Source organism: Klebsiella sp. R390 (genome assembly GCF_051131745.1).
Lineage (GTDB): Bacteria > Pseudomonadota > Gammaproteobacteria > Enterobacterales > Enterobacteriaceae > Klebsiella.
Genome location: NZ_CP180445.1, coordinates 1,202,606 through 1,259,802, shown reverse-complemented (window position 1 = coordinate 1,259,802; position 57,197 = coordinate 1,202,606). Strand labels below are relative to the sequence as shown.

57 protein-coding genes (2 of these 57 running past the window's edge) are annotated in these 57,197 nt (G+C 55.4%); 18 read left to right on the top strand and 39 right to left on the bottom strand.

Annotation, left to right across the window (positions count from 1 at the left end; translation table 11 throughout):
* The 5 genes from ACMYSP_RS05925 to ACMYSP_RS05905 form a co-directional block, all read left to right on the top strand.
* A protein-coding gene (locus tag ACMYSP_RS05925) for an isochorismatase family protein (protein WP_434585950.1) crosses the window boundary here: on the top strand, positions 1-197 show its end. It extends 655 nt beyond the left edge of the window; 197 of the gene's 852 nt are visible here — the last part of the coding sequence; its start codon lies beyond the left edge, outside the window; it ends in the stop codon at positions 195-197.
* Entirely contained in the window at positions 197-952 is a 756-nt protein-coding gene (entA, locus tag ACMYSP_RS05920) for a 2,3-dihydro-2,3-dihydroxybenzoate dehydrogenase EntA (protein WP_434585949.1), read from the top strand. Before ACMYSP_RS05925 ends, entA begins: the two co-directional genes overlap by 1 nt.
* Positions 953-1,366 carry a proofreading thioesterase EntH gene (entH, locus tag ACMYSP_RS05915; protein WP_434585948.1) on the top strand — a complete coding sequence of 138 codons (414 nt, stop codon included), beginning with the start codon at positions 953-955 and terminating at the stop codon, positions 1,364-1,366. It begins immediately after the preceding gene.
* A gap of 1,343 nt (positions 1,367-2,709) precedes the next feature.
* Positions 2,710-4,815, top strand: a complete 2,106-nt coding sequence (gene cstA, locus ACMYSP_RS05910; RefSeq protein WP_434585947.1) for a pyruvate/proton symporter CstA — start codon at positions 2,710-2,712, stop codon at positions 4,813-4,815.
* A 49-nt stretch (positions 4,816-4,864) separates the two neighbouring features.
* Positions 4,865-5,062: a YbdD/YjiX family protein gene (locus ACMYSP_RS05905; RefSeq protein WP_032688939.1), complete on the top strand. Its 198-nt coding sequence runs from the start codon at positions 4,865-4,867 to the stop codon at positions 5,060-5,062.
* 9 nt (positions 5,063-5,071) lie between these two features.
* Here the strand turns inward: ACMYSP_RS05905 and ACMYSP_RS05900 are convergent, their stop codons facing one another.
* The gene (locus ACMYSP_RS05900) at positions 5,072-5,815 is read right to left on the bottom strand and encodes a 3-oxoacyl-ACP reductase family protein (RefSeq protein ID WP_434585946.1); all 744 of its coding nucleotides are present in this window, start codon (positions 5,813-5,815) and stop codon (positions 5,072-5,074) included.
* A gap of 60 nt (positions 5,816-5,875) precedes the next feature.
* Positions 5,876-6,973, bottom strand: coding sequence for an oxidoreductase (locus ACMYSP_RS05895; RefSeq protein ID WP_434585945.1), 1,098 nt, complete (start codon positions 6,971-6,973; stop codon positions 5,876-5,878).
* Positions 6,974-7,155: 182 nt separating this feature from the next.
* On the opposite strand from ACMYSP_RS05895, the gene ACMYSP_RS05890 reads away from it, so the two are divergent.
* The 4 genes from ACMYSP_RS05890 to ACMYSP_RS05875 are packed head-to-tail and all read left to right on the top strand — an operon-like array spanning position 7,156 to position 11,971.
* Positions 7,156-8,637 (top strand): sugar ABC transporter ATP-binding protein, encoded by a 1,482-nt coding sequence (locus tag ACMYSP_RS05890; RefSeq protein WP_434587024.1) that lies wholly within the window; start codon positions 7,156-7,158, stop codon positions 8,635-8,637.
* Complete coding sequence (locus tag ACMYSP_RS05885) at positions 8,634-9,632, top strand: ABC transporter permease (RefSeq protein WP_434585944.1); 999 nt, start codon at positions 8,634-8,636, stop codon at positions 9,630-9,632. The genes ACMYSP_RS05890 and ACMYSP_RS05885 overlap by 4 nt, the downstream gene beginning before the upstream one ends.
* 20 nt (positions 9,633-9,652) lie before the next feature.
* A complete protein-coding gene (locus tag ACMYSP_RS05880; RefSeq protein ID WP_434585943.1) occupies positions 9,653-10,717 on the top strand; it encodes a sugar ABC transporter substrate-binding protein in 1,065 nt (354 codons plus the stop codon).
* Positions 10,718-10,726: 9 nt separating this feature from the next.
* Positions 10,727-11,971: an LVIVD repeat-containing protein gene (locus tag ACMYSP_RS05875; protein ID WP_434585942.1), complete on the top strand. Its 1,245-nt coding sequence runs from the start codon at positions 10,727-10,729 to the stop codon at positions 11,969-11,971.
* A 55-nt stretch (positions 11,972-12,026) separates the two neighbouring features.
* Here the strand turns inward: ACMYSP_RS05875 and mtnK are convergent, their stop codons facing one another.
* Entirely contained in the window at positions 12,027-13,226 is a 1,200-nt protein-coding gene (mtnK, locus tag ACMYSP_RS05870; RefSeq protein WP_434585941.1) for an S-methyl-5-thioribose kinase, read from the bottom strand.
* A gap of 103 nt (positions 13,227-13,329) precedes the next feature.
* Here mtnK and mtnA point away from each other — a divergent pair, with 103 nt between their 5' ends.
* Positions 13,330-14,358, top strand: coding sequence for an S-methyl-5-thioribose-1-phosphate isomerase (gene mtnA / locus ACMYSP_RS05865; protein ID WP_434585940.1), 1,029 nt, complete (start codon positions 13,330-13,332; stop codon positions 14,356-14,358).
* A 107-nt stretch (positions 14,359-14,465) separates the two neighbouring features.
* On the opposite strand, the gene ACMYSP_RS05860 is transcribed toward mtnA, so the two are convergent.
* Positions 14,466-15,008, bottom strand: coding sequence for a 1,2-dihydroxy-3-keto-5-methylthiopentene dioxygenase (locus ACMYSP_RS05860; RefSeq protein ID WP_434585939.1), 543 nt, complete (start codon positions 15,006-15,008; stop codon positions 14,466-14,468).
* Positions 15,005-15,694 (bottom strand): acireductone synthase, encoded by a 690-nt coding sequence (gene mtnC, locus ACMYSP_RS05855; RefSeq protein ID WP_434585938.1) that lies wholly within the window; start codon positions 15,692-15,694, stop codon positions 15,005-15,007. Before mtnC ends, ACMYSP_RS05860 begins: the two co-directional genes overlap by 4 nt.
* Before the next feature lie 170 nt (positions 15,695-15,864).
* On the opposite strand from mtnC, the gene ACMYSP_RS05850 reads away from it, so the two are divergent.
* Positions 15,865-17,010 carry a pyridoxal phosphate-dependent aminotransferase gene (locus ACMYSP_RS05850; protein WP_434587023.1) on the top strand — a complete coding sequence of 382 codons (1,146 nt, stop codon included), beginning with the start codon at positions 15,865-15,867 and terminating at the stop codon, positions 17,008-17,010.
* Here the strand turns inward: ACMYSP_RS05850 and ACMYSP_RS05845 are convergent, their stop codons facing one another.
* From ACMYSP_RS05845 to dsbG, 4 genes are all read right to left on the bottom strand, one after another.
* A complete protein-coding gene (locus ACMYSP_RS05845; RefSeq protein ID WP_434585937.1) occupies positions 17,011-17,637 on the bottom strand; it encodes an IbrB-like domain-containing protein in 627 nt (208 codons plus the stop codon).
* Positions 17,622-18,845, bottom strand: coding sequence for a phosphoadenosine phosphosulfate reductase (locus tag ACMYSP_RS05840; protein ID WP_434585936.1), 1,224 nt, complete (start codon positions 18,843-18,845; stop codon positions 17,622-17,624). Before ACMYSP_RS05840 ends, ACMYSP_RS05845 begins: the two co-directional genes overlap by 16 nt.
* Positions 18,846-18,916: 71 nt before the next feature.
* Complete coding sequence (citR, locus tag ACMYSP_RS05835) at positions 18,917-19,855, bottom strand: DNA-binding transcriptional repressor CitR (protein WP_434585935.1); 939 nt, start codon at positions 19,853-19,855, stop codon at positions 18,917-18,919.
* 187 nt (positions 19,856-20,042) lie between these two features.
* A complete protein-coding gene (dsbG, locus tag ACMYSP_RS05830) occupies positions 20,043-20,789 on the bottom strand; it encodes a thiol:disulfide interchange protein DsbG (RefSeq protein WP_434585934.1) in 747 nt (248 codons plus the stop codon).
* A gap of 408 nt (positions 20,790-21,197) precedes the next feature.
* On the opposite strand from dsbG, the gene ahpC reads away from it, so the two are divergent.
* Both ahpC and ahpF read left to right on the top strand, forming a co-directional pair.
* Positions 21,198-21,761 (top strand): alkyl hydroperoxide reductase subunit C, encoded by a 564-nt coding sequence (gene ahpC / locus ACMYSP_RS05825; RefSeq protein WP_004859485.1) that lies wholly within the window; start codon positions 21,198-21,200, stop codon positions 21,759-21,761.
* Positions 21,762-22,003: 242 nt separating this feature from the next.
* Positions 22,004-23,569, top strand: coding sequence for an alkyl hydroperoxide reductase subunit F (ahpF, locus tag ACMYSP_RS05820; protein WP_434585933.1), 1,566 nt, complete (start codon positions 22,004-22,006; stop codon positions 23,567-23,569).
* An 81-nt stretch (positions 23,570-23,650) separates the two neighbouring features.
* On the opposite strand, the gene uspG is transcribed toward ahpF, so the two are convergent.
* The 4 genes from uspG to dcuC form a co-directional block, all read right to left on the bottom strand.
* Positions 23,651-24,079 carry a universal stress protein UspG gene (gene uspG, locus ACMYSP_RS05815; protein WP_123755928.1) on the bottom strand — a complete coding sequence of 143 codons (429 nt, stop codon included), beginning with the start codon at positions 24,077-24,079 and terminating at the stop codon, positions 23,651-23,653.
* A 210-nt stretch (positions 24,080-24,289) separates the two neighbouring features.
* On the bottom strand, positions 24,290-24,700 hold the full coding sequence (gene rnk / locus ACMYSP_RS05810) for a nucleoside diphosphate kinase regulator (RefSeq protein WP_434585932.1): 411 nt from the start codon (positions 24,698-24,700) through the stop codon (positions 24,290-24,292).
* 183 nt (positions 24,701-24,883) lie between these two features.
* Positions 24,884-25,681, bottom strand: coding sequence for a ribonuclease I (rna, locus tag ACMYSP_RS05805; protein ID WP_434585931.1), 798 nt, complete (start codon positions 25,679-25,681; stop codon positions 24,884-24,886).
* Positions 25,682-25,766: 85 nt separating this feature from the next.
* Complete coding sequence (gene dcuC, locus ACMYSP_RS05800) at positions 25,767-27,137, bottom strand: anaerobic C4-dicarboxylate transporter DcuC (protein WP_434585930.1); 1,371 nt, start codon at positions 27,135-27,137, stop codon at positions 25,767-25,769.
* Between the two features lie 289 nt (positions 27,138-27,426).
* Here dcuC and pagP point away from each other — a divergent pair, with 289 nt between their 5' ends.
* Positions 27,427-28,002 (top strand): lipid IV(A) palmitoyltransferase PagP, encoded by a 576-nt coding sequence (gene pagP / locus ACMYSP_RS05795; protein WP_434585929.1) that lies wholly within the window; start codon positions 27,427-27,429, stop codon positions 28,000-28,002.
* A 194-nt stretch (positions 28,003-28,196) separates the two neighbouring features.
* Positions 28,197-28,406 carry a transcription antiterminator/RNA stability regulator CspE gene (cspE, locus tag ACMYSP_RS05790; RefSeq protein ID WP_004859511.1) on the top strand — a complete coding sequence of 70 codons (210 nt, stop codon included), beginning with the start codon at positions 28,197-28,199 and terminating at the stop codon, positions 28,404-28,406.
* 57 nt (positions 28,407-28,463) lie between these two features.
* On the opposite strand, the gene crcB is transcribed toward cspE, so the two are convergent.
* Positions 28,464-28,850 carry a fluoride efflux transporter CrcB gene (crcB, locus tag ACMYSP_RS05785; RefSeq protein ID WP_434585928.1) on the bottom strand — a complete coding sequence of 129 codons (387 nt, stop codon included), beginning with the start codon at positions 28,848-28,850 and terminating at the stop codon, positions 28,464-28,466.
* Positions 28,851-28,932: 82 nt separating this feature from the next.
* Here crcB and ACMYSP_RS05780 point away from each other — a divergent pair, with 82 nt between their 5' ends.
* Together ACMYSP_RS05780 and tatE are read left to right on the top strand one after the other, a co-directional pair.
* Positions 28,933-29,721 carry a deaminated glutathione amidase gene (locus tag ACMYSP_RS05780; protein ID WP_434585927.1) on the top strand — a complete coding sequence of 263 codons (789 nt, stop codon included), beginning with the start codon at positions 28,933-28,935 and terminating at the stop codon, positions 29,719-29,721.
* Between the two features lie 130 nt (positions 29,722-29,851).
* A complete protein-coding gene (gene tatE / locus ACMYSP_RS05775) occupies positions 29,852-30,058 on the top strand; it encodes a twin-arginine translocase subunit TatE (RefSeq protein WP_434585926.1) in 207 nt (68 codons plus the stop codon).
* A gap of 245 nt (positions 30,059-30,303) precedes the next feature.
* Here the strand turns inward: tatE and lipA are convergent, their stop codons facing one another.
* From lipA to leuS, 15 genes are all read right to left on the bottom strand, one after another.
* On the bottom strand, positions 30,304-31,269 hold the full coding sequence (gene lipA, locus ACMYSP_RS05770) for a lipoyl synthase (RefSeq protein WP_123755935.1): 966 nt from the start codon (positions 31,267-31,269) through the stop codon (positions 30,304-30,306).
* 170 nt (positions 31,270-31,439) lie between these two features.
* Positions 31,440-32,375, bottom strand: coding sequence for a YbeF family transcriptional regulator (locus ACMYSP_RS05765; protein WP_434587022.1), 936 nt, complete (start codon positions 32,373-32,375; stop codon positions 31,440-31,442).
* Between the two features lie 176 nt (positions 32,376-32,551).
* Positions 32,552-33,193 carry a lipoyl(octanoyl) transferase LipB gene (lipB, locus tag ACMYSP_RS05760; protein WP_434585925.1) on the bottom strand — a complete coding sequence of 214 codons (642 nt, stop codon included), beginning with the start codon at positions 33,191-33,193 and terminating at the stop codon, positions 32,552-32,554.
* Between the two features lie 101 nt (positions 33,194-33,294).
* The gene (gene ybeD, locus ACMYSP_RS05755; RefSeq protein ID WP_041144576.1) at positions 33,295-33,558 is read right to left on the bottom strand and encodes a DUF493 family protein YbeD; all 264 of its coding nucleotides are present in this window, start codon (positions 33,556-33,558) and stop codon (positions 33,295-33,297) included.
* Between the two features lie 113 nt (positions 33,559-33,671).
* Positions 33,672-34,871: a D-alanyl-D-alanine carboxypeptidase DacA gene (gene dacA, locus ACMYSP_RS05750; RefSeq protein ID WP_123755939.1), complete on the bottom strand. Its 1,200-nt coding sequence runs from the start codon at positions 34,869-34,871 to the stop codon at positions 33,672-33,674.
* Between the two features lie 143 nt (positions 34,872-35,014).
* On the bottom strand, positions 35,015-36,130 hold the full coding sequence (gene rlpA, locus ACMYSP_RS05745; protein WP_434585924.1) for an endolytic peptidoglycan transglycosylase RlpA: 1,116 nt from the start codon (positions 36,128-36,130) through the stop codon (positions 35,015-35,017).
* A 10-nt stretch (positions 36,131-36,140) separates the two neighbouring features.
* On the bottom strand, positions 36,141-37,253 hold the full coding sequence (mrdB, locus tag ACMYSP_RS05740) for a peptidoglycan glycosyltransferase MrdB (protein ID WP_123755941.1): 1,113 nt from the start codon (positions 37,251-37,253) through the stop codon (positions 36,141-36,143).
* On the bottom strand, positions 37,253-39,154 hold the full coding sequence (mrdA, locus tag ACMYSP_RS05735; protein ID WP_434585923.1) for a peptidoglycan DD-transpeptidase MrdA: 1,902 nt from the start codon (positions 39,152-39,154) through the stop codon (positions 37,253-37,255). The genes mrdB and mrdA overlap by 1 nt, the downstream gene beginning before the upstream one ends.
* Positions 39,155-39,181: 27 nt before the next feature.
* On the bottom strand, positions 39,182-39,649 hold the full coding sequence (gene rlmH, locus ACMYSP_RS05730; RefSeq protein WP_015584895.1) for a 23S rRNA (pseudouridine(1915)-N(3))-methyltransferase RlmH: 468 nt from the start codon (positions 39,647-39,649) through the stop codon (positions 39,182-39,184).
* 3 nt (positions 39,650-39,652) lie between these two features.
* Entirely contained in the window at positions 39,653-39,970 is a 318-nt protein-coding gene (gene rsfS / locus ACMYSP_RS05725) for a ribosome silencing factor (protein ID WP_123755943.1), read from the bottom strand.
* 221 nt (positions 39,971-40,191) lie between these two features.
* Positions 40,192-40,821 (bottom strand): adenosylcobalamin/alpha-ribazole phosphatase, encoded by a 630-nt coding sequence (locus tag ACMYSP_RS05720; protein WP_434585922.1) that lies wholly within the window; start codon positions 40,819-40,821, stop codon positions 40,192-40,194.
* Between the two features lie 86 nt (positions 40,822-40,907).
* On the bottom strand, positions 40,908-41,558 hold the full coding sequence (gene nadD / locus ACMYSP_RS05715) for a nicotinate-nucleotide adenylyltransferase (protein ID WP_434585921.1): 651 nt from the start codon (positions 41,556-41,558) through the stop codon (positions 40,908-40,910).
* Positions 41,551-42,582: a DNA polymerase III subunit delta gene (gene holA, locus ACMYSP_RS05710; protein WP_434585920.1), complete on the bottom strand. Its 1,032-nt coding sequence runs from the start codon at positions 42,580-42,582 to the stop codon at positions 41,551-41,553. The genes nadD and holA overlap by 8 nt, the downstream gene beginning before the upstream one ends.
* Entirely contained in the window at positions 42,582-43,172 is a 591-nt protein-coding gene (lptE, locus tag ACMYSP_RS05705; protein ID WP_434585919.1) for an LPS assembly lipoprotein LptE, read from the bottom strand. Before lptE ends, holA begins: the two co-directional genes overlap by 1 nt.
* A gap of 14 nt (positions 43,173-43,186) precedes the next feature.
* Complete coding sequence (gene leuS / locus ACMYSP_RS05700) at positions 43,187-45,769, bottom strand: leucine--tRNA ligase (protein ID WP_434585918.1); 2,583 nt, start codon at positions 45,767-45,769, stop codon at positions 43,187-43,189.
* A gap of 220 nt (positions 45,770-45,989) precedes the next feature.
* Between leuS and ACMYSP_RS05695 the strand changes: the two genes are divergently transcribed.
* On the top strand, positions 45,990-46,475 hold the full coding sequence (locus tag ACMYSP_RS05695; protein WP_174508387.1) for a zinc ribbon-containing protein: 486 nt from the start codon (positions 45,990-45,992) through the stop codon (positions 46,473-46,475).
* Positions 46,476-46,517: 42 nt separating this feature from the next.
* On the opposite strand, the gene ACMYSP_RS05690 is transcribed toward ACMYSP_RS05695, so the two are convergent.
* The 10 genes from ACMYSP_RS05690 to ACMYSP_RS05645 form a co-directional block, all read right to left on the bottom strand.
* The gene (locus ACMYSP_RS05690; RefSeq protein ID WP_434585917.1) at positions 46,518-48,284 is read right to left on the bottom strand and encodes a filamentous hemagglutinin N-terminal domain-containing protein; all 1,767 of its coding nucleotides are present in this window, start codon (positions 48,282-48,284) and stop codon (positions 46,518-46,520) included.
* 48 nt (positions 48,285-48,332) lie between these two features.
* Entirely contained in the window at positions 48,333-50,012 is a 1,680-nt protein-coding gene (locus ACMYSP_RS05685; RefSeq protein WP_434585916.1) for a ShlB/FhaC/HecB family hemolysin secretion/activation protein, read from the bottom strand.
* A gap of 469 nt (positions 50,013-50,481) precedes the next feature.
* Positions 50,482-51,207 (bottom strand): amino acid ABC transporter ATP-binding protein, encoded by a 726-nt coding sequence (locus ACMYSP_RS05680; RefSeq protein WP_123755948.1) that lies wholly within the window; start codon positions 51,205-51,207, stop codon positions 50,482-50,484.
* On the bottom strand, positions 51,207-51,881 hold the full coding sequence (gltK, locus tag ACMYSP_RS05675) for a glutamate/aspartate ABC transporter permease GltK (protein WP_123755949.1): 675 nt from the start codon (positions 51,879-51,881) through the stop codon (positions 51,207-51,209). The genes ACMYSP_RS05680 and gltK overlap by 1 nt, the downstream gene beginning before the upstream one ends.
* A 2-nt stretch (positions 51,882-51,883) precedes the next feature.
* Positions 51,884-52,624, bottom strand: coding sequence for an amino acid ABC transporter permease (locus ACMYSP_RS05670; RefSeq protein WP_434585915.1), 741 nt, complete (start codon positions 52,622-52,624; stop codon positions 51,884-51,886).
* Between the two features lie 163 nt (positions 52,625-52,787).
* Positions 52,788-53,726: an amino acid ABC transporter substrate-binding protein gene (locus ACMYSP_RS05665; protein WP_434585914.1), complete on the bottom strand. Its 939-nt coding sequence runs from the start codon at positions 53,724-53,726 to the stop codon at positions 52,788-52,790.
* Between the two features lie 386 nt (positions 53,727-54,112).
* The gene (lnt, locus tag ACMYSP_RS05660; protein WP_434585913.1) at positions 54,113-55,651 is read right to left on the bottom strand and encodes an apolipoprotein N-acyltransferase; all 1,539 of its coding nucleotides are present in this window, start codon (positions 55,649-55,651) and stop codon (positions 54,113-54,115) included.
* 22 nt (positions 55,652-55,673) lie between these two features.
* Entirely contained in the window at positions 55,674-56,552 is an 879-nt protein-coding gene (gene corC, locus ACMYSP_RS05655) for a CNNM family magnesium/cobalt transport protein CorC (RefSeq protein ID WP_123755952.1), read from the bottom strand.
* Between the two features lie 100 nt (positions 56,553-56,652).
* The gene (gene ybeY, locus ACMYSP_RS05650) at positions 56,653-57,120 is read right to left on the bottom strand and encodes an rRNA maturation RNase YbeY (RefSeq protein WP_434585912.1); all 468 of its coding nucleotides are present in this window, start codon (positions 57,118-57,120) and stop codon (positions 56,653-56,655) included.
* Positions 57,117-57,197: the end of a PhoH family protein gene (locus ACMYSP_RS05645; RefSeq protein WP_434585911.1), read on the bottom strand. The gene runs 966 nt beyond the window's last position; only the last 81 of its 1,047 coding nucleotides appear in the window; its start codon lies beyond the right edge, outside the window; its stop codon occupies positions 57,117-57,119. The genes ybeY and ACMYSP_RS05645 overlap by 4 nt, the downstream gene beginning before the upstream one ends.

Sequence of the window (57,197 nt, the reverse complement as noted above, 5' to 3'; positions counted from 1 at the left end):
TGATTCTGCCGTTGCTGGATGAGTCCGATGAACCGATGGACGATGAAAACCTGATCGATTACGGACTGGATTCGGTGCGCATGATGGCGCTGGCCGCGCGCTGGCGTAAAGTGCACGGCGATATCGACTTCGTGATGCTGGCGAAAAAACCGACCCTTGATGCCTGGTGGGCGCTGCTCAGCCGTGAGGTGAAATAATGGCCGCGCTGGATTTTCAGGGACAGACCGTGTGGGTCACCGGCGCCGGTAAGGGCATCGGCTACGCCACGGCGCTGGCATTTACCGAGGCCGGCGCCAACGTCACCGGCTTTGACCTTGCGTTTGAGGGGCAGGACTACCCGTTTGCCACCCAGACGCTGGATGTTGCGAATGCACAGCAGGTGGCTGAGGTGTGCGGACGGCTGCTGGCGGGCATCGCCCGGCTTGATGTGCTGGTCAATGCGGCGGGCATTTTGCGCATGGGGGCCACCGACGAGCTGAGCCAGGAAGCGTGGCAGCAGACCTTTGCGGTCAACGTCGGCGGGGCGTTTAACCTGTTCCAGCAGACGATGGCGCAGTTCCGTCGTCAGCAGGGCGGGGCGATTGTCACCGTGGCTTCCGATGCAGCGCATACGCCGCGTATCGGGATGAGCGCCTATGGCGCCTCAAAGGCGGCGTTGAAGAGCCTGGCGCTGACCGTTGGCCTGGAGCTGGCGGGATCCGGCGTCCGTTGTAATCTGGTTTCTCCGGGCTCTACCGATACCGATATGCAACGCACGCTGTGGGTCAGTGATGATGCCGAGCAGCGCCGTATTCGTGGGTTTGGTGAGCAGTTTAAGCTCGGGATCCCGCTGGGCAAAATCGCCCGCCCGCAGGAGATTGCCAGCACCATCCTGTTCCTCGCTTCCGCTCACGCCAGCCATATCACGTTGCAGGATATCGTGGTCGATGGCGGCTCGACGTTGGGGGCGTAAATGGCCTGGAAACGTCAGCTAACGCTGGAGGCGCTGAATGCGACCAGCGAAAATACGATGGTGGCGCATCTGGGGATTGTCTATACCCGCCTGGAAGACGGACTGATTGAGGCGGAGATGCCGGTGGATGCCCGCACCCATCAGCCGTTTGGTCTGCTGCACGGCGGCGCGTCCGCCGCGCTGGCGGAGACGCTCGGGTCAATGGCCGGCTGGCTGATGACCGAAGAGGGTCAGTGCGTGGTCGGCACCGAGCTGAATGCCACCCACCATCGGGCGGTGTCCAGCGGTCGCGTGCGCGGCGAATGCCGTCCGCTGCATCTCGGGCGGCAGAGCCAGAGCTGGGAAATAGCGGTGTTCGACGAGCGCGGTCGCCGCTGCTGTACCTGCCGGTTGGGCACCGCCGTACTGGGTTGATTCCCCCGGTGGCGCTACGCTGACCGGGCTACGGGTCACCGCTGTCTGAGGGACGGTGGCCCGGACATCCACCCAATGAACATACTACTGCGGCTGATTCCCCGGTGGCGCTACGCTGACCGGGCTACGGGGCCACCGCTGTCTGAGGGACGGTGGCCCGGACATGCACCCAATGAACATACTCTGCGGCTGATTCCCCGGTGGCGCTACGCTAACCGGGCTACGGGTCACCGCTGTCTGAGGGACGGTGGCCCGGACATGCACCCAATGAACATACTCTGCGGCTGATCTCCCGGTGGCGCTACGCTGACCGGGCTACGGGTCACAGGTGTCTGGGGGGGAGGGTAGCCCGGACATGTACCCAATGAACATACTCTGCGGCTGATCTCCCGGTGGCGCTACGCTGACCGGGCTACGGGTCACCGCTGTCTGAGGGACGGTAGCCCGGACATCCACCCAATGAACATACTACTGCGGCTGATTCCCCGGTGGCGCTACGCTGACCGGGCTACGGGTTACCGTTGTCTGAGGGACGGTGGCCCGGACATCCACCCAATGAACATACTCTGCGGCTGATCTCCCGGTGGCGCTACGCTGACCGGGCTACGGGTCACAGGTGTCTGGGGGGAGGGTAGCCCGGACATGTACCCAATGAACATACTCTGCGGCTGATCTCCCGGTGGCGCTACGCTGACCGGGCTACGGGGCCACCGCTGTCTGAGGGACGGTGGCCCGGACATCCACCCAATGAACATACTACTGCGGCTGATCTCCCGGTGGCGCTACGCTGACCGGGCTACGGGTCACCGCTGTCTGAGTGACGGTGGCCCGGACATCCACCCAATGAACATACTACTGCGGCTGATCTCCCGGTGGCGCTACGCTGACCGGGCTACGGGTCACAGGTGTCTGGGGGGAGGGTAGCCCGGACATGTACCCAATGAACATACTCTGCGGCTGATCTCCCGGTGGCGCTACGCTGACCGGGCTGCGGGTCACCGCTGTCTGAGGGACGGTGGCCCGGACATCCACCCAATGAACATACTACTGCGGCTGATCTCCCGGTGGCGCTACGCTGACCGGGCTACGGGTCACAGGTGTCTGGGGGGAGGGTAGCCCGGACAAGGCGCGTTGAGCGCCGCCTCCGGGAATCAACCATGATGCAGTTGCAGATTATCCCCCCCGTTTACATTCTTTTTCCTGCCAGAAGTGATCTCGCTAGCAATGTGAGATAAATCCTTGTCTCTGCACGACATCTGCATGGTTTCAACGTTGTTAAACTCCGGGTTGTGTTCTAGAAACAAAATGTAACATTCTGATTACTCTACCGGTGGAACGCTACGATGAATAATTCAGGGAAATACTTCTTCTGGGCATTGCTCTCCGTCATCGGAGCCTTTGCTCTTGGCTACATTGCCTTAAACCGAGGTGAACAGATTAATGCGCTATGGATTGTCGTCGCGGCAGTCTGCATTTATCTGATCGCCTATCGTTTCTATGGCCTCTACATCGCCAAAAACGTGCTGGCGGTTGACCCCACACGCATGACTCCCGCGGTGCGACATAACGACGGCCTCGACTATGTTCCGACCGATAAGAAAGTGCTGTTCGGTCACCATTTTGCGGCGATTGCCGGGGCCGGACCGCTGGTGGGGCCGGTGCTGGCGGCACAGATGGGCTACCTGCCGGGGATGATCTGGATCCTCGCCGGGGTGGTGCTGGCCGGTGCGGTACAGGACTTTATGGTGCTGTTTGTCTCGACCCGCCGTGACGGCCGCTCCCTTGGGGAACTGGTAAAAGAAGAGATGGGGCCGACCGCCGGGGTACTGGCGCTGGTGGCCTGCTTTATGATCATGGTGATCATCCTCGCGGTACTGGCGATGATCGTCGTGAAAGCGCTGACCCACAGCCCGTGGGGCACCTATACCGTCGCCTTTACCATTCCGCTGGCGATTTTTATGGGGGTCTATATTCGCTACCTGCGTCCGGGACGCATTGGCGAAGTGTCGGTGATTGGCCTGGTGATGCTGGTGTTCGCGATTGTCTCTGGCGGATGGGTCGCGGAAAGCCCGACCTGGGCGCCGTGGTTTGATTACACCGGCGTCCAGTTGACCTGGATTCTGGTGGGCTACGGCTTTATTGCCGCCGTGCTTCCGGTGTGGCTGCTGCTGGCTCCGCGCGATTACCTCTCTACCTTCCTGAAAATCGGCACCATTGTTGGGCTGGCGATCGGGATTCTGATCATGCGCCCGACCCTGACCATGCCTGCCCTCACCAAATTTATTGATGGCACCGGTCCGGTGTGGTCCGGCAGCATGTTCCCGTTCCTGTTTATCACCATCGCCTGCGGCGCGGTATCCGGCTTCCACGCCCTGATCTCCTCCGGCACCACGCCGAAAATGCTGGCCAACGAAGGCCAGGCTTGCTTTATCGGCTACGGCGGTATGCTGATGGAATCCTTCGTCGCCATCATGGCGCTGGTGGCGGCCTGTATTATCGACCCGGGCGTCTACTTCGCCATGAACAGCCCGATGGCGGTGCTGGCACCGGCGGGGACCACCGATGTGGTGGCGTCCGCTGCCCAGGTAGTCAGCAACTGGGGCTTTAGCATCACGCCGGATACGCTGCGCCAGATAGCCAGCGAGGTAGGTGAGCAGTCAATTATCTCGCGCGCAGGTGGTGCACCGACGCTGGCGGTGGGGATGGCCTATATCCTGCACGGCTCGCTGGGCGGGTTGATGGATGTTGCCTTCTGGTATCACTTCGCGATTCTGTTTGAAGCGCTGTTTATCCTGACCGCGGTCGACGCCGGGACACGTGCGGCGCGCTTTATGCTGCAGGACTTACTGGGGGTAATAAGCCCGGGGCTGAAGAAAACCAACTCGCTGCCGGCGAACCTGCTGGCGACCGGGCTGTGCGTGCTGGCCTGGGGCTACTTCCTGCACCAGGGGGTAGTTGACCCGCTAGGCGGCATTAACACCTTGTGGCCGCTGTTTGGTATCGCTAACCAGATGCTGGCGGGGATGGCGTTGATGCTGTGCGCAGTGGTACTGTTCAAGATGAAGCGCGAGCGCTATGCGTGGGTGGCGCTGCTGCCGACGAGCTGGCTGTTGATCTGTACCCTGACCGCCGGCTGGCAGAAGTCGTTTAGCACCGACACCAAAGTGGGCTTCCTGGCGATTGCCAATAAGTTCCAGGCGATGATCGACAGCGGCAATATTCCGCCGCAGTACACCGAATCGCAGCTGGCACAGCTGGTGTTTAACAACCGTCTGGACGCCGGCCTCACCATCTTCTTTATGGTGGTCGTGGTGGTACTGGCACTGTTCTCGATCAAAACCGCGCTGGCGGCGTTGAAAGAGAACAAACCGACGGCGAAAGAGACGCCGTACGAGCCATTGCCTGCCGATGCGCAAACGCTGGGCACTCAGGCCAAGAGCGCACATTAAGATGTTGCCCCTTTCCGTTCGCGGAAAGGGGCCGTTAAGAGAGACCACTATGTTTGATACGCTTTCAAAAGCCGGGAAGTACCTGGGCCAGGCGGCGAAAATGATGATTGGCGTGCCCGATTACGATAATTATGTCGAGCATATTCGCCAGACCCATCCTGAGCAGACGCCGATGACCTATGAAGAGTTTTTCCGCGAGCGCCAGGATGCCCGCTATGGTGGTAAAGGGGGGGCGAAGTGTTGCTAAGCCGCCCTCTCAGGCATTAAGCCCCCCATCGACATCCAGACCGGTGCCGGAAATTTGCCCGGCGGCCGGGCTGGCCAGAAAGGTTACCGCGGCAGCCACATCTTCCGCCTGGCCATACTTCCCTAACGCAATCAGCTGACGCTGTGACTCGGCCTGCTCACCGTCCGCCGGGTTCATATCGCTGTCGGTTGGGCCAGGGTGTACGAGGTTAACGGTAATGCCGCGCGGGCCGAGGTCACGTGCAAGGCCGCGGGTCAGCGAATTGAGAGCGGACTTGGTCATGGCGTAGACCGCAATCCCCGGCGAGGCCACGCGGTTAGCGAGGCAGCTGCCAATGTTGATAATCCGTCCGCCATCGGGCAGATGCGCCAGCGCCGCCTGAGTCGCGACGACGACGCCACGAATATTGACGTTGATCAGCGCATCAATATCTTCCAGCGATAGCGACTCCAGCGGGCCACCGCGGGCGATCCCGGCGTTATTCACCAGAATATCCAGCCCGCCAAGGGTGGCAACCGTCTGGGCAACGGCCTGCTGAATTGCCTGGGCGTTGGCGCTGTCGGCCTGAATCGCCGCGCCCTGGCGGCCAAGGGCGACGATCTCGTCGGCAACGTCCTGCGCTTTCCCGGCGGACTTCTCATAAGTAATCACTACATCGGCACCCGCCTGTGCCAGTGATAATGCAATCGCACGACCGATGCCGCGACTGGCTCCGGTGACCAACGCCTTTTTACCCGTTAAATCGATCTGCATGATGACCTCGTACAATGAGTGGGAGAACCATCATTAGGTATAGAGCGAGAACGCGCTTCGTCAATGTACCTGTCGGCGGAAGTTTTCCACTTTCTCAAAGGCCGCAGCCAGCCGCTGTGGCGTGAGCTCCACCGGCAGGAAGTGAATCGACTCCACCGGGCGCAGGGTATGCGCAATCACCTTGTCCAGCTCGCCCCGGTTATGGATATCCACGTCCAGCTCCGCCAGCGTCGTCGGCAGGTTGAAGCGACGGTAAGCATTCACCAACTGGGCCAGAACCTCGTCCTGATCCAGCAGGGCGCTCTGCACCAGTATGCCGTAAGCGACTTTGGTGCCGTGGAGGAACTTCTCGGTCTGCGGCAGTACGGTCAGACCGTTATGTACCGCGTGCGCGGCGGCGACACGGGTATAACGCTCGCCTAAACCACCAACCATCCCGCCGCCGGCGATGATGGCATCGATCACATCGCGAAACGCCTGCGACAGTTCAGCGTGCTGCTGATCTGCCAGTGCGGTTTCGCTGTTTTCCAGCAGCACATCACGGATCGCCAGCGCGGCGTTAATCCCAAGGCGCACGGTCAGCGGCAGGGTGTCTGGTTTCGGTGCGAGGACCACCGCTTCGTACCATTTCGCCAGGGTATCGCCGATACCTGCCAGCAGATACTCCGCCGGGGCGTTGAGAATAATCTCCGGCTCCACCAGCACCAGGAAGTTGGCATCATCGAAGATTTCAAACTGCAACGCCTGGCCGGCATCGTTGTACCACACCGACAGCGGGGTCCAGGCGGCGCAGGTGGCGGCGATGGTCGGGATGGCCACCACCGGCAGGCCTAAGCGCCGGGCCAGCGCTTTGACCGTATCCAGCAGCGCACCGCCGCCGATGCCAATCACCACGCTACGGTCATCGCCGGCGTCATCGACCAGTCGCGCGACGTCGCTTTCGCTACAGTGCCCTTTAAACAGCACCTTCCTGGCCCCTTCGGCGTGAAATGCCGCCGGCAGGAAGGGTTCCGCGCCGGCAATGGCGCGTTCGCCGTAGATCCAGATGGCCCGGGAGAGCTGCTCGTCGCTGAAAAAATCATGCAGCCGGGCGAGGCTACCGGGATGGGAAAAATAGTTGGCCGGGCCGGGTACCACACGGATATCGCTGTTGCTCATGAACGCTGTCCTTATCTCGTTTTGCTAACCTGATGTTATGTCTGGACATCCGGATGGCTAATATTATTTCGTTTTATCTTATGCCTTTTACGCAGTTGTCAGTCAAGGGCAGCTGTGAAAAATTCGTTAAATCAGAACATTAATAGCAAAGGTTGCGGGGGACGGCAGTGAATCGTCTGGAGATGAACAGCATTAACCTGGCCTTTTCCGGCTTCAGGGCGCTCAGTCAGGTCGCCTTCACCTTGCGGGGCGGGTCGGTGCATGCCTTGACCGGCGCCAACGGCGCGGGGAAATCGACGCTAATGGCGGTGCTGTGCGGCACGCACGCCCATTATGAGGGTGAGATTGTTATCAATAACCAGCCGGTGAGTATTCGTTCCCCACGGGATGCGAAGCTGCTGGGTATTCATCTGGTGCAACAAGAGGTGGATGTGGCGCTGGTGCCGGGCCTGACCATTGCGGAAAACATCATGCTGGATCGCCTGGCGGAGCCGGGGCTGCGTTTTCGCTGGCGTCGGGTACGCGAGCAGGCGCGTGAGGCGCTGGCCCAGCTGGATATCAGCCTTGACGTGCGGCGCACCATCGAGAGCTGCACCCTGGCGGAGAAACAGCAAATCCTGCTGGCCCGCGCGCTGTCGCATCATTGCCGCTTTTTGATTCTTGATGAACCTACCGCTCCGCTGGACCAGCATGAAAGTGAGCGCTTGTTCACGGTAGTGCGTCGCCTGCAACAGCAGGGGATTGGGGTGGTGTTTATCTCCCACCGTATTCACGAACTGAAAGCGATCTGCGACACCCTGACGGTCCTGCGCGACGGCAAGTTGATTGAAAGCGGCCCGATGGCGGAGCTCAGCGGGGAGCAGATCGTCGAGAAGATGCTCGGCCACGAACTGCAGGATATTTTCCCGCCGCCGCGCCCGCCCCACAGCGAAGAGATTCTGCTGCAGGTCGAGGGGCTGCACGACGAGGGGCTGCTGCAGGACATTTCGCTGCGTCTGCGCAAAGGCGAAATTCTCGGCATCGCGGGGTTAGCCGGGGCCGGGAAAACCGAACTGTGCAAAGCGCTGTTTGGCGCCAGTAAGAGTCGTTTGAACCACGGCGAGCTGAACAGCCAGCCGTGGCGACCGCGTGACCCGGCGGATTCGGTGATGCGCGGCCTGGCGCTGGTGCCGGAAGAGCGGCGCAAAGAGGGCATTTTTATCGATGAACCAATCGGCATGAACCTGTCGATCAGCGCCGATCGCAGCTTTTCACGCTGGAGCCTGTTCGGGCATCGCCAGGCGTGGCGCTGGGCGGAAGAGGTGATTGCCCGCGTGGGAATCCGCACCACCGGTCCGGCCCAGACTCTGCGCCGCCTCTCCGGCGGGAATCAGCAGAAGGTGGCGATCGGCAAATGGCTGCGCGGTAGCGCCAACGTTCTGATCTTCGACGAACCGACCAAAGGCGTCGATGTGAAAGCAAAAACCGACCTGTTCACCCTGATCGATGGGCTGGCACGAGAGGGAAAAGGGGTGATCTACGCCTCGGGTGAATTCTCAGAGCTGGTGGGGTTGTGCGACCGTATTTGCGTGTTGTGGGACGGGCGCATCGTGGCAGAAATACCGGGCGCTGACGCCCGGGAAGAGACACTTCTTTATTACTCCACCGGAGGAGCAGCAGCGTGAGTAAGGCCCTGGCAGTGAACGCGACGGTATCGGGCCGTCAGCGGTTTTTTGATTTTCTTTATAAGTGGGGCATGTTGCTGACCGTGGTGCTGCTGATTGCGGTGTTTGGTCTCGCGTCGGATAACTTCCTCGATCCGTTCAACATCATCAACATTTTGCGCTCCATCGCCATTGTGACGGTGATTGCCATCGGCGTGTCCATTTCGCTGACCATCGGTGGCTTTGACCTGTCGGTGGGGTCGACGGCTTCTCTGGCCAACGCGCTGGTGATTTCACTGTTTGTCTGGCACGGCTTTGGCACTACGGAAGCCATCCTGGTCACTCTCGCGCTCTGTACGTTGGTGGGGCTGTTTAACGCCTTTTTAATCGTCATTCTGCGTATTCCTGACATGCTCGCCACCCTTGCCAGCCTGTTTGTGATCCAGGGCGTGGCGATGACTTACAGCTACGGCGGCTCGATCACCGAGAACATGGTGTTGCCGAGCGGCGATATGGCGGAAGGGTCCATTCCGGCGGCCTTTGGCGCGCTGGGGCAGGTCCCGACGATTGTGATCGTCATGCTGGTGGTGACCGTGATTGCCCAACTGGCACTCTCTTTCACCACCCACGGGCGCAGAATGTACGCCATCGGCGGCAACCCTGAGGCCGCGCGTCTCTCCGGCCTGCGCATTACCCGCTATAAAGTGGCAGCCTACGTGATTGCCTCTTTACTGGCCGGGCTGGGTGGCATTTTGCTGGCGTCACGCATTGGCTCTTCACAGGTGAACGCCGGCAGCGGCTATCTGATGGATGCGGTGGCGGCGGCGTGGATCGGCTTTTCACTGGCGGGTTCCGGCAAACCGAACGCGCTGGGTACGTTGGTGGGGGCGGTGATTCTTGGCGTGCTCTCCAACGGCCTGGTGATGCTGTCGGTGCCGTATTACGCGATGGACATTATTAAAGGGCTGGTGCTGGCTGGCGCGCTCGCACTGACCTACTTTCAGCGCCGCACATAAAAAATGGCAGGGTAAACACCATGAAAAAGATAACGTATTCACTCATCGCATTGGGGTTGTTCAACTCTGCGGCGGCTTTTGCTGAAACCCCGACGCCGGTCCCGGCGGCGATTGCCGGGCATGAGGGGCCGATTCGTATCGCGGTCATTCGCAATCTTGGATCCGACGATAACACCACTCAGTTTGTCTCCGGGGCGATTCAGGAGGGCAAAAAGCTCGGCTTTAAAGTGAGCTCCTTCCTCAGTAACGGCGACGACGCCAAATTCCAGGACTTCGTTAATCAGGCGATTAGCCAGAAGTACGACGGCATTATTCTCTCCCAGGGGCGCGATCCGTACTCCACCGCGCTGGTGAAAAAGGCGGTGGACGCCGGCATCAAAGTGGCCGTGTTCGATACCGCCGTCAGCGGGGAGATCCCGGGCGTGACCGTGACCCAGCAGGATGATGCTTCACTGACCGATCTCTCCTTTGGTCAACTGGTGAAGGATTTCAACGGCAAAGCCAACATTATCAAACTGTGGGTGGCCGGCTTCCCGCCGATGGAGCGCCGCCAGGCCGCTTACCAGACTCTGCTCAAGCAAAACCCAGGGATTAAAGAGCTGGAGTCGATCGGCGCGGTCTCTTCCGACGTGCAGGGCGATACCGCCAATAAAGTCGGTGCCATTTTAGCCAAGTATCCAAAAGGCAAAATCGATGCTATCTGGGGCACCTGGGATGCGTTTAGCCAGGGAGCTTATAAGGCGCTGAAAGAGAACGGCCGCACCGAAATCAAACTCTACAGCATCGATATTTCGAATCAGGATCTGCAACTGATGCGTGAAGCCGGCAGCCCGTGGAAGGTGAGCGTCGCGGTGGATCCGAAACTTATCGGGGCGACGAACATTCGGCTTATTGCCAACAAAATTGCCGGCGAGCCGACCCCTGCGACCTATGACTTCAAAGCTGCGGCTATTCCGCAGGCGCTGCTGACGGCGCAGCCAGGTGCAGTTAACGTGGCCTCGTTGGGCAAAATTATTCCGGGCTGGGGTCAGACCGAAGACTTTATCGCCCCATGGTTCGCCACGCTGGAAGCGAAACACAAATAAGGAGCAGGTATGGCGACGGCACTCCCGCGCCCCGACTACAGCCGCAATATGCGGCTGATTGGGCATAGCGATCAGGGGGGGCGCCCTGACGGCGTCCAGCTGATGGTACATCGTGGTTATGCGTATATCGGCCATATGGTATCGCAAGGTTTTTCGGTGGTGGATGTGCGCGACCCGTGCCATCCACATACGGTGAACTACATTGCCGCACCGCCGGGAACCTGGAACGTCCATTTGCAGGCCCATGACGATCTTCTGTTGGTGATCAACGCCCGGGATCTGTTTGCGGATACCCGTTTTGCCGACGAGAAGGTGTATTACACCCGTTCGGTGGGAGAGACGGTGAGCGATGTGCAGGATCGCGGCTGGAGCGCCGGGATGCGGGTGTTTGATATCTCCCGTCCTGATGAGCCGCGCGAAATTGGTTTTCTGTCGCTCGACGGGATCGGTATCCACCGGATCTGGTACGTTGGTGGCCGTTGGGCCTATGTTTCGGCGCTGATCGACGGTTTTAGCGACTACATCTTCCTGACTATCGACATGGCGGATCCGCGCAAGCCGGAAGTGGCCGGGCGCTGGTGGCTGCCGGGGATGCATCAGGCGGCGGGGGAGACGGCGGACTGGCCTGAAGGCAAGCGCTACGCGCTGCATCACGCCATTATCGCCGGGGATACCGCTTACGGCAGCTGGCGCGACGGCGGCCTGACGCTGTTGGACGTGAAGGACCGCACTCAGCCGAAGCTGATCAGCCACCGTAACTGGAGCCCGCCGTTTGGCGGTGGGACCCATACGGCGCTGCCGCTTCCGGACCGCGATCTGCTGGTGGTACTGGATGAGGCGGTGCTGGATAACCAGCAGGACGGCGAGAAGCTGATCTGGTTGTTTGATATCCGCGAGCCGGCCAACCCGGTGAGTATTTCCACCTTCCCGCAGCCGAGCGAAACGGACTATGTGGCGAAAGGGGCCCATTTTGGCCCGCATAACCTGCATGAAAATCGCCCCGGCAGCTTTGTCAGCTCAACGTTGATTTTCGCCACGTACCAGAATGCTGGCGTGCGGGCCTATGATATTTCGGACCCTTACCGGCCGGTGGAAACCGGGGCGCTGGTGCCTGCCGCGCCGGCGACCATGATGGATACGCGCCCGGGCCGTCCGCAGGTGATTCAGTCCTGCGATGTGTTCGTGGATGCCGGGGGGATTATTTACAGCACCGATTATAACGGTGGGCTGTCGGTGATCGAGTATCTGGGATAGGTGCTGAACGGTCGCCCCGGCAAGCAGCGTGCCGCCGGGGATCGTATTGGTGGGCTCAGCCGTACTGACGAATACGGGCGATCAGATCGTCGGCATTCTCAATGCGATCGGCAATGACGATCAGCGCTTTACCGAGGGTGATGGCGTGGCGCAGGCAGTCATGGCGCATGGCCGGATCCTGGATGGTCTCGATATCGGCCACGTGGGAGAGGCCGACACTGCGGCGAATCAACTCGCTGCCGCAGAAGCCAATGGCATCATGCCAGACTTTTTTCAGGAACAGGCTGGCGTAGCCGGGGCAGGAGAGGGCCGCGTCGCGGGTTTTCTCCGTCGCCAGGGACTGGAAGCGCTCGGCAAAAGTGTTCCACAGTACCTGAATATCGCGCAGACGCTGTTCACGGGCCGCGTCCGCATCGCGGATCCCCAGGTGTCCCGGCAGCCCGCAGTAGTTAAGCAGCAGGTTGCCAATGGCGGTGCCGATATCAAAGCCGATCGGGCCGAAAAAGCCGAATTCCGCGTCGATGGCTTTAAAGCTACCCTCGGCGACAAAAATGGATCCGCTGTGGATATCGCCGTGCAGCAGGGCTTCGGCATGAGAGAAGAAGCGATGCTTCAGCGACGCTACCGCCAGTTTGAGCTGTGCGTCGTCGCGCAGGGCGGCAACGTCGGCCTCCAGCTCTGACGGGTAGTTATTGCGCTCGTGAATCTGGTACGGGTCGTTGAAGAACAGATCCTCGGTGATCTCGCACATTTCCGGGTTCGTAAACCGGGCGACCTGCGCTTTTTTATCATGCGGATGCAGATAGAAATCGCTGGTATGGAACAGCACCTGAGCAAGGTATTCACCCAGCTGGCCCGCGGCCTGCGGGTAGTCGACGTTACGAATTAATTCGCCGCGCCAGATTCGGTGATCGGAGAGATCTTCCATCACCATGACCGCCAGTTCCGGATCGAAATGGTGGATTTTCACCGTGTGCTGCGGGCTGTGCTGATAGTGCTCCACCAGCGTCTGCGCCTCGAGGCGGGCGCGGTCGAGGGTCAGAGGCCAGGATTCGCCGACGCAGCGGACGTACGGCAGGGCCTGTTTCACCACGATGCGGCTCACGCCGTGGAGATCGTAAATCTTAAAGACCAGGTTGAGGTTGCCGTCCCCCACTTCCTGCGCGGACACCAGTTCCGACGGGTTATCGATGCCGCCAAATTGTTGTGCGTAAGCCACGGCATCGCCGGGGGTGAAGGTATGGTATTGCGACATTGCCTCGATCCTCAAAAGTTCTGATTAAGCCGTTCAGACGTCTATACTTCTGGAATTCATCCTGACACAATGTGATACAACAACGCAACAGGGATTTAACGATATGCAGACACTACAGACCACCAGCCTGCGGGTAAGCGAAAATCAGCTTTTTATTCTTGATCAGCAGGCCTTGCCGCAGGAAAAACGCTGGCTGGCGGCGGATAACGTTTCGTTGCTGGTGGACCATATTCACGCGCTGCGGGTGCGTGGCGCACCGCTGATCGGGCTTTCTGCCAGCCTGCTGCTGGCGCTGCTTGCCGGGCGTGGCTTGAGCCTGGATGAACTTGGACAGGCGCTGGAAACATTACGTGCGGCGCGCCCGACGGCGGTGAACCTGATGAATAATCTCGACCGCATGAAGCTGGCGCTGGCGCAGGACAACTATATCCAGGCGCTGGAAGATGAAGCCCTGCGGCTGATCGCCGAAGACAAACAGCTGTGCGCCCGCATTGCCGAAACCGGCTGCGCGTTGGTGAAACCGGGCAGCCGTCTGCTGACCCACTGCAATACCGGTGGGCTGGCGACCGCGGGCGTGGGAACGGCGCTGGGGGTGATTGCGCTGGCCCATCAGCGCGGGCAGGTTGACATGGTCTGGGTCGATGAGACGCGCCCGCTGTTACAGGGTGGGCGTCTGACCGCCTGGGAGCTGGGTGAACTGGGCGTGCCGTATCAGCTGATTACCGATTCAATGGCCGCCAGCCTGATGGCGAAAGGGCAGGTTGATGCGGTGTGGGTCGGCGCCGACCGGATTGCCGCCAACGGGGATGTGGCGAATAAGATAGGCACCTATTCGCTGGCGGTTCTGGCGAAGTATCACGGTATACCGTTCTACGTAGCGGCGCCGCAGACCACTCTCGATCGTCATTGTCCTAACGGCGAGGCAATTCCGATTGAGCAACGTGCGGCGGCGGAAGTAACCGGCGTCGCCGGCAGCTTTGGCGCCGTGCAGTGGGCGCCGGAGAATGCGCCGGTTTACAACCCGGCGTTTGATGTAACCCCGGCAGCGCTGATTGATGGCTGGGTGCTCGACAGCGGCGTGGTGACGCCTGAAGCGGTGGCGGCCGGGGTTTTTGCTCCGTCTGGCAGCTGATCGTTGGCGTGTCTGTGTGACGATGAACGGCTCGTCGCCGGGATGTCCGCAGCTCGCCTGATACCTGTGAGATTCGGTAGCGTCACCGGATCTCACAAGTGAGGGGATTACGCCAGGCGCGGGTAGGCATCGGCAATATCATTGCCGGTAAACTGCGCTATCCAGCCTTCGGGGTTATCAAAAATGCGGATCGCAGTGAAGTCAGGCTCCGAACCCATGTCAAACCAGTGCGGCGTGTCGGCCGGCACGGAAATCAAATCGTTCTTTTCACAAAGCACCTGAAACACTTCATTGCCGATATGCAGGCAGAACAGCCCGGCACCTTCCACAAAGAAGCGGACTTCATCTTCACCGTGGGTGTGTTCGTTGAGGAACTTTGCACGCAGCGCCTCTTTTTGCGGGTTGTCCGCGCGCAGGCTGATGACGTCCCAGCTCTGATAGCCTTTCTCCGCCACCAGCCTGGCAATCGCGTGCTGATAGGCTTCCAGTACCGTTTCCGCCGTCGGGGAGGCGCCTAAATCACGGTCGGCCTGCCAGCGTTCGAAGCGAACGCCTTTAGCGTTAAGCTGCTGCTGGATTTCATCACCATTCACGCTATGCCAGAGAGGCGTGCTGGCGTCGTGGTCAGAATAAATCGTTAATGCGCTCATGCGGGGATCTGCTCCGGGTGAATGTCGTCAAAACGCTGAACCTGCGGATGGTGGCTGGCGGGATCGCGGTCGCCACGCACCAACTGAATGGTACGAAAACCGGCGGATTCTGCGGCATCCAGCTCCTGATGAATATCGGAGAGGAACAGGATATTCGCCGGATGCAGCCCCAGCTGTTCAGCAATATTACGGTAGGATTGCGTCTCACGCTTGGCCCCTACCAGGGTATCGAAATAGCCATTGAACAAATGAGTAATATCACCTTCATCGCTATAGCCAAATAACAATTTCTGCGCGGCGACCGAGCCTGAGGAATATACATATAAATCAATTCCCTGCGACTTCCATTTCTCCAGGGCCGGCAGGACATCCGGGTAAAGATGGCCGGTAAAGTCGCCGTTGGCATAGCCTTCGCGCCAGATAATACCCTGCAGTGCTTTCAGCGCCGTCGATTTGCGGTCCTGGTCCATAAAGGCGAACAGCGTCTCGATAAGCTGTGCGGTGCTGGCGCCGGGATCGCTGATTTCTGTACGCAGATTATCGAGGATCGTCTGCACCGGGTCGGCGTATTGCTGGGCGGTGACAAAGCCTGCCAGCCGCTCGCGGGCGTACGGGAACAGAACGTTATGGACAAAGGAAATGTCGCTGGTGGTGCCTTCTATGTCAGTCACGATAGCGCGGATCATGGTCTCTCCAGAGTGTGCGGCACGCCGTGCTGTGGGCGGCGTCAGGCGGTAACCGATATAACATTAGCATTTAGACGTCTAAGCGTCTTGATTGCCAAATATTAACATCGTGTTATAGTGGCTTCAACAACAGCATTACAACTGGTCATCACATAATGAGCAATAAGCCACTGATTCCTGAAAGTAAACTCCCTTCACTGGGCACCACTATTTTTACGCAGATGAGCGCCCTGGCGGCGCAGCATCAGGCGATTAATTTGTCCCAGGGATTCCCGGATTTCGACGGGCCGCGCTACCTGCAGGAGCGCCTGGCACACCATGTAGCACAGGGTGCTAACCAGTATGCGCCGATGACCGGCGTTCCGGCGCTGCGTGAAGCGATTGCCGATAAAACCGCAGAGCTGTATGGCTACCGTCCGGATGCGAACAGCGATATTACCGTCACGGCAGGCGCCACCGAAGCGCTGTATGCGGCGATCACCGCGCTGGTGCGTCGCGGCGACGAGGTGATCTGTTTTGACCCAAGCTACGACAGCTACGCCCCGGCGGTGGAGTTATCCGGCGGGGTCTTGAAACGCATCGCCCTTCAGCCGCCGCATTTTCGCGTGGACTGGTCACAGTTCGCCGCCGCGTTGAGCGAGCGTACCCGTCTGGTTATCCTCAATACCCCGCACAACCCGTCGGCGACGGTCTGGCAGCGTGAGGATTTCGCGGCGCTGTGGCAGGCGATTGCTGAGCATGAAATCTATGTGATCAGCGACGAGGTGTATGAGCATATCTGTTTTGCGCCGGACGGGCATGCCAGCGTGCTGGCACATCCTCAGCTGCGCGAGCGGGCGGTAGCGGTGTCGTCATTTGGTAAAACCTTCCACATGACCGGCTGGAAAGTGGGCTATTGCGTGGCGCCCGCGGCGATAAGCGCCGAGCTGCGCAAAGTGCATCAGTACCTGACCTTCGCGGTGAATACGCCGGCCCAGTTGGCCATCGCCGATATGTTGCGTAATGAACCTGAGCATTATCGTCAGCTCCCGACGTTCTATGGTGAACGCCGTGACCTGTTTGTGGAAGCGCTGCGCGCCAGCCGTCTGGAGATTTTACCTTGCGAGGGGACCTACTTCCTGCTGGCTGATTACAGCGCTATTTCCGATCTTGATGATGTAAGCTTCTGTCGCTGGCTGACGACCGACGTTGGCGTGGCGGCCATTCCGCTGTCGGTATTCTGTGCCGATCCGTTCCCGCACAAGCTGATACGTCTGTGTTTTGCCAAACAGCCGGCGACCCTGCTGGCTGCCGCAGAACGCCTGTGCCAGCTGTAGTTATTTGACGGTCCACGCCTGAGAAAATTGCCGGTCGCCGAACAGTTCGACCAGACCATTGATTTGCTTCAGGCGTAGTACTTCATCGGCATCCATCCCCAGCTCTTGACTGATTTTATCATCGGACCAGCCGAGTTTGGCCAACTCCTGGACGATGTCTGACATCGCATGGATCTGATGGCGGCCCCGGGCACGATTATGGCGAATGGTCGAGGCCATTAAGGTATCGCGTCGTGAGGTGTCACTCTCCAGGCAGGTGACCGGGATGTAACCATTGAGCTGTTTTTTTAGCGGGCTTTTGCTTTTGGCCAGCGCGTGACGATGAAACCCGTCCACAATGGTGAAATGCTCATCGTTTTTCCTGATCACCACAACCGGCTGGGTAAAGCCGTCCGATTGCAGCGACGTTAGTAGCAGACGCTTTTCAGGCGGTGCAAGGTTGTTGGGGTTGTAATCATTGGGGGAAACGTTATCGAGGCTGACCCAGAGCACGCAGTCTATCGGGTGCGATTTGAATGGACTGTACTGGTGTAGAAGCTGGCGAAAGGCGTTCAGCGCTTCGACTTTTTGATCCTCTTCCGTGTTGTCCAGGTAGTTGGCAAGGTCATGCATTATTTGTTGTCGCATAGGATTCCCCATTGTTTGCGTTTTTGATTCATGCGTTCACGGTAGCGTTTATAGTGGCGGGATTTGGTGGGGCTGAACGAGAGCATGCGGCACCAGTAATCGTTATTCAGCAGGACCTTGCAGATGCGCCGCCACGAGGGGATGTCTTTGCTGCCGATATCCGCCTTCTGGAAATCAGGAATGTCCTTCATTCCCTGTTTCTGATACCAGTGCAGGTAGACGGCAATTTTATTGCGATAATGTTCGGCGGTGTTTTCCGGCATGCTGTCGAGTAAAAACAAGGCGTAGCTTTTCCAGCTATGATTCTCCGGCTTATCGAGTTTGCGATGTCCGTAGAACTGGTTGTCCTGACCGGCATAGATCCCCCCGCAGCGCGCGCCATTCACCCGCTGGCACATACTCGCCCAGCGCTCGGGTTCCAGTACGTGATAAAGCCAGAGCCCCTGGCGCTGCTCCGGACCAAAAGGCTCACAGATGCGCATGTAGCGAATCGGCACGCCGGCCTGATACATCAGGTCGTAAAGCGGGTTGTAGGTCAGCCCGCTTTTGGCAAACCAGGTCCAGATATCGGCGGTTTTCCAGTCATACAGCGGGTAGGCATACCACGAGTGACCGCCCGGCGCCGCGGTGGTCCAGGGTTTGTCATCGGCGAAGCGCTGTTTGCGCCGCGAGGAGATGGACATAAACCGGTTAAGGGATTCATCAGCCCGGATCCCAACTAAAACTGCCGCCGGGCGATGATGGGAAAACCAGTCGGCGAATTCGCGGACAAAGGTTTCAAAATTCATGCCCGGATAGTAGAACGAAAAATAATGCGGGTCGGTAATGGCGTGCGCTGGCGGTTGGCGAACCCAGCTTGCTCCAGGCTCCCAGCATTGCCATTCCGGGGCGAACTGACTGAGTGAATTCTGGGTGGTTAACGGTAGGGCGACCCAATAGAATTGCTCAATGACGTCCTGATACTCCAGGCGCAGCGCCTCGCAGTGGGCAATGGTGCAGGAGAACTGTGCCTCCCAGTCGATAAACAGCACGCTGATTTTTCGGCCTGTCTGCCGGGCCTGAAGTGCGGTCAGGTGCAGCATCGTGGTGGAATCTTTACCGCCAGAAAAAGAGACGCAAACGCGCTGGAAGTTTTCCAATATCCAGCCAATGCGTTGTTGAGCCGCCTGCAGAACGGATTCTGGTAGCGGATGTTTTATTAATGTCACGGCGATCGTTCCTTGAATATGGAAAAATTATTTATTGAATAGCTTGTTATTGCGGGAAATAATTTCCGGCGTTAGGGGTTTTGTTTATTTGACGGTTTTATTAGTTGCTGTTTTATTATTTGTATGGCTTTGTTTTTTAGCAGCGAAGAAAAGGGTGGCGTATTCATTCTGGCGCGGCTGTAAATAAGGTAAGTCATTATCGACGGCAGTGGAATGGGCAGCACTTGCAGATTAAAATTAAATGACGGCTGGTCGAAAACAGTTTTCGGGATAAAACCAATCAGATCGGTGTGATTTATCATATTGATAATCGCTATTAACGAGTCGCTACGAAAGGCAATGGTGCGCGATGGAAATAATTTTTTCATCTGCGAATGGAAGGTTTTTACGCCTGGATCGTTTGAGAGATAGCTGGTGAAGCTTTCCTCACGAAGCGCCTCTGCCGAGGTCATCACCGCCGTCCGTGGATGATGCTGGCGGCACACCAGCGCCATTTCAACCTCCTGAAAGGGCTGGCACAGGGTCTCCGGGCTTTCGTACGGTGATAAACTTAAAATCAGGTCCGCTTTGCGCTGTGAAAGCAAGGTTTCAACCGAACCCGCCGCGAGCTGCAAGTCGTGGTGTTCGACCTGCATGTTCGGGTGCTGGTACAGGGCGCTGATTAACCGTGATGACTCCGGGGTATTGACGAGCTGTGGGCTATAAATAACAAAGCGTTTTCTTAGGTCGGTATCGCTGGCGAGATTGATCGTCTGCTCGAGCTGGCTAAGGTTTTTTTCAAGCAGGATATGTAGCCTGGCGGCAGTTTTTGTGGGCGTTATCCCTTTACCGGCGCGGATAAACAGCGGGTCGTTGAGCTGATTTCTCAGCCTCTGCAGTGACTGGCTGACTGCCGAGGGAGTAATAAACAAGGTTTCCGCCGCCCGGCTGATGCTCAGGTGCCGGTAAACGCATTCAAAAATAACCAACAGGTTAAGATCGAATTTTTTCAGTCCATAGAGATTCGCCATGGCTAATATCCATATTCAGTCGTGGTGAGTGTTATTTATAATTCGCATTTTATTTGTTTTAATAATTGCTGGTATGAATAAGTCATGATGTTAGCGATGAATCATCGCAGTAATGTATATTACTCGTGCCTGTTTAGCCAGGCTCTTTTAGCGCAAGAGCCCGGCGGGACATGGTATTTAGCGCCGGCTATTTATCCCCCATGATAGCCGGTAATTTATCGGCTTCAGGTAACCCGACCACCTGCTGCAACATATTCTCTTTATTCATGTAGTAAATCGCCGGCGTAGCGTTGGCCCCGAGTTGGTCCATGAGCTGTTGATTTTCGCTGACGATCTTCATTTTGTCCGAGGAAAGGTTGCCGGGGATATCAATTTTCACTTTTCCCCCGGATTGCTCGTAATCATGCCAGGTTTTTGCCGGGTCAGCGGTAGCCAGAATGGCGGCAGCGGTTGCCTGGCTTTCTGGTTTGATCACGCCGACTAACAGGGTACGGATCTGAACTTTACCTGACTCGACCCACGGGCGGGCCTGTTGCCAGAATTGCAGGCAGTAGGGGCAGAACGGATCGGCAAAGACATACAGGGTAACCGGCGCCTCTTTTTTTCCTTCCAGCAACCAGTTAGCCGCTTCCATTTTTTTCCACATAGCCTGTCCTGCCGGGGTGTAGAGCTCTTTCTGGAACAGTTGCTCGCTGAGGTTGGTGCCGTTTTCATCGTACATATAGCCGGAAATGGCATGCTTGCCGTCTGGCGTCAGATAGATGGCGACGCCCATGTCCTGGTATTTCCCCAGCCAGCCTTTCACGCCACCTGGCGCCTCGAAGGGTTTGATAATGGTGATACCCTGTTTCTCTATCGCTTTTACGGGTGCCGGAAGATCTTCTGCCTGGCTAAAAAAGGGTAAAAAGCTCAGAAAAAGCAGACGCTTAAACATAGTTGTTCCTTGTTAAATCAATGCGTAAGGTGAAGGCATGGTGCAGCCTATTACAGTTATAGGTAAGACCTGCTGACGGGCCGATTGCCCTTTGAATCTCCGGATGGTGTAATCGGCCTGCTGTTACATTAAGGTTAATGTAGAGCGCAACGCATAGCCAGCTTGTCTGGCACTGAACCTACCTGCGGGTATTTCAGGTAACGGGGCCGCCTGAATAAGGTGGCCTTTTTACGTTCAGGGCTGTGGGATGCAAAAGTAGCGAAAAGTGGCGTTCGTCGCGACAGGTTCACAAAGTTGTCTTGTTGCGGTTGTTAGATATCGCTTATTGATTTGATAATGCAAACGCATTGGTCGAATCAGGAAAAGTTCGTTAACTTAGACCTCAACGAAAACACGGAGGAAGTATAGATGTCCTTGATTAACACTAAGATCAAACCTTTTAAAAACCAGGCATTCAAAAACGGTGAGTTCATCGAAGTCACTGAGAAAGACACCGAAGGCCGTTGGAGCGTATTCTTCTTCTATCCGGCTGACTTTACCTTCGTATGTCCGACCGAGCTGGGCGACGTTGCTGACCATTACGAAGAACTGCAGAAACTGGGCGTAGACGTGTATTCCGTTTCTACCGACACCCATTTCACCCACAAAGCATGGCACAGCAGCTCTGACACCATCGCAAAAATCAAATATGCGATGATCGGTGACCCGACTGGCGCCCTGACCCGTAACTTCGACAATATGCGTGAAGATGAAGGCCTGGCTGACCGTGCCACCTTCGTTGTTGACCCGCAGGGTATCATCCAGGCCATCGAAGTTACCGCTGAAGGTATCGGCCGTGACGCTTCTGACCTGCTGCGTAAAATCAAAGCGGCTCAGTACGTTGCTTCTCACCCAGGCGAAGTGTGCCCGGCTAAATGGAAAGAAGGCGAAGCGACGCTGGCTCCATCTCTGGACCTGGTTGGCAAAATCTAAAATTTCCATGTCTTTCACGCCATGGCGGCGTTGGCGTCACCTGGTCACCCCGGTCACTTACTTGAGTAAGCTCCGGGGATTCCCAGGCTAGCCGCCTTGCCCTGACGGGAAATTCAAAGAAAATTCGTTTTATTCAACGGGTGCATCGCTGTGCCCGTTTTTTCAAATACCATGATGCAAGCCGCATTCAGGTTGTCTTATGAGGCAGCTTGCATGATGACGTTTTTAGAGAGGGAAGAATCATGCTCGATACCAATATGAAAACCCAGCTTAAGGCCTACCTTGAGAAACTGACTAAGCCGGTTGAACTGATTGCCACGCTGGATGACAGCGCCAAATCGGTGGAAATCAAAGAACTGCTGGTTGAAATCGCCGAACTGTCGGAAAAAGTGACCTTCAAAGAAGACAACAGCTTGCCTGTCCGCAAGCCTTCTTTCCTGATCGCCAATCCTGGTTCGCTTCAGGGGCCGCGTTTTGCCGGCTCCCCGCTGGGACACGAGTTCACCTCTCTGGTACTGGCGCTGCTGTGGACCGGCGGTCATCCTTCGAAAGAGACCCAGTCTCTGCTGGAGCAGATTAGCGCGCTGGACGGTGATTTCGAGTTCGAAACCTACTACTCGCTCTCTTGCCACAACTGTCCGGATGTGGTGCAGGCGCTGAACCTGATGGCGGTGCTGAACCCGCGTATTAAGCATACCGCGATTGACGGCGGCACCTTCCAGAACGAGATTACCGATCGCAACGTCATGGGCGTGCCGGCTGTGTACCTCAATGGTAATGAATTTGGTCAGGGTCGTATGACGCTGGCGGAAATTGTCGCGAAGGTCGATACCGGCGCGGAAAAACGGGCGGCAGAAGAGCTGAATAAACGTGACGCCTATGACGTGCTGATTGTCGGCTCTGGCCCGTCAGGGGCTGCGGCTGCGGTCTACTCTGCACGTAAAGGTATTCGTACCGGTCTGATGGGGGAGCGTTTCGGTGGCCAGGTGCTGGATACCGTTGATATCGAAAACTATATCTCGGTACCGAAAACGGAAGGGCAGAAGCTGGCCGGGGCGTTAAAGGCCCACGTCAACGACTATAACGTCGATGTGATTGACTCGCAGAGTGCGGCGAAGCTGATCCCGGCAGCGGTTGAAGGCGGCCTGCATCAGGTTGAAACCGCCTCTGGCGCGGTGCTGCAAGCGCGCAGCGTGATCATTGCCACCGGTGCAAAATGGCGCAACATGAACGTGCCGGGTGAAGACCAGTATCGTACCAAAGGGGTGACCTATTGCCCGCACTGTGACGGCCCGCTGTTTAAAGGTAAGCGCGTGGCGGTCATCGGCGGCGGTAACTCCGGCGTTGAGGCGGCCATCGATCTGGCCGGACTGGTTGAGCACGTTACGCTGCTGGAGTTCGCGCCGGAGATGAAAGCGGACCAGGTGCTGCAGGATAAAGTCCGCAGCCTGAAAAATGTCGATATCATTCTGAACGCGCAGACTACTGAAGTGACCGGGGACGGCAGTAAAGTGACCGGCCTGCAGTATCGCGATCGGGTAAGTGGCGATGAACACCACATTGCGCTGGCGGGGATTTTCGTGCAGATCGGATTGTTGCCGAACACCACCTGGCTGGAAGGCACGATTGAGCGCAATCGGATGGGTGAAATTATCATCGACGCGAAATGCGAAACCAACGTCAAAGGCGTGTTTGCCGCGGGTGACTGCACCACCGTGCCGTACAAACAGATTATTATCGCCGCGGGCGAAGGGGCGAAAGCATCCCTGAGCGCCTTTGATTATCTGATTCGCACTAAAACAGCATAAAAAAAAGCGTAAGACTATACCTGCAAATCAAAGAGGCTACCCATGGGTAGCCTCTTTTCTTTCTGGTACGCCCGGTAACGCTTATCTGACCACCATTACTGGAATATGGGCATGGCGAATAACGCTCGAGGCATTAGAGCCCAGCAGGTGGGTACTGATTGACGGATTGCGGGAACCAATCACCACCACATCGGCTTTAATTTCGTTCGCGAGTTCGTTCACCATATCGCGTACGTTGCCAAAACGGACGTGCATTTTTATCCGCGACGGGTCGATGCTGAAATGACCGGCCATGGTTTTCAGCCGGGTCTCCGCCTCGTGCTGTAAATGCTCTTCAAAGCGACGCAGATCGGCGGTAAAACGGCTCATCGTGAAGCTGGACGATCCGGGTAATACGTGGAGCAGGTGAATAATCCCGTCCTGCTGGGCCAAAAACTCCGCGTGGCGGACGGCCTTGTCGCTCAACTCCATCTCAAAAACATCAACTGGCATAATGATAGTGTTATACATATGCATTCCTCCTTGTTCGACTGTTTCTATATCAACACATTATACAAGCTTATAGTGTCATTCAGGTCGCAAAACTGTCGGCGTAGGCGCAAAGGGGCGTAAAATTTTGTCAGGCGTCAGAAGGGGTAAGGCGAGGGGCAGAAACGAGGGGCAGAAAGAGGATGCGGGGCATCCTCTGAATAAAGCATAATGCTTCAGGCAGCGGAGGAATTAACGATGAAACTCACCGGCGGCTTCTGGTTGGTACAGTAGCTCAAGTACTTCAAGGTGTGCCGCGGTGCCACCTGGTAATTCCCAGTGAATGGCGCTGCCGACTTTCAGCCCGAGCAACGCCGCGCCGACGGGGGCGAGTACCGAAAGCTGAGTCGCGCTATCGGTGACCTGCGACGGAAACACCAACGTCCGCACGCGCTCTTCGCCGCTGCTCAAATCACGGAATCGGACCTTGCTGTTCATACTGACAACATCGTGCGGCATTGCCGCCGGTGCCAGCATTTGGGCGCGATCCAGTTCGTCGTTCAGCGCGTCGGCGACCGGGGAATTGGCATAAGCCGGCTGCTCGAGCAGCTTGTCGATGCGTTCGGCATCGAGCTCATTAATGATGATTGCGGGTCTGGTCATCGCATACTCCATGTTATCCAGGAACCTGTCCGTAAAAGAAAACCCTCACCGAAAAGGGCAAGGGTTAATGTCATCCCATCATACTGAGACTTGTCGGCAGTTTGAAGTGATTAAACGCACATTAACTCACGTTCACTGTGAGGTTACGCTGACATTTTTCCGTTCATGTTGCCCGTGCAGCGGTCAGTTACCGGCTTTATCAATAATAAACTGCTGGCCGCAATTCCCTGGATGTGGCTGGGGCAGGAACGCGTCGGCAGAGAGCGGCTGGTTGATGGCCGTCGCTTTGATGGCGATTTGCATTTCGGTCAGATAGGCCGGATTGCCGTTGCAGGTTAGCTTGAAGGCTTTGACGCTTTGCTTACCGTAGGCCTGGGCGACTGCCGCATCGAAGTCGTCACGGCTGACCTTTTGCCCGTAGTGTTTCACCAGGAAAGCGCCCAGCGAACTGCGTTTCACATCTTCATCAAGACGTACCATCGTCCCGAAGTAGCTATCGGGGTCAAAACCAAAACAGACGCCGTGTTTGGCGTATTCATAACGCTCAAGGCACGAGTTGCCGCCTGCGCCGGGCATCACGCTATTGAGTTTGTTCGCCATCTCCAGCGACAAGCCGGTCTCGGCGGCCTGGCATTTTTTGCCGCCTTTCACTTCCGGCATGTTGGGCACCGGGCGAGTGGCGCAACCAAAACGCATCCAGCGTCGCTCGTCAACGCCACGGGCCGCAACGGACTTCGGCAGCCCCGGCCAGAGACCGTGAACCGTTAAGAAATCAGCTTTGTTGGGAAGTTCCTGCTGCAAACGGCACTCTTCTGGTTCGCTGCGGTTGCGGTCATGCATGCTCTGGCAGAACCCCGTTTGCCATGATAAAGCCAGCACGTAGCGGTCAAAATCACCATATTGCGTTGCGCTGAGCGGTTCAGCACCGGCCTGGGTTGCCGTTAATAAGAGGGCAAGGGCGGCGAAATCCTTCCTGAACATGTTTATTCCTGGTGGTGGATGACAATGATTTACAGGAAAATATTAAAGCACAAAAAAGGCGCCTGCTGGCGCCTTTTCGCGTTTATTACATGGCGCTGCCGGGGACCAGCACTTCGGTGGCGATAATCACCACCACCAGCCCGACGATCACCGGGACGGAGGTGCGTTTCACCACTTCAAACGGCGATATTTTCGCCATGCCGGCCACCGCGACCACGACGCCAGAAACCGGTGAAATCGTGCGGCCGAGGTTGGAGGCCTGCAGCATTGGAATCGACAGGTAAGCCGGGTTGATACCCGACGAATGGGCCAGCTTCGGGATCATCTCTACGAAGGCATAGAACGGGGCGTTACCGGAACCGGTGGTCATGGCTGCAAGCATGGTGAGGATCACCAGCACCAGCATCAAAATAATGCTCGCCGAACCAAACGAGGTGGCAATGGAAATCAGGCTGTTAATAAAGCCGATGGTGCTCAGCCCCTGGGCGAAGACCCCGGCGGCGACTAACAGCATAACCACACCGGCGAAAGCATCGGCCATTCCACGGTAGGCGACTTCCAGCCCCGCGAAGACGTTTTGCGTATTGAAGCCGCGGAAGAATTCCAGCACCGCAGCCAGCAGCATGCAGATCACCAGAATGGCGATAATATGCAGCTCCGGCCCCCATTTGCCGTCAAAAATCAGCACGCCGATAATGGGTGTAAACGGCAGCAGGGCATAGAAGGAGGGCGCGGTGGTGGTGATTTCATTCACATCGAGCATTTCATGAACAACGTTTTCTTTTTTATCCAGATAGCGTTGCCAGAAGAAATGGGCAATGGCCATGCTGATAATTGCGACGATGGAAATCGGCAAGGTGGTTTTAAAGGCAAAGTCGATTAGCGGCATTTCCGCTGCTTTGGCGGCCAGCACCACGTCACCAGAGGTCGGCGAGAGAATAATCGCGGCCGGTGAGGCGCAAATAGCGGCGGCGGCGCCACGACTGATCCCGACGTTAACCATCACCGGGAACAGGGTTGCCATCAGCAGTACGCCAAGGCCGGTAGCCGATGAGACGGCCAGCGACATCAGGCAGGCCACGAAGTAGGCAGCAATCATCAGCAGATAGGGAGAGTTAATGTAGCGCAGCGGTTTTGAGGCCAGCTTAACCACCATATCGTTGGCGCCAATATGGGTCATGTAGGTGGCAAACCCGCAGAGCATCATGATCATCATGCCGAGATCGCCGCCGCGGCTCATCAGCAGGATTTTGACGTATTCGATAATGTCCGTTGCGGAATAACCGGTGCTTTTTGTCTCACCCGGTAAAATCTTATGTCCCATCAACGCGCTGACGATCAGCAGTGTCAAACCGCCAACAAACAGCACGCCGGTGGCGGAGTACCCTTTGATGATATAGCGGGCCACCCCCACAATGACCACAATCCCAATAAGGATTTCAACTAGCGTAAGCATTATTTACCCCTAAGCCCTTAACCAAAAGAATCTGCTAATAAATAAACTGAAGAAAAAATTAAGTGAGCGAATGTGCCGAAAAAATGGGCTAAACATGCTGATGCAAATCAATAAATCGATGAGAACCCGGCGCTCATCAACGAAGGGGAGGCGATCATCACAAAATGGGAAACACGAATGCGGGGATTTGCGTGGGGCAAAAACAGGAATTTGCCTAATTTCGTTAAGGTAATATTAAGTTTATACTTGCTATCTTTGTGAGCTTTAGCATAGAAATTGGTAATAAATAGTGTTGAAACAACGTCAGGTCGTACCGTTTTTCCTCGTCTTACTGGGGATTTTGCTCTCTTGCCGCGCGGCGAATGCGTCGTTTAGTTCGACGATTAGCGACGGGTATAACACCTTAAGCAATAATGTGGCGCAAACCTGGCAGGAACCTGAGCACTACGATCTCTATGTTCCCGCGATCACCTGGCATGCCCGCTTTGCTTACGACAAAGAAAAAACCGATAAGTACAACGAACGTCCCTGGGGGGCGGGGTTTGGTGTAACGCGTTGGGATGACAAAGGGAACTGGCATGGCCTGTACCTGATGGCGTTTAAAGACTCATTTAACAAATGGGAGCCCATCGGCGGCTACGGCTGGGAAAAAACCTGGCGCCCGTTGGCGGACGATAACTTTCATCTTGGCCTCGGCTATACGCTGGGTGTGACGGCCCGAGACAACTGGAACTACATTCCGATTCCGGTGATATTGCCTTTGGCATCAATCGGTTATGGTCCTGCCACTTTCCAGATGACCTATATTCCCGGCACCTATAATAACGGCAACGTTTACTTCGCGTGGGCCCGTTTTCAGTTCTGATTCTGGCATAACTTAGCAATAAAAGAGATAAACCGTCTCTCTTGTGCAAAAACAACAACTAAGCCGCGGCCCCCTAAAAAAGATAGCGACTTTTGTCACTTTTTAATAAAGTTAGGCTGGACAAAAGGCACCGCAATTGGTGTACTGGTGTCCGACACAGATTAGTGTCTTTTTTTCATATAAAGGTAATTTTGATGTCTAAGATTAAAGGTAACGTTAAGTGGTTTAATGAGTCCAAAGGATTCGGTTTCATTACTCCGGAAGATGGCAGCAAAGATGTATTCGTACATTTCTCTGCAATCCAGTCCAACGGTTTCAAAACTCTGGCTGAAGGTCAGCGTGTAGAGTTCGAAATCACTAACGGTGCCAAAGGCCCTTCTGCTGCAAACGTAAACGCTATCTAAGCATTGCGTCAGTAGAATATAAAAACCCGCTTTTAGCGGGTTTTTTTTTGCCTGTCGTCAGCGACTGGCGTGGGAAAAAATCCAGAATGCCGCCGCTGTCATGGCAAATGAGCCTAACAGATTGACCACGATATTCAGCAGCGCCCAGCTGAAGCGGCCCTGTTGCAGCAGGAACACAACTTCTGCAGAGAAAGTAGAAAAGGTGGTCAGTCCGCCGCAGAACCCGGTGGTGATCAGCAATTTCCACATCGGGTCAACGTCGGTCAGGCGATTGAACCATGCCAGCCCGGCGCCAATGATAAACGCACCTAGCAGGTTCGCCGTCAGCGTACCAATGGGAATGGCGTGATGCATTGGATTGAACTTCATACCTAACCACCAGCGCAATACGCTGCCGGTGCCGCCGCCAACAAAAACGGCTAAAAGTAGTTGTGACACACTCATTCCCTGCTAATTAGTTAATATAGGATCGAGTGTAGCGCGCACAATGCGTGGCTGGCTACGAAATACCTGAGGGGAGACAACGATGTTGGCTGCAGCTGGACAATTTGCCGTCACGCCGGACTGGAAAACCAATGCGCATACCTGCGTTGAATTAATGAAGCAGGCGGCCGGGCAGGGAATATCCTTGCTGGTTTTACCGGAAGCATTACTGGCTCGTGACGACGGTGACCCTGATTTGTCGGTCAAATCGGCGCAGGAGATTGATGGTGGCTTTCTGCAGCTCTTACGTGAAGAGAGCCGCAATAACGCGCTCACCACGGTGCTGACGGTGCATGTCCCTTCCGGCCAGGGACGGGCAACCAACACGCTGGTGGCCATACGCCAGGGTAACGTCATTGCGCAGTACCAGAAGCTCCATCTCTATGATGCCTTCTCGATGCAGGAGTCGCGTCTTGTCGATGCGGGACAGCAGATCCCTCCGTTGATTGAGGTTGACGGGATGCGGGTTGGCCTGATGACCTGTTACGATTTACGTTTCCCTGAGCTGGCGTTAGCATTGGCGCTGAAGGGGGCTGACGTGCTGGTGTTACCGACGGCGTGGGTGCGAGGACCAATGAAAGAGCATCACTGGGCTACGCTACTGGCGGCGAGGGCGCTGGACACGACCTGTTACCTTGTGGCGGCAGGAGAGTGCGGTACCCGCAATATCGGCCAAAGCCGGATTGTCGACCCGCTGGGGATGACACTCGCAGGGGCGACGGACCGGCCGCAGATGATTGTCTCGGACCTGTCTGTCGACGTGATTCGCCAGGTACGCGAGCGTTTGCCGGTCTTAATGAACCGCCGCTTTGCGCCACCGCAATTATTGTGACGTTTTTTTAAACAAGGCTTGATTCACCTTGTTACAGATTGCTATTGTGTCCGCGCGTCAAATAGCCGTTAATTGTTCGCGTGTATGATGGCGTATTCGCAGCGTGTATTAGAGAAGAAGGTTGTAAGCTATGGGTGAGATTAGTATTACCAAACTGCTGGTTGTCGCAGCACTGATTATCTTAGTGTTTGGTACCAAAAAATTACGTACGCTGGGTGGAGACCTGGGTTCCGCTATCAAAGGCTTTAAAAAAGCCATGAATGATGACGATGATAGCGCGAAAAAAACCAGTGCGGAAGCAGACGCTCCGGCACAGAAACTCTCTCATAAAGAGTAATTAAAGGCGCGTTCCCCGACGACGGGAAGGTGTAACCGTCAGGCATGAGCCTGAACGTCAGAAGAGGCTGCAGCGCAAACCGCTGTGGCCTTTTTTATGGCCGTATTTTGGTGAAGGTGAAAGACTAAAGGCCCAAAAATGCAAGCAGGTGTTACAAGGGACGGTAAGAGGGAGAAATAAGGCTGGAAGGGGAAAACAGACCGCTGCGCGAAGGGGCTCACGCAGCGGTAAAGGCACGGTGAAGGTTACTTCACTTCCATCCCTTTGGCTTGCAGGTCGGCGTGGTAGGAAGAGCGTACGAACGGGCCACAGGCTGCATGGGTGAAGCCCATTGCCAGCGCTTCGGCTTTCATCTCTTCGAACTCATCCGGGCTGACGTAACGCTGAACCGGCAGGTGGTGACGGCTCGGTTGCAGGTACTGACCCAGGGTGAGCATGGTGACGCCATGACGACGCAGGTCACGCATGACCTCGATGATCTCTTCGTTGGTTTCGCCAAGACCCACCATCAGACCTGATTTGGTTGGGATCTCCGGATGCGCTTCTTTAAAACGCTCCAGCAGCTTCAGCGACCAGTTGTAATCAGCGCCCGGACGAACCTGGCGATACAGACGCGGCACGTTTTCCAGGTTGTGGTTAAACACGTCTGGCGGCGTCACGGTGAGGATATCCAACGCACGATCCATACGGCCACGGAAGTCAGGAACCAGCGTTTCGATCTTGATCGTCGGGTTTTTCTCACGGATCGCGCTGATGCAATCGGCAAAGTGCTGAGCACCGCCATCGCGCAGATCATCGCGGTCAACGGAGGTCACGACGACATAGCGAAGCGCCATATCGGCAATGGTTTGTGCCAGTTTCTGCGGTTCATTGGCATCGGGGGTAACCGGACGACCGTGGGCGACGTCGCAGAACGGGCAACGGCGGGTACAAATCGCGCCGAGGATCATAAAGGTTGCGGTACCGTGGTTAAAACATTCCGCCAGGTTTGGGCAAGATGCTTCTTCGCACACGGAGTGCAGGCCGTTCTTACGCATCGCTGCTTTGATACCCTGGATACGGGATGAGTCAGCCGGAAGTTTGATTTTCATCCATTCCGGTTTTCTGAGCAGAGCTTCACGCTCAGTTGCCACGTTTTTCACCGGGATAAGGGCCATTTTATCGGCGTCGCGGTACTTAACACCGCGTTCCATCACAATGGGTTTACTCATAGCGTGCGTGTTCCAGTTGCGAGTCACGAGAGAAAGCGAATCAATTCAAGGAAATGTTGTATTTATCAACTATTTTTGAATTAAGGACAGGCAGTATATCATCGATATGGGACAGAAAGCAGCCTGCCCGTTCGGCAAATTGTAAAATAGTTGTTGTTTTCTGCTTCCCCTCACGAGTTTTCCTGCCGGAACGCCTGACGGACCGTCTCGATAATTTCATTCAGCAACGATTCCTGGGCGCTGAGTCGGTTGTAATGCAGCGAGACATCAATACGTTCCTGCTGCAGGCGCGGGTAGTCGATCGCCACAAGTGGCCAGCTTTGCGACATCATGGCAAACATGCGTTCCGGCATCAGGCCAAGCATATCGCTGTGACCGATCATGGCCGCCTGGGTAAACAGATTGTAACTGCTGAAACCACAACGGCGATCCCCCAGATGCTCCTGCAACTGGCGGTGGATGGCGGGGTAGCGCTGGCCTTCCGGCAGGATCAGCGCAAACTCATAGCGCTGCAGGTTCTCATCGCTCAACGGCATCTGCAGAACCGGATGTCCTTCCCGGCAGTACATCACCAGTCGATCCTGAAACAACAGATGGTGGGCGATAAGCTGACCGCTGTGGGCGAAGCTGTCGATCAGTAAATCAACCTGACGTTGATTCAGCTGGCTGGCGGCATCGGTAATGGCGACGTTATGCAGCAACACCTGCGGAAAGCGTTGTTTCAGCACCTTGGCGATATCGGGAAGGATCAAGGCCCCAATGTTCGGCGAGGTCGCCACGGTAATGACGCGCTGCTGATGGGCGCTACCGGCCAAATCCAGCGCGCTCAGAAACGACTCCATCCCCTGACTGATGTACTGGTGAAGATGGGTGGCGTAAGCCGTGGGCGTGACGCCCTGTCCTTTACGGATAAACAGGGGATCGGGGAAGAGGGTGCGGAGCTTGTTAATCGACTGGCTGATGGCCGAGGGGGTGATATTCAGAACTTTTGCGGCATTAACGATACCCTTATGAACGTACACCGCTTCAAAAATAGTCAGCAGGTTCAGATCCACATTGCGCAACACGCGCAATACCTGGCGGTCGTGATGTCGCTCCTGCGATATGGGTAATTCGGGTGAAGGCTTGTTATTGTCCACTCAGTCGTTCCTGTGATCGTGCATAGCGCAAGTATAGCGGTCAGTCGCTCGGTCGTGAGTGGCATTTAATTGCAAATATAATGACTTAACGAGAAATGATGGCAGGATATTGCGCCCCAGAGGGCGCAAAGAGAGAAAAATGATTATGCGGTCACAAACTCGTGTGGCGGATCGCCGAGCAGGGCCAGCAGACTGGTTACCAGATGTGGTGCCACCATCGTCGGCGTGATATCGGGCCGCCACTGACGCATCTGCGCCATCTCCATTCCGGCATATCCGCAGGGGTTAATGCGCTGGAACGGTGACAGATCCATGGCGATATTTAACGCCAGGCCATGGAACGAACATCCCTTACGGATGCGTAAACCGAGCGAACAGATTTTTTGTTCACCGACATAGACGCCTGGGGCATCGGCGCGCGGATGTGATGCAATCTCGTACTCCGCAAGGGTGTTCACGACGGTTTGCTCCAGCAGCGTCACCAGTTCGCGTACGCCAAGCTTGCGGCGCTTGAGATTCAACAGCACGTACATCACCTGTTGTCCCGGCCCGTGGTAGGTCACCTGGCCGCCGCGGTCGCTTTGAATCACCGGGATATCACCGGGCACCAGAACGTGTTCGGCTTTTCCTGCCTGGCCCTGGGTAAAGACCGGATGATGTTCTACCAGCCAGATTTCATCCAGAGTTGTTTCATCGCGGGTGTCGGTAAAGTCATGCATTGCCTGCGAGACAGGTTCATAAGGTTGCAGGCCAAGTTGACGGATAAGGATTTTATTATGCTGCAAAACAACGTCTCCGCAGAGAGAGAAGTGACTTAAGGAGGCGAGTATATCACAGCAGGGCGGGAGAGAGATGACCCGGCACCAGGGCCGGGTCAGGGAATCGATTACAGCACCATCCGGACGATTTCAATGTTGCCCAGCTCTTCGTACAGGGTTTCGACCTGCTCGATATGGGTAGCGTTGATGGTGATGGAGACCGAGTGGTAGTTCCCCTTGCTGCTCGGTTTTACTTGCGGAGAGTAATCACCAGGCGCATGGCGCTGTACCACTTCCACCACCTGATCAACCAGCTCAGGCAACGCCTGCCCCATTACTTTGTAAGTAAATGGAGTAGGGAATTCAAGCAGTTCGTTAAGTTTGGTTTTCATGTCAGCTCCGGTGTTACGACAAAAAATAATAACTCCCACGTGGGTGGGAGTTATCAGGTTACTTTGATGATTAGTATATGGGGATGTAAATCACACTTTCAAGTGTTCGATTTTTAACCAAACCAGTGGTGGAACATTAATTTAATGTAATCAATCATTTTGCCGAAGAAATTGCCTTCCGGAATTTCCTGCAGGACCACCAGCGGGCGTTGATCGATGGTTTTGCCATCCAGCTGGAAGTTAATGGTGCCGACGACCTGGTTTTTCTGCAGCGGCGCGTGCAGTTCGGTATTGTTCAGAACATAGCTGGCTTTCAGGTCTTTCATGCGTCCGCGTGGGATAGTCAGATAAACATCTTTATCAACACCCAGTGAAGCACGATCGCTGTCGCCAAACCAGGCTGGCTCGGAAGAGAACTCTTTACCAGCTTTCAGCGGGTTAACCGTTTCAAAGAAGCGGAAGCCCCAGGTCAGCAGCTTTTTGCTTTCGGATTCACGACCTTTAAAGGTGCGACCACCCATCACCGCGGAGATCAGACGCATCTGGCCTTCGGTAGCGGATGCCACGAGGTTGTAGCCTGCTTTGTCGGTATGGCCCGTTTTAATGCCGTCAACGTTCAGGCTGTTATCCCACAGCAGACCGTTACGGTTCATCTGACGGATACCGTTAAAGGTGAACTCTTTTTCTTTATAGATGGTGTATTCGTTCGGCACGTCGCGGATCAGTGCCTGACCAATCAACGCCATATCGCGCGCGGAGCTGTACTGGCCCTCAGCGTCAAGACCATGAACGGTCTGGAAGTGGCTGTTTTTCAGGCCCAGTGCGTTGACGTAGCTGTTCATCAGGCTGACAAACGCATCCTGGCTGCCGGCAACATAGTCGGCCATCGCCACGCAGGCATCGTTACCGGACTGCAGGTTGATACCACGGATCAGCTGAGATACCGGGACCTGCATGCCAGGCTTCAGGAACATCAGCGAAGAACCTTTAAACACCGGGTTACCGGTCGCCCACGCATCGTTACCGACGGTAACCAGATCGGATTCTTTAAATTTACCCGCTTTCATGGCCTGGCCGATAACGTAGCTGGTCATCATTTTGGTCAGACTGGCTGGGTCACGACGGGCATCGGCATTGTTCTCTGCCAGCACTTTGCCTGAGTTGTAATCGATAAGGACCCAGGACTCTGCATCGATCTGCGGTGCGCCTGGGATCATGGTTTTGAGGTTCAGGTCATCGGCGTGGGCAGCGGAGGAGAGCGCCGCAACGGAGAGGGCCGTAGCGAGTAAACGTGCGGTGAAAGAGGTCTTCATGGTCTGAACAACGGCATCCGTGATCGAGTTTAAAAAAGTGCCTTACTATAACAAATGCTCTGTGGGCCTTCATCCGAGATTGCGCATGACTTTGTTAATGACTTTTTCATGCGCATAACAATCTGGATAGCGGCCACGCGTGTTTAGTTGGCGTGAGTAATAAATGATTGCAGCTGGGCTTCGCTTTGCAGACGCTGTTGTACGGTGCTGGCCTGTGCTTTGCTGGCGAACGGGCCTAGCTGAATGCGCCATACTGCGCCGTTTTGCATCACGCGGCCCGGAACGGAAAACTGCTGGCTGAGGCGCTGCTGATATTGCTGTGCGCGAGCCTGGTCGCTGACGGCACCAACCTGAACGACAAAGTCGCCGCTGGCGCTGGTCGTCGACGCTACCGCTGCGGTGGTTGCTGTCGCCGCGGCGGCGGCTGCCGGAGCTGGCGTGACGCTACCCTGAACCGAGCCTGGTGCGGTAACCGGTGCGGTCTGCACCGCCGGTTCGCTGCTTTCCAGTACGCCGCTGTTCAGCGGTGTCGGCGCGCCAAGAAAGCCGCTGCTGTTCACCGGTGCACCCATATTGTCTTCCGGTTTCAGCGTGGAGTTGCTGATGGCGCGTACGTTATCCTGTGTTGCCGGGTCGGCCGAGACGCTGCCGCCACCGTCCAGGTCAGGACGGGCAGGCAACGCATAGGTTTGTTTGGCGACCGTGGTACAGGCCATACCCGGGCCCGAGAGCGAGCCGTCTGGTGCGACGATGATCGGATCGATACGCACTTTGGTGTTGTTCGAGGTGTTCAGTCGATCGGCGGAGGCGCGTGAGAGCGAAATCACGCGATCGTTGCCGTACGGGCCACGATCGTTAATGCGCACCACGATCATACGACCGTTGGCGACGTTGGTTACCCGCACGTAGCTCGGGATCGGCAGCGTAGGGTGCGCGGCGGTGAGCTGCGTCGGATCGAAAGCCTCGCCAGAAGCGGTCAGGTTGCTGTTGGGTTCAGCGTCATAAATGGCGGCCAGACCGGTCTGAGTAAAGTTAGACGGATCCTGGACGATTTTATAACTTTTCCCATCGCGCTCGTAATCCTGATTCGCCGTGGCATTGGGCGTTTCATAGTGCGGATCGGCACCGCTGATTTCCACGCTTGGGCCATTACAAACCGGCGGCTGTGGCGTGCTGACCGTTTTCTGTTGAACGTCTTCACCCGAACATGCCGCTAGCAGCCCTGCTGCTATGCAGATCCCCAGCCATTGCTTACGCATCGCAAACCCCTTAAACGCTTTTCGACAACATTTTTCTGTGGGTGTGGATCGACATTACGATACCAAACCCGGCCATCAATACGATCAGGGCGGAGCCCCCGTAGCTGACCAGCGGCAACGGTACCCCCACCACTGGTAAAATACCACTCACCATACCAATATTTACGAAGACATAAACGAATAAAATCAACATTAAACCACCGGCCATGACGCGACCGAAGGTGGTTTGCGCCTGGGCGGCAATCCACAGCCCGCGCATGATCAGCAGAATATAGAGCGCCAGCAGAACCAGTACGCCAATCAGACCAAGCTCTTCTGCCAGGACCGCAAAGATAAAGTCGGTATGGCGTTCTGGCAGAAACTCCAGCTGTGACTGGGTGCCGTGCAGCCAGCCTTTGCCACGTAGCCCGCCAGAACCGATCGCTATCTTCGACTGGATGATGTGATAACCGGCGCCCAGCGGATCGGTTTCCGGGTCGAGCAGCATCATCACGCGCTGACGCTGGTAATCATGCATCAGGAAGAACCACAGAATCGGGATGAACGCCGCAACCAGCACCACCGCCACGCCAATCAGACGCCAGCTCAGCCCGGACAGGAACAGCACAAACAGGCCCGACAGGGCGACCAGAATCGAGGTTCCGAGGTCGGGCTGCGCGGCGACCAGCAGCGTTGGCAGGAAAATCAGCACCAGCGCGATAGCGGTGTTTTTCAGCGAAGGTGGGCAGACGTCACGGTTAATAAAGCGCGCGACCATCAACGGCACCGCGATTTTGGCTATTTCCGACGGCTGAAAGCGGACGATGCCGAGATCCAGCCAGCGCTGCGCCCCTTTGGAGATGGCACCAAAGGCATCAACCGCCACCAGCAGGATAATACAGAAGATATAGAGATAGGGCGCCCAGCCTTCATACACCCGCGGCGGGATTTGCGCCATGACGATCATGATAACAATCCCCATGGCGATCTGGCCGATCTTACGCTCCATCATCCCCATATCCTGACCACTGGCGCTCCAGATAACCAGTGCGCTGTAAGTCAGCAGCGCCAGCAGGATAAGGAGCATGGTGGGGTCGAGATGGATTTTATCCCATAACGATTTTTTGTTCGGATTATCGGTCATTATTGATCCTCGCCCGCCGTCGCTGCCGGGCTTTCACTCGGCAGGTTTGTGTTGTTGTCACCCAGCATTATGTGGTCGAGAATCTGGCGCATGATGGTACCGACCGCTGGGCCAGCACCGCCGTTCTCAAGAATAATGGCAACCGCAACTTCGGGGTTGTTATAGGGGGCAAACGCCGTCATGAGTTTATGGTCACGCAGACGTTCGGCGATTCTGTGCGCATTATAGGTTTCATTGGCCTTCAGGCCAAAGACCTGCGCAGTACCGGATTTAGCGGCAATTTTATAGGGTGCGTTGGCGAAGTATTTATGTGCGGTACCGTTGCCACGGTTGGCTACGCCGAACATCCCATCCTTGGCGATTTCCCAAAAACCGGAGTGAATATCGCCGACCGGTGGTTCGTGCGGCTGTACCCAGGGCACCTGTTTGCCGTCTTCGACCGTGCTCTGCAGCAGGTGCGGCACTTTGACCACGCCATCGTTAATCAGGATCATCAGCGCCTTGTTCATCTGAATCGGGGTGGCAGTCCAGTAGCCCTGACCGATACCGACCGGAATGGTGTCGCCCTGGTACCAGGGTTTCTTAAAGCGTTTTAGCTTCCATTCACGGGTGGGCATATTCCCGGAACGCTCTTCCGACAGGTCAATCCCGGTGTAGTGGCCGTAACCGAATTTGCTCATCCACTCCGAGAGACGGTCAATGCCCATGTCGTAGGCCACCTGGTAGAAGTAGGTATCCGCAGACTCTTCGAGCGCTTTGGTCACGTTCAGATGGCCGTGGCCCCATTTTTTCCAGTCGCGATAGCGTTTGTCAGAACCCGGCAGTTGCCACCAACCTGGATCGAACAGGCTGGTATTGCGGGTAATGACGTTAGCGCTAAGTGCCGATACTGCCACGTAAGGTTTTACCGTCGATGCTGGCGGATAGACCCCTTGCGTCGCACGGTTGACCAGCGGGGTGTTGGGGTCGTTCAGCAGCCCGGAGTAGTCTTTGCTGGAAATGCCGTCAACGAACAGGTTCGGGTCGTAGCTCGGCGTGGAGACCAGCGCGAGAATGCTGCCAGTGCGCGGGTCGGTAACGACCACCGCAGCACGGCTGCCGGCCAGCAGCGTCTCAATATACTGTTGTAGCTTAAGGTCGAGGGTCAGGTAGATATCGCGCCCGGCCTGCGGCGGCACCTCTTTAAGCTGGCGAATGACGCGGCCACGGTTGTTGACCTCGACCTCTTCATACCCGGTCTGACCGTGCAGCACGTCTTCATAATAGCGTTCGATCCCCAGCTTGCCGATGTCGTGCGTTGACGCATAGTTGGCCAGCTTGCCCTCTTTATCCAGGCGGTCGACGTCTTTATCGTTAATTTTGGAGACGTAGCCAATCACGTGGGTCAGGGCGGAGTTATAGGGATAGTAGCGGCGTTTGTAGCCTTTGACTTCTACGCCGGGGAAACGGTACTGGTTAACCGCAAAGCGTGCCACCTGGACTTCGCTGAGGTTGACCTTAACGGGGATAGAAGTGAAGCGGTGAGAACGCGCGCGCTCTTTCTTAAAGTTGGCCACATCGTCATCGGTCAGGTCGATGACATCGCGCAGAGCATCCAGCGTTTGCTGCACGTTATCGACTTTTTCCGGCATCATCTCCAGTTGGTAGATCGTGCGGTTCAGCGCCAGAGGGGTACCGTTGCGGTCATAGATAATACCGCGGCTCGGCGGGATCGGGACCAGCTTAATACGGTTTTCGTTTGAGCGTGTTTGATAGTCGGTGTAACGCACGATTTGCACGTTATAAAGATTGGCAACCAGTATGCCGGAAAGCAGCAAAATCCCCAAAAAAGCGACCAGCGCCCGGCGCACAAACAGCGAGGATTCAGCCGAATAGTCGCGGAAAGAATTCTGTAATTTCATTCGCTGCTTAGTCTACCCTGGTCATCATTATTCACGGTGGTAAGGGTGGTTGGTGGTAATGCTCCACGCACGATACAGGCTCTCAGCGACCAGTACACGAACCAGTGGATGAGGCAACGTGAGCGTGGAGAGCGACCAACTCTGTTCCGCGGCGGCCTTGCAGGCCGGGGAGAGCCCCTCCGGACCGCCGATCAACAGACTGACATCGCGGCCATCCTGTTTCCAGCGTTCCAGTTCGCGTGCCAGCTGCGGTGTATCCCATGGCTTGCCCGGAATATCCAGGGTCACGATACGATTTTTCCCCGCGGCCGCCAGCATCATTTCCCCCTCTTTATCGAGGATGCGCTTGATATCGGCATTTTTACCGCGTTTGCCAGCGGGAATTTCCAGCAGCTCGAACGGCATATCTTTCGGAAAACGACGCAAATATTCACTAAAGCCGGTCTGAACCCAGTCCGGCATTTTGGTGCCAACGGCCACCAGCTGCAGCTTCACGCATTAACTCCAGAGTTTTTCCAGCTCGTACAAATGACGGCTCTCTTCCTGCATGACGTGAACCATGACGTCGCCAAGGTCGACAACAATCCAGTCGGCGGCGCTTTCGCCTTCAACGCCGAGCGGCAGCATACCTGCAGCGCGGGATTCTTGTACCACGTGATCGGCAATAGACATGACATGGCGCGTGGACGTGCCGGTGCAAATAATCATGCAATCTGTAATGCTGGATTTGCCATGTACGTCAATGGCAACGATGTCCTGACCTTTCAGGTCATCAATTTTGTCGATAACAAAATCCTGGAGTGCTTTACCCTGCAAGAGTTCCCCCTGGGTGAGTGAAGAGTGATAATTGTAAAGAGCCTGACAGTATACCCGATCTTACTTAAAAGTCGGGATAAATGTCGGCTGCCAGGCGCTGAAGGCGGCTATCATCCCATCCATCGCCCGCGATTGCATCGCCATTTTTGTAAAACAATTTCTGCAAACATCGTTTAGCGGATGCGTTCAGGCTGCGGAGAATAACAGTCTGATCTGACCTGTCAATGGTCTGCACGGAATTCTTCTTCTGCCACCCAGACGGCCTGGCTATTTAGTACCCGCAGGGTGACAAAATCAGGGCGCACGTCGAGCGCGCTCCACGCCCCATGCTCGATTGGGAAATGCCACATCGCCTGCGCGGGGAGTTTCATTAAGGTGGTCATTAGCAGGCTAAGGGCACCTTTGTGACCGACGATCAGCAGATGGTCAAGATGGGCGTAGTGGGGCAGGTGCGCGGCGAAATCGGCAACGCGTCGGGAGAACGACGGGAAGTCCTCGCCGTGAGTCGGTGCCGCATGCTGCCAGTCCGCGCACCACGCGGCGTAGTTTTCCGCATCTTCGTGCTGTAAATCCCGGTGGTGGCGCATCTCCCAGTCGCCAAAAAACATTTCGTTGAGATCGGGGACGATCTGGCGTGGGATCTCCCGGCTGCCGAGCAGCAGATCGGCCGTATGCTGGGTTCGTTCCAGCGCGCTACAAAATACGCGATCGAACGGCACGCCCTGCAGCATGCTACCGAGGGTCTGCGCCTGGCGCTGACCGCGCGCGGTTAACGGGGTAGGAGCGTGTCCGCTGTACAGGCCGGCAACGTTGGCCTCGGTCTCGCCATGACGAACTAACCATAATCTCACGGTATACAGGCCTTCTGACAATGCGAATGAGGGTGAGTAGAAGAGTATAAGCTCCCCGGATGCACTGGGGATGCATTAATGAAGGTCTAGCAATAGAGCTTGTGCTGATGGATATAGTCCAGCACCGCAGCCGGCAGCATGTCGGCGCAGGATTCACCGCGCTCCAGGCGCTGGCGAATAAGGGTGGCGGAGATATCAAACCACGGCGTCTCGGCCAGATAGATCGCCCCGGCAGGGCGGTTGTGCAGCTGTTCTACATCATGCGTTAAATGCTGATCCAGCCAGCGCTGATCCGCTTCCTGCTTCATCACCAACGGGTAGCCCGGGCGACGGCACACGATCAGATGGGCATTATCCAGAATGGTGGCGTAGTTGTGCCAGGTCGGGAAGGTGAGCAGCGAATCCTGGCCAATAATAAACGCCAGCGGTCGGTCTGGCCCCTGTTCCTGTCGCCACTCGGCCAGCGTCAGCGCGGTATACGACGGCGTCTGGCGCTGAAGCTCACGTTCATCGAGGACAAATAATGGCTTATCGGCAATAGCCAGCTCCAGCATCTGTTTACGCTGGGCGCTGCTGGCCTCAGGCTGCGGGCGATGCGGCGGGACATTATTCGGCACAATAATGACTTTCCCCAGCCCGATCTGGTTCGCCAGAATTTCAACCGGTTTAAGGTGTCCATAATGCACCGGATCGAAGGTGCCGCCGTACATTGCCTGCAACTGATTCATATCAACCATCAATAAACACGTCTGCCAGCGCTTTATGGCAGAGCAACAAAGAAAGGCTTTCTAATTCCGGCCAGATGTCGCTGCCGTAATCCTGCTTAAAGGTGATCTCGGCCCGGGCCAGCAGAGTGACGGCCTGGCGCAGCTGGTCCTGACTGAGGCGCGTAAGCGCATCGCTCAACAGCTGGCGACGGTTTTGCCACACCCGGTGTTTATCAAACAGGCTGCGCAGCGGCGTATGGGCCGACTGGCGTTTCAGGTTGACCAGCAATAACAGTTCGCGCTGGAGCGTGCGCAGCAGAATTGCCGGCTCGCTGCCTTCCAGACGTAGCTGTTGCAGGATATGCAGTACCCGTTTGCTTTTGCCGGCCAGCAGCGCATCAACCCAGTGATAGGGGGTAAAGTGGGCGGCATCGTTGACCGCCTGCTCGACGCGAGGCAGCGTGAGCTTGCCGTCCGGCCATAGCAGAGAGAGACGTTCCAGCGCTTGCGCCAGCGCCAGCAGGTTGCCTTCGTAGCAGTAACACAGCAGCTGGCTGGCCGCATCATCAAGCTGCAAATGATGCTGTTTGGCACGCGCCGCCAGCCAGCGTGGCAGCTGGGCATATTCGGGCGTTTGACAGCTGATCTGCACCGCCCGGCTGGCAAGGGCCGTTACCCAGGCGGCATTCTCCTGGGCTTTGGTCAGCTTGTTCCCACGCACAATCAACAGCAGATCGTCATGCAGCATGCCTACCAGGGTGGCAAGCTGTTCGTTGATCGCCGCATTGGGGCCGTTTTCCGGCAGCAGCAGCAGCAGCGTTTGCCGGCTTGAGAACAGGCTCATTGCCTGGCTGAGTGAGAATAAGGCAGGCCAGTCGGTGCTGGCGTCGATGGTCGCGGTATGGTGTTCGGTAAAGCCCTGGCTGGCAGCGGCTTGGCGAATCGCGTCCTGACTTTCCTGCAGCAGCAGTGGATCGCTGCCGAGTAATAAATAAGCCGCGCGCAGCCCTTCGGAGAGCTGCGCGCGGAGTTGTTCTGGGTACAACCGAATCATCAGTTACCCAGCGTGGTGGAGACGCGATTGCCAGACGTTGAGGTTGCTGGAGACGGCGTGACCGTCGTCTCTCCCTCTTTCGTCGCTTCGACATCAGCAACATGGACGCTTGGCAGCTTACGGATCAGCTGTTCAGCGGCTTTGTCATACATCTCCTGGATGATCATGTCCTGCTCGGCATCTTTCGCTAACGCCGCCTGCGGGTTATCGAAGAACGAACGGTAGACCTTCGTGGAGATCGGATAAATATCATGACCTGGGATCAGCACACTGGCCTGCACCGTCATCACCATCTGGTATTCAGCGGTACGACCGTCCTGGAAAATAGAGGCCGTATCTTTCTGAATGGACGATGAATCCAGACGCAGGGAAGGGATGTCCTTACGCAGCGTGGTGCCATCGATCAGCTCAACGCCGTTCAGGCGCAGCTGATTACGTACGGCACGACTTAACGGACCGTTCGGATCGCTCGACTGAAAGATCATGCTCTTCATCGCGGTAGGAACCTGCGTGGTACTACGCAGATGCCAGCCGCAACCAGCGGTGAATAACACCGCCAGAGATACCAACAATGTTGCCAGATATCGCACGCTTCCTCCTGTGCTTAGCCAACGACCAGATTGAGCAGTTTACCCGGGACGTAGATCACTTTACGCACGGTTACGCCATCGAGATACTTCGCGACCAGGTGTTCCTGACCCGCACGTTCACGAACCTGCTCTTCGGTTGCATCGACAGGCACGGTAATTTTACCACGGACTTTACCATTGACCTGAACCACCACCAGCGTGGTGTTTTCAACCATGGCGCTCTCATCGGCTACCGGCCACGGCGCGTTGTCGATATCGCCTTCACCGCCCAGTTCCTGCCACAGCGTGAAGCTAGCGTGTGGGGTGAACGGGTTGAGCATGCGCACGACCGCCAACAGAGCCTCACGCATCAGCGCGCGATCCTGTTCGCTTTCCTGCGGTGCTTTCGCCAGTTTGTTCATCAGCTCCATGATCGCGGCGATCGCGGTGTTGAAGGTCTGACGACGGCCGATATCATCGGTTACTTTAGCGATGGTTTTATGGACATCGCGACGCAGCGCCTGCTGATCTTCGCTCAGGCTGGCCGCGTCCAGTGCAACGGTCGGGCCCTGGTTGGCGTGTTCATAGGCCAGTTTCCAGACACGTTTCAGGAAGCGGTTAGCCCCTTCAACGCCGGACTCTTGCCATTCGAGCGTCATGTCTGCCGGTGAGGCGAACATCATAAACAGACGCACGGTATCGGCGCCGTAACGCTCAACCATGACCTGTGGGTCGATGCCGTTGTTCTTCGACTTGGACATTTTGCTCATGCCGGTATACACCAGCTCGCGGCCCTGTGGGTCGAACGCTTTCACGATACGGCCTTTCTCGTCACGCTCGACGGTCGCATCAACCGGGGAGACCCAGTTGCGCTCGCCGTTTTCGCCGACGTAGTAGAAGGCATCAGCCAGTACCATCCCCTGACACAGCAGCTGTTTTGCCGGCTCGTCGGAGTTCACCATGCCTGCGTCACGCATCAGTTTGTGGAAGAAGCGGAAGTACAGCAGGTGCATGATCGCGTGTTCGATCCCGCCGATATAGATATCAACCGGCAGCCAGTAGTTGGCGGCTTTCGGATCCAGCATCCCGTCGTCGTACTGCGGGCAGGTATAGCGCGCGTAGTACCAGGAGGATTCCATAAAGGTATCGAAGGTGTCGGTTTCACGCAGCGCAGGCTGACCGTTGACGGTGGTTTTTGCCCACTCCGGGTCGGCCTTAATCGGGCTGGTGATGCCGTCCATAACCACATCTTCCGGCAGAATAACCGGCAGCTGATCGGCTGGGGTTGGCATCACGGTGCCATCTTCCAGGGTCACCATCGGAATCGGTGCGCCCCAGTAACGCTGACGGGAAACCCCCCAGTCGCGCAGACGGTAGTTAATTTTGCGCTCGCCAACGCCCATTGCCGCCAGTTTGTCGGCGATAGCGTTGAAACCAGCTTCATAGCTCAGGCCATCGAACTCGCCGGAGTTAAACAGGACGCCTTTTTCGGTCAGCGCCTGCTCGGACAGGTCCGGTTCAGAACCGTCGGCTGCCAGGATAACCGGCTTGATGTTCAGGCCGTATTTGCTGGCAAACTCGTAGTCGCGCTGGTCGTGGCCTGGAACCGCCATGACCGCACCGGTACCGTACTCCATCAGGACGAAGTTGGCTGCCCACACCGGGATGGCTTCACCGGTCAGCGGGTGAATGGCTTTAAAGCCGGTATCGACGCCTTTTTTCTCCATCGTCGCCATTTCAGCTTCGGCGACTTTGGTGTTACGGCACTCTTCGATAAACGCCGCCAGTTCCGGGTTGCTCGCTGCCGCCTGTTGCGCCAGCGGGTGACCTGCCGCAACGGCCAGGTAGGTACAACCCATGAAGGTGTCCGGACGAGTGGTGTAGACGGTCAGCTTGTCGGCATAGTCGTTAACGTTGAAGGAGATTTCTACCCCTTCAGAACGGCCGATCCAGTTACGCTGCATGGTTTTTACGGTATCTGGCCAGTGATCCAGAGTATCCAGATCGTTGAGCAGCTCATCCGCATAGGCGGTGATTTTGATAAACCACTGCGGGATCTCTTTGCGTTCAACTTTGGTATCGCAGCGCCAGCAGCAGCCGTCGATAACCTGTTCGTTGGCCAGCACGGTCTGGTCGTTCGGGCACCAGTTCACCGCAGAGGTCTTCTTGTACACCAGACCTTTTTTATACAGCTCGGTGAAGAACTGCTGTTCCCAACGGTAGTATTCCGGGGTACAGGTCGCTACTTCACGGCTCCAGTCGTAGCCAAAGCCCAGCTTTTTCAGCTGGTTTTTCATGTAGGCAATATTGTCGTAGGTCCACGGTGCCGGTGCGGTGTTGTTTTTCACCGCCGCGCCTTCAGCCGGCAGACCAAACGCATCCCAGCCGATTGGCTGCAGTACGTTTTTGCCCAGCATACGCTGGTAGCGGGCAATCACGTCGCCGATGGTATAGTTACGCACGTGGCCCATGTGTAGTCGACCAGAAGGATAAGGAAGCATCGACAGGCAGTAATACTTCTCTTTGCTCTCGTCTTCAGTTACTTCAAATGTACGATGATCGTCCCAATGAAGCTGGACTTTCGATTCTATCTCTTCCGGGCGGTATTGCTCTTGCATGGCAGCCAGTGGTCCTGTTTTCAAACCGCTACAAAGTGTAGCCAATGGATGTGTTATCAGATCGCCATAGCATAGCCCAAACGCCCACGTCAAAACAGCCTTTCGCACATTAACATCGGCAAAAGCGGCACAGACTATTTAGTGACTCTGTGGGCTAACTGGCAAAGCAGATAACAAATAAGGTCTATCATTAGAAGAAGTTAACCACACCGGAGGCGAAATGATGAACAAGGTTGCTCAATTCTACCGTGAACTGGTGTCGACGCTCAGTGAACGGCTACGCAATGGCGAGCGGGATATCGACGCCCTGGTGGAACAGGCGCGGGCGAAAATTAGCGAGTCGGGTGAGTTAACGCACCGCGAAATTGAGACCCTGACCAAAGCGGTCAGACGTGACCTGGAAGAGTTCGCGCGCAGCTACGAAGAGAGCCAGGATGAGCTGACAGATAGCGTGTTTATGCGGGTAATAAAAGAGAGCTTGTGGCAGGAGCTGGCGGATATTACCGATAAAACCCAGTTGGAATGGCGCGAGGTGTTTCAGGATCTGAATCATCATGGGGTCTACCATAGCGGCGAAGTGGTAGGGCTGGGGAATCTGGTGTGCGAACACTGCCATTATCATCTGGCGGTCTATACCCCGGATGTGCTGCCACGCTGCCCGAAATGCGGCCATGACCAGTTCCAGCGCCGTCCTTTTGAACCCTAATCCAAAAGGCGGTGCGGCAATCTTATCGCACCGCCTTACTTGTTAAAGGACGGTATTAATTACGGTGCTTTTGAAGTTCTGAGTACCGCCCATTTCTTGTGCAAAGGAATGAGTAGAGTTAAGAATCAACTGATTGGCGTTCAGCGTGCCTGTGCCGCAGGAGAACCAGTTGAACAAACCGCAGCCGTAGCCACCGTTGTCGACCTTGCCGGTCGTCATCGTGAGGATGCCGCCAGCCGTAATCGTGTTACGGTTAGTAATATTGCCCTCTTTACCAGTGATCAACTGCATATCGTTAACGGCGGTCAGTTTGCCTTCATTCAAAATCTGGTTGCTGGCCGTGATAGTGATCGCATTAGCATCAATATCTTTTTTGTTCTGCATCTTCGCGCTGGTGATGTTTAAGGTGTCGGCTTTTATCGTCCCGTTATTCAGGAAAGTATTACCGTTGGCAATCAACATTCCAGAGGCGTTGATAGTGCCGTGCTGATTGATATTACCATTGGTTTGCAAGGCTATATTGGTGCCGGTGAGCTTACCGGAATTAGTGATCTGGCCCGTGGAGAGGGCGTTATCTTTTGCCGACTGCACGATCAGGGTGTTTGTTCCTGCCATTTCTCCTGAAACGGTAAGGCTCGATCCCCCGAAGGCCACTCGCGTGATTTGGCTGCTGATCGTACCAGCGTTATCCACGTTATTTGCCGCGGTAACCATAATCTGATTATCAGAAAGCAGGCTCGCGCCAGAGGTATTAGTAACATTGCCGCCAGAATTTACGCTCAGAGTGCCAGTACCTTTAACCGTTCCCTTGTTCTCAAAATTACCCGCAGAGGTGACCGAGAGCTGCGTATCGCTTTGAATCGTGCCGGTATTGGAGAATGAACTCGCGCTGTTCAGTGTGGTGGTGTTGTTGGTCTTAATGCTTCCGGTATTTTTAATGGATGCACCGAGCAACTGGGTGCTGATACCGTTGCTGGTGATGTTTCCTTCATTAACCAGCGCGCCGTTGCTCAATATGACCAGCTTTGACGTTGCTGCAATGGTTCCCTGGTTACGAACACCAAATCCAAGGTTATTGCCTACCATCGTAATGCTATCGGCTTTCACGCCGCCCAGGTTGCTGATATCAATGCTGTTCTGTGAGAGGTTACCCGGTTTTTTGCCCGCTGGCGCGATAGTATCTTTGGTGGTGTCATAGGTGAAACTGCCTGCGGCAATCAGCGCATTGGTGGCGTTAACCGTTCCGTTCAGAGTAACGGCTTCAGCCAGCAGGATGGCGTAGCTGTCCTGAACATTCATGCCACCATTGTTCACGGTCAATTTACCGCCGGTTACGGTGATGTCTTTAAGCGCACCGGTATCGTCCAGCGCCACGTTACCGGTGGTTAGAACAGTTCTGTTGGTGTTAATAAAGCTACAGCCGGAGCAGGTGATACCGTTCGGGTTTGCGATGATCACATCGGCTTTTTGACCGTTGACTTCGAGGAAGCCATTTAGCGTACTTGCCTTGTTCGAGAGTACTTCGTTGAGGATGACGCTGGCAGCGCCATCGGTCAGGTTGTTATTTTTGGGGATGTTGCCCAATGTCGTGTGTGAAACGTCAGCCGAGCTGTTATTCAGCACAACGCCTTTGCTATCAACATTGAATTCCCGATACATATTATGGGAAACACCCGCAGCGTTAGGCTTTTCGATATCAATAACCTTCGTTCCGGATATATGGGTGTAGCTTGATGGATCGGCCCAGGCCACAGAAGATGTTAATGCTGCTACTGTTAATGCAATACTGGATATTTTAAATTTGAACATACGTTTATTCCTTTTGATATGATTTTGCTGTGTTGAGAAATGATTGCGTCAAAATCGCCTTTGCAAGGAAAAACCTAAATTAAGCGAGTTTGTCTGAAAGCTGTCTGGTTTTGCCAGCGGCATACCAATGAACAAATCGTATTGCGTTTGTAGAAGGTTTCCGCGTAACCCGCTAACGGCGCCGGAAAGGACTTTCCCTTCCTGATAGCGGTCATTGCCAATAATTCTTCCTGCATCGATGCCTATATAAAACTGTTGGTTGGCAACCGGTAAATCCCAGATGAAATCATTTCGTAAGAACCATCCCTGGCTGCTTGATAATGTTCTTTCGCCGTCGAAACCACGAACCGTCCAACGGTTGCCGATATTAAAGGTATTATCTGATGATAAGCGGTCAGGGCTCAATTGCGCGCTAAAGTAGGGCGCATAGCTGAACTTATCTCCGGTAATATCAAATTTCATTAATGACTGAAGATCAACGTGCACGACTCTGGCGTATTTATCATATAACCCCGCTTTTTCCTCGGGAGTAGGGGAAGAGCTTATCCAGCCAAACCGGTTCTGTAAGCCCAGACTTACATCGACAATTTTTTTATCAAAATAGTGCTGGTGGCGTAATATGACCTCCAGGCCTGGGGTGCTCTTGCGCATGACTGCTAGCTCGGTACCGCCGAAGTAATAATGTGAATTACTCTTAAAAACTCTGATGTCAGCTGATGTTTTTTGTGAGCGCGTATGCGAAAGAAGTCGTGACAGCGTGGCACTGTAGTAGCGGTTTTCACTTTTGTAGTCCGTCGTAGACCACTGCCCCTTAAACTGTTGGAGGTATTCACTTTGTGAAGCGTACAGGCTTAGATCCCAGTAGCCAAAGGGAATGGAATAATAGATGCTGGAGTTATTATTACCTTTATAGTCCTTGTTAAATTCGACATCACCACCAGCAGAAATATAAAAAATATCATTCAGGGACGTCAGGTTATAGAGATAAAGCGCCGCCCCGGCCTGGTAACGTCCACTGGTCTGGCTGCCGGCATCATTGAGCCAGACGCCAAGTTGCCAGGGTTTACCCGCTTTGCGTGTGATCTCAATGTCACTTTCCCCTTGCTGCTCACCGGGTAGGATCTTCATATGCGCAGCAGAACCAGGTATGCGCTGTAAGTTAGCCATACCTTGTTCAAGGTCAGGTAAATAGAGGCGTTCTCCTTGGCCGGTAGGAAGCGAATTCCACAACTGTGTCGTATCGTTTTTGTCGTCTGAATAGGTAACTTTCTCTATCTTCCCGTAGGTTAACGTTAAATGTAAGATACCTTCCTTGAGGGATTGCGAAGGAATATCAATAAGAGATGTGATATATCCCTTTGCAATCAACTCATTTTGCATCTTACGTGCCAGTAATTTAAAACCGTTAACGCCTAAACATTTTCCTTTGGCTTCTGCCATCAGCTTTTCTAACAGCCGAACGGTATGTTTATTATCATCGGACTCAATAATGACCTCGTTGATATATTTGCATTGTTCCTCGTCGGGGAAGGTGATTTTAGCCTCGTGTTGTTTGCTCTCGGCTGGCCGGTACTCCTGCTGCTGCGGTGCCAGTGCATCTTTGCGGGCTCTATCCTGTTCGTTCTGATTAGCCATAGTGTCGCCGTTATTCACAGCCGCGCCGGTACTAAAACATAGCAGGACGTATGTCATTAAAGCCATAATGCTATTTTTGTTTTTAATATGCATAAAACCCTTTATTTATTATTTTGATTAACGTGCGGTGTTGTTCTCTCCTTTCCTAAAGGAAGTCGTTTTTCCGTCATTTTTAGGTTAAGGCAAGCCAGGTGTGGCACATAATAATGCCGTCTTTCGATGCGTGATGTTGTTGGCGGAATTTAAACAGTGAAGTCATCAAGGCAATCGCATCATAGCGAACTCATCTGGTGTGTTCTATATATTGTTTCTTATTTAATTTGAAGTTGAAGGGGGTTGTGAAGTGAAGTTCATTTGGTTTTATTAATTCATAATAACTTTTATTAATTTATGGTTGAGGCAGGTGAAATTAATATTTACTCACAGTAATGTCGCGGCCAGCGCATTCAACCTCAGCGTTGCATTGCCGCAAGATTTACGCTCTGTAATGAAATCGGTGAGAGACAGATATCAACAATGTGAAGTAGTGCGCAATCAGCCGATTGCGCACCTGATGAAGGGATTAATGCAGGATTTTTGCGAGGAAGTCTTTGGCGCGATCGGACTGCGGATTGGCGAAGAACGCCTCTTTGTCTGAATCTTCAACAATCTTACCTTCATCCATGAAGATCACCCGGTTAGCCACCTTGCGGGCAAAGCCCATTTCGTGGGTTACCACCATCATTGTCATGCCTTCGTTCGCCAGTTCGACCATGACATCCAGCACTTCGTTGATCATTTCGGGATCCAGCGCAGAGGTCGGTTCGTCAAACAGCATGGCGATCGGATCCATACACAGCGCACGGGCGATTGCCACACGCTGCTGCTGGCCGCCGGAGAGCTGGGCCGGGAATTTGTCGGCATGGGCGGACAGGCCCACACGCTCCAGCAATTTCAGGCCTTTGGTCCGCGAGGCCGCTTTGTCGCGGTTAAGCACTTTGACCTGTGCCAGGGTCAGGTTGTCGATGATCGACAGATGCGGAAACAGTTCAAAGTGCTGGAACACCATCCCGACGCGGGAGCGCAGTTTGGCGAGGTTGGTTTTTTTATCGTTCACCTTGGTGCCATCCACGGTGATCTCGCCCTGTTGGATCGGTTCGAGCCCGTTGACGGTTTTAATCAGCGTCGATTTACCCGAGCCGGACGGCCCGCAAACCACCACGACTTCACCTTTCTTCACTTCCGTGGAGCAATCGGTCAGCACCTGAAAGTGACCATACCATTTTGAAACGTTTTTCAGGGTAATCATTACACAGTCCTTTTCTTCAACCAGCTGACCAACAGCGATGCGCTGAGACTAATGACAAAATACACGGCACCTGCGAACAGGATCATCTCGACCTGCGTTCCGTCGCGCTCGCCAATGGTGGAGGCGGTACGGAAGAAGTCGGCCAGGCTCAGGACGTAGACCAGTGAGGTATCCTGGAACAGAACAATCCCCTGCGTCAGCAGCAACGGCACCATGGCGCGAAACGCCTGCGGCAAAATAATCAGCTTCATGGATTGCCAGTGGGTCATACCCAGCGCCAGCGCGGCGCTGGACTGGCCGCGGGAGATGCTCTGGATTCCCGCGCGAATAATTTCCGAATAGTACGCCGCCTCAAACATCGAGAAGGCCACCATGGCGGATATCAGCCGGATATCACTCTTCGGCGACAAACCTAGTACGTTCTGCAGAAAGCCGGGAACGATCAGGTAGAACCACAGCAGGACCATGACCAGCGGGATCGAACGGAACACGTTGACGTAGGTTTTCGCGAACCAGGACAGCGGCAGGAAGCTCGACAGGCGCATGACCGCCAGCAGGGTCCCCCAGACGATACCGATAATAATCGCGGTGACGGTGATTTTCAGGGTAATAACCAGCCCGGCCAGCAGGTAGGGCATGGAGGGAACGATAGAACTCCAGTCAAAATCGTACATGATTATTTGCCCCCCAAATTGCCCGGCAGGCGGACCTTACGTTCAACCACATACATTATCAGCATAATCACAGCGTTAATCAGCACGTAAGCGAGGGTTATCGCCGTAAAGGATTCCCACGCGTGAGCGGAGTAATCCAGCAGCTTACCCGCCTGCGCTGCCATATCCGCCAGCCCGATGGTTGAGGCGATGGCCGAGTTTTTCACCAGGTTCATCATCTCGGAGGTCATTGGCGGCACGATGACGCGGTAAGCGTTGGGCAGCAGTACATAACGATAGGTCTGCGGCAGCGTCAGGCCCATTGCCAGGCCGGCATTTTTCTGCCCGCGCGGCAGCGACTGAATTGCGGCACGAACCTGTTCACAGACGCGAGCGGCGGTAAACAGCCCCAGGCACAGCATAGAAGAGACAAAGAACTGAATATTGGGATCCAGTTCGGACTTGAACCACATGCCGATATCTTCCGGCAGGAGCTCAGGCACGACCAGATACCAGGTGAAGAACTGGACGATCAACGGTACGTTACGGAACAGTTCAACGTAGCAGGTGCCGATGCTGGATAACCAGCTGTTGGGGACGGTACGTAAAATACCGAACAGCGAGCCGGCGAGGAAAGCGATGACCCAGGCGCTAATCGATAAGGCGATAGTGACCTGAAAGCCGCTCCATAGCCAGCCCAGATAGGTGGTGTTGCCGAACGGGGCCTGTTGCAGGAATATTCCCCAGTTCCAGTCTATTGACATAAATGACTCCTGGAAAAAAAAGGGTAGCATCGCTACCCTCGAAGATTATTGTTCAGCCTGTTTCGGTATTCGCGGCGGCTGGGGAACGACCAGCCACCGTATAGTCTGTCCGTGCTGTCACAACAATCGGAAGGGCAAGTCGCTTTGCCCCTTGTTTTTTTAATTAGTTAAGAGCTTTGTCATTTGGTGATTTGAACAGCGCCTTCATGTCGTCGGAGAGGTCAAAGTTGATGTTCATCCCTTTTGGTGGGATCGGATTTTTAAACCAGGTATCAAACCACTTCGCCGCTTCCCCTGAGGTTTGCGCCTGCGCAATGGTATCGTCTAACAGTTTTTTGAATTCCGGGTCGTTTTTACGCAGCATGCAGCCGTAAGCTTCATGGGATTGCGGTGTCCCGAGAATTTCCCAGTTGTCCGGTTTCTTCGCCTTCGCGCGCTCGCCAGCCAACAGCGCATCATCCATCATAAAGGCCACTGCACGACCGCTTTCCAGGGTACGGAAGGAGTCACCGTGATCTTTCGCGCCGATGATACGCATGTTCATTTTCTGCTCGTCATTCAGCTTATGCAGCAGAATTTCCGAGGTGGTACCGGAGGTGACAACGACTGCCTTGCCTTTCAAATCGGCGAAGTCTTTAATCGGGCCGCCTTTTTTCACCAGCAGACGCGTACCGACAACGAAGATGCTGTCGCTGAAGGCGGCTTGTTTCTGGCGTTCCAGATTGTTGGTGGTTGAGCCGCACTCAAAATCGAAGGTTCCGTTTTGCAGCAGCGGAATACGGTTTTGCGAGGTAATCGGGATCAGTTTGACTTCCAGATTTGGTTTGTTCAGCTTTTTCTTAATGGCGTCAACGATGGCGTTGGAGTAATCCTGAGAGTAACCCACCACTTTCTGCTGGTTATCGTAGTAAGAAAACGGCACCGATGATTCGCGGTGGCCGACGACGATAACATCGTTTTTAGCGATTTTTTCAAGGGTAGGCATCTGCTGTTCCGCAGGCGGTTGCCCGGCATCAGCGGCCGGTTTGGCTTCTTCCGCATGTGCCAGGCCGGCGGTCATACCCATGACCAGCATTGCTGTGGTCAGTTTACGTAATTGCATATCCAACTCCTTATCCGCAGCGTCACTGACGCTTTTGATACCCATTGTGAATGTGTGTGTGCGTTATTATTGCTGCGATATTTGTGTGCAGCATTTGTATGTGTTTGTTAGCATTTAGTTTGGCTTAATGTAAAGATTTTGCTGTTATATTGTTTATTTTTGCGAACTACTCCGCACCGTTTAAAGGCAAAAATCGTCCATTGCACCAAATTAGTGCCGGGTCGGTATCGTGCTGGTGCAACCGGGTTATACCAGTACACGATGGCGTGGTGACCTGAGTTTATTAAGCAAGGGGCGTGCCAGATTAAGGCGAGGGAGAGATTTGCCCCGGCGACGAATGTCGACCGGGGCTAACAGCGAGGGACTGCGCTTTCAGGTAAGAATGCCTATCGGCGGCGTTGACGCAGGCTCATGATCAGGGCGCCAAAACCGAGGAGCGCGGTGAGCGCCCACAGTGGCCAGTTGCCGGTACGCGCATACGGTGTCAGACCGCTGGTCGGCGTGACCCTGGTGGTCAGAACCGCACGGGTGAACTGCGGGATCATGTCCTGAATTTCACCGCGTGGCCCAATTACCGCCGTAATGCCGTTATTAGTGCTGCGCAGCAGGGGACGAGCCAGCTCGAGGGCGCGCATACGTGCCATCTGGAAGTGCTGCCACGGGCCGATGGACTTACCAAACCAGGCGTCGTTTGAGATGGTCAGCAGGTAGTCGGTGTCCGGGCGGAAATTATCGCGCACCTGTTCACCGAGAATAATCTCGTAGCAGATTGCGGCCGTCAGCTTCATGTTATGCGCCACCAGCTGCGGCTGAACGTAAGGACCACGGCTGAATGAGGACATCGGCAGATCGAAGAACGGTGCCAGTGGACGCAGAATCGACTCCAACGGTACGAACTCGCCAAACGGCACCAGGTGATTCTTGTTGTAGCGGTCTTTGGAGTCGTAGCTGTACGGGTTGTCTTTACCGAGGGTGATGATGGTGTTGTAGGTATCGTAACGGTTTTGCTTATTCAGACGGGCGTCGACGATACCGGTGATCAGCGAGCTGTTTTTGGCGCGCAGCAGGTCGTCCATCATGCTAAGGAAATGCTGCTGGTTAATTTCCAGATCCGGAATGGCTGACTCCGGCCAGACGATCAGCTGAGACGAACCCATATGCGGCTGTGTCAGGTCGAGGTAGGTTTTCAGCGTATTGACCAGCTGGTTTTCATCCCATTTCAGTGCCTGAGGAATATCCCCCTGTACTAACGAGACCTGGGTTGCGCGTTCCGGCAGCAGCTGATACCACTGGATATAGCGCAGCGGGAAGGGCAACGCGAACAGCACCACGGCGGCGATCAGCGGCTTCAGGTTGCGCTGTACCAGCGCCAGCACCAGCAGGCCGCTTACCACCATTAACAGGAAGTTAATGGCCTCCACGCCCATTACCGGCGCCAGCCCTTTCAGCGGGCCGTCAATCTGGCTGTAGCCAAACTGTAGCCACGGGAAACCGGTCAATACCCAGCCGCGGAGGAATTCGGTAATCTGCCAGACCACCGGTGCGGCAATCGCAACGCGTAGCCAGTTGGTTTTCGGCCACAGGCGCGACAGCAGGCCGGCGAACAGCCCGGTATACAGCGACATATACGCCGCCAGCAGCACCACCAGGAAGACGTTGACCGGGCCAGGCATACCGCCAAACTGCGCAATGCTGACATACACCCAGTTGATGCCGGAGCCGAACAGCCCCATTCCCCAGAAAAAGCCGATCGCAGCGCTTTGCAACGGACGACGATTCAGAGTCAGCCCCTGCAGACCGATTAATGAGACAATCGCCGCGGGCCAGATATCATAAGGAGAAAAAGCCAGCGTTCCGCTGGCTCCGAATAATAGCGCCAGCAGCAAACGTACGCGCTGGCGTTCGATAAGAGAGGCAAATACCATTTAGGCTAATCGTCCCGTGTAATTAGTCTTCCAGCTTCGGCTGCGGTGCGTCATCAGGAAGTTTGACATGAACCTGGATGATACGTCGGCTGTCGGCCATAGCGACCTTGAATTGGTAACCATCAATGTCAACCGACTCGCCACGCGCTGGCAGATGACCAAAGGCCTGCATCACCAGCCCACCAATGGTGTCGACTTCTTCATCGCTGAAATGGGTACCATAGGCTTTATTGAAGTCTTCAATCGGAGCCAGAGCGCGCACCGTCCAGGTGTGGCGGCTCAGCTGACGAAAATCGATGTCTTCTTCTTCATCGTATTCGTCTTCGATTTCACCAACGATTAGTTCGAGAATGTCCTCAATGGTCACCAGACCAGAGACGCCACCGAACTCATCGATCACGATAGCCATATGATAGCGTTGGGAGCGAAACTCCTTCAGCATGCGGTCAACCCGCTTGCTTTCAGGCACGACAACCGCCGGGCGTAACACTTTTTCCATGCTGAACGCTTCAGAGTCACTGCGCATAAACGGCAGCAAATCTTTGGCCATCAGAATCCCTTCAATGTGATCTTTATCTTCACTGATCACCGGGAAACGCGAGTGGGCGGACTCGATGATCACATCGAGGCATTCGTCCAGGGTCTGGTTGCGTTTCAGGGTAATCATCTGCGAGCGGGGGATCATGATATCGCGGACGCGTTGGTCGGCGATGTCCATTACCCCTTCGAGCATATCGCGCGTATCTTCGTCGATAAGGTCGTTTTGCCCGGAATCACGGATCAGCTCCAGCAGTTCATCACGGTTTTTGGGTTCTCCGTGAAAAAGCTGGCTGAGTAACAGGGAGAAGAATCCCTTTTTGCTGTTTACTGTGTCACTACTGTGTGAATTGTCGTCGCTCATGGCGTCGTGTGGGTTCTCATGTTAGTTAAATGTCGCTCGTCGCGCGTATGCTCAGCGCCGGACGGCACGGGTGCTGCTCGCCGGTCAGACCGGCGGCAGGCTATTCCTTCTCGGCAATGTACGGATCCTCATAGCCCAGAGCAAGCATTATCTCTGTTTCGAGGGCTTCCATCTCTTCCGCTTCTTCATCAATGATATGGTCATAGCCCAGCAGATGCAGACTGCCGTGGATAACCATGTGCGCCCAGTGCGCCTCCAGCGGTTTCTCCTGCTCTTTGGCTTCCTGTTCAACTACCTGACGGCAGATGATCAGATCGCCCAGCAGCGGCAGTTCGATCCCCGGTGGCGCTTCAAATGGGAAGGAGAGCACGTTAGTGGGTTTATCCTTGCCGCGATAGGTCAGGTTCAGCTCGTGGCTTTCGGCTTCGTCGACCAGGCGAATCGTCACTTCTGATTCTTCCTGGAACTGAGGGATCACCGCATCGACCCAGTGTTGGAACCGGGCTTCATCCGGCAATCCGCCGTTATCTTCGCAAGCCAGCTGTAAATCGAGAATAACCTGACTCATTTTTGCTCCTGTTCCTGGGCTTCGCGTTTGCGCTCGGCGGCCAGTTCTGCTCTACGTTTTTGATCGGCTTCTTCCCA

Excerpts from the sequence above, each read along its gene's own strand:
- cspE (WP_004859511.1), top strand. The coding sequence starts at position 28,197 with ATGTCTAAGATTAAAGGTAACGTTAAGTGGTTTAATGAGTCCAAAGGA.
- entH (WP_434585948.1), top strand. The coding sequence starts at position 953 with ATGGCCTGGAAACGTCAGCTAACGCTGGAGGCGCTGAATGCGACCAGC.
- ACMYSP_RS05895 (WP_434585945.1), bottom strand. The coding sequence starts at position 6,973 with ATGAGCAACAGCGATATCCGTGTGGTACCCGGCCCGGCCAACTATTTT.
- rlpA (WP_434585924.1), bottom strand. The coding sequence starts at position 36,130 with ATGCGTAAGCAATGGCTGGGGATCTGCATAGCAGCAGGGCTGCTAGCG.
- holA (WP_434585920.1), bottom strand. The coding sequence starts at position 42,582 with ATGATTCGGTTGTACCCAGAACAACTCCGCGCGCAGCTCTCCGAAGGG.
- gltK (WP_123755949.1), bottom strand. The coding sequence starts at position 51,881 with ATGTACGATTTTGACTGGAGTTCTATCGTTCCCTCCATGCCCTACCTG.
- mrdB (WP_123755941.1), bottom strand. The coding sequence starts at position 37,253 with ATGACCGATAATCCGAACAAAAAATCGTTATGGGATAAAATCCATCTC.
- cstA (WP_434585947.1), top strand. The coding sequence starts at position 2,710 with ATGAATAATTCAGGGAAATACTTCTTCTGGGCATTGCTCTCCGTCATC.
- entA (WP_434585949.1), top strand. The coding sequence starts at position 197 with ATGGCCGCGCTGGATTTTCAGGGACAGACCGTGTGGGTCACCGGCGCC.
- nadD (WP_434585921.1), bottom strand. The coding sequence starts at position 41,558 with ATGGTTGATATGAATCAGTTGCAGGCAATGTACGGCGGCACCTTCGAT.
- mtnC (WP_434585938.1), bottom strand. The coding sequence starts at position 15,694 with ATGATCCGCGCTATCGTGACTGACATAGAAGGCACCACCAGCGACATT.
- corC (WP_123755952.1), bottom strand. The coding sequence starts at position 56,552 with ATGAGCGACGACAATTCACACAGTAGTGACACAGTAAACAGCAAAAAG.
- ACMYSP_RS05875 (WP_434585942.1), top strand. The coding sequence starts at position 10,727 with ATGGCGACGGCACTCCCGCGCCCCGACTACAGCCGCAATATGCGGCTG.
- ahpF (WP_434585933.1), top strand. The coding sequence starts at position 22,004 with ATGCTCGATACCAATATGAAAACCCAGCTTAAGGCCTACCTTGAGAAA.
- lipA (WP_123755935.1), bottom strand. The coding sequence starts at position 31,269 with ATGAGTAAACCCATTGTGATGGAACGCGGTGTTAAGTACCGCGACGCC.
- rna (WP_434585931.1), bottom strand. The coding sequence starts at position 25,681 with ATGTTCAGGAAGGATTTCGCCGCCCTTGCCCTCTTATTAACGGCAACC.
- ACMYSP_RS05900 (WP_434585946.1), bottom strand. The coding sequence starts at position 5,815 with ATGCAGATCGATTTAACGGGTAAAAAGGCGTTGGTCACCGGAGCCAGT.
- dsbG (WP_434585934.1), bottom strand. The coding sequence starts at position 20,789 with ATGTTTAAGCGTCTGCTTTTTCTGAGCTTTTTACCCTTTTTTAGCCAG.
- uspG (WP_123755928.1), bottom strand. The coding sequence starts at position 24,079 with ATGTATAACACTATCATTATGCCAGTTGATGTTTTTGAGATGGAGTTG.
- mtnA (WP_434585940.1), top strand. The coding sequence starts at position 13,330 with ATGCAGACACTACAGACCACCAGCCTGCGGGTAAGCGAAAATCAGCTT.
- ACMYSP_RS05845 (WP_434585937.1), bottom strand. The coding sequence starts at position 17,637 with ATGCGACAACAAATAATGCATGACCTTGCCAACTACCTGGACAACACG.
- ACMYSP_RS05665 (WP_434585914.1), bottom strand. The coding sequence starts at position 53,726 with ATGCAATTACGTAAACTGACCACAGCAATGCTGGTCATGGGTATGACC.
- leuS (WP_434585918.1), bottom strand. The coding sequence starts at position 45,769 with ATGCAAGAGCAATACCGCCCGGAAGAGATAGAATCGAAAGTCCAGCTT.
- ACMYSP_RS05680 (WP_123755948.1), bottom strand. The coding sequence starts at position 51,207 with ATGATTACCCTGAAAAACGTTTCAAAATGGTATGGTCACTTTCAGGTG.
- ACMYSP_RS05905 (WP_032688939.1), top strand. The coding sequence starts at position 4,865 with ATGTTTGATACGCTTTCAAAAGCCGGGAAGTACCTGGGCCAGGCGGCG.
- ybeY (WP_434585912.1), bottom strand. The coding sequence starts at position 57,120 with ATGAGTCAGGTTATTCTCGATTTACAGCTGGCTTGCGAAGATAACGGC.
- lnt (WP_434585913.1), bottom strand. The coding sequence starts at position 55,651 with ATGGTATTTGCCTCTCTTATCGAACGCCAGCGCGTACGTTTGCTGCTG.
- dcuC (WP_434585930.1), bottom strand. The coding sequence starts at position 27,137 with ATGCTTACGCTAGTTGAAATCCTTATTGGGATTGTGGTCATTGTGGGG.
- ACMYSP_RS05670 (WP_434585915.1), bottom strand. The coding sequence starts at position 52,624 with ATGTCAATAGACTGGAACTGGGGAATATTCCTGCAACAGGCCCCGTTC.
- ACMYSP_RS05695 (WP_174508387.1), top strand. The coding sequence starts at position 45,990 with ATGATGAACAAGGTTGCTCAATTCTACCGTGAACTGGTGTCGACGCTC.
- tatE (WP_434585926.1), top strand. The coding sequence starts at position 29,852 with ATGGGTGAGATTAGTATTACCAAACTGCTGGTTGTCGCAGCACTGATT.
- ACMYSP_RS05685 (WP_434585916.1), bottom strand. The coding sequence starts at position 50,012 with ATGCATATTAAAAACAAAAATAGCATTATGGCTTTAATGACATACGTC.
- ahpC (WP_004859485.1), top strand. The coding sequence starts at position 21,198 with ATGTCCTTGATTAACACTAAGATCAAACCTTTTAAAAACCAGGCATTC.
- crcB (WP_434585928.1), bottom strand. The coding sequence starts at position 28,850 with ATGAGTGTGTCACAACTACTTTTAGCCGTTTTTGTTGGCGGCGGCACC.
- ACMYSP_RS05690 (WP_434585917.1), bottom strand. The coding sequence starts at position 48,284 with ATGTTCAAATTTAAAATATCCAGTATTGCATTAACAGTAGCAGCATTA.
- citR (WP_434585935.1), bottom strand. The coding sequence starts at position 19,855 with ATGGCGAATCTCTATGGACTGAAAAAATTCGATCTTAACCTGTTGGTT.
- ybeD (WP_041144576.1), bottom strand. The coding sequence starts at position 33,558 with ATGAAAACCAAACTTAACGAACTGCTTGAATTCCCTACTCCATTTACT.
- mtnK (WP_434585941.1), bottom strand. The coding sequence starts at position 13,226 with ATGTCGCAATACCATACCTTCACCCCCGGCGATGCCGTGGCTTACGCA.
- ACMYSP_RS05780 (WP_434585927.1), top strand. The coding sequence starts at position 28,933 with ATGTTGGCTGCAGCTGGACAATTTGCCGTCACGCCGGACTGGAAAACC.
- mrdA (WP_434585923.1), bottom strand. The coding sequence starts at position 39,154 with ATGAAATTACAGAATTCTTTCCGCGACTATTCGGCTGAATCCTCGCTG.
- ACMYSP_RS05860 (WP_434585939.1), bottom strand. The coding sequence starts at position 15,008 with ATGAGCGCATTAACGATTTATTCTGACCACGACGCCAGCACGCCTCTC.
- ACMYSP_RS05880 (WP_434585943.1), top strand. The coding sequence starts at position 9,653 with ATGAAAAAGATAACGTATTCACTCATCGCATTGGGGTTGTTCAACTCT.
- ACMYSP_RS05890 (WP_434587024.1), top strand. The coding sequence starts at position 7,156 with ATGAACAGCATTAACCTGGCCTTTTCCGGCTTCAGGGCGCTCAGTCAG.
- dacA (WP_123755939.1), bottom strand. The coding sequence starts at position 34,871 with ATGAAGACCTCTTTCACCGCACGTTTACTCGCTACGGCCCTCTCCGTT.
- rnk (WP_434585932.1), bottom strand. The coding sequence starts at position 24,700 with ATGACCAGACCCGCAATCATCATTAATGAGCTCGATGCCGAACGCATC.